Genomic DNA, 57,671 nt, shown 5'->3' with positions numbered 1-57,671 from the left:
TTTTCCGTCCGGTGGCAAAAATCAGTTCGGTACTGGAAAGCTATCCGAAAGGGATTGCTGGTTTCAAACGCTTCACGCAGCTTATTGATACCGCGCCGGATATCACGGACCGGCCGGGCGCTCAGGTGGTCAGCCATCTGCGCGGCGATATTCATTATGACAACGTGGTGTTCGGCTATACGTCAGTCAGCAAAATTCTCAATGGCATCACGCTTTCTATTAATGCCGGAGAAACACTGGCATTCGTCGGGCCTTCCGGTGCGGGAAAAACCACCTTGTGTTCGCTGCTGCCCCGTTTTTATGAGCTGGACAGCGGCAGTATCACCATCGATGGCATTGATATCCGCGACATGACGCAGACCTCGTTGCGTCATAACATCGGCATCGTGCAGCAGGATGTGTTTCTGTTTGGCGGGACGATCCGCGAGAACATTGCTTACGGTAAGCTCGATGCCAGCGAAGCAGAAATCCGCCTGGCTGCCAGCCGCGCACGCCTTGATGACGTCATTGACGCACTGCCGCTGGGCATGGACACGGTGATTGGCGAGCGGGGCGTGAAGCTTTCCGGCGGGCAGAAGCAACGCCTGTCGATTGCGCGGATTTTCCTGAAAAACCCGCCAATCCTGATCCTCGACGAAGCCACGTCTGCACTGGATACTGCCACCGAGCAGGCTATCCAGCAGTCGCTGGCGGAGCTTTCTGAGGGACGGACCACGCTGGTGATTGCCCATCGTCTGGCGACGATTCAGAACGCTGACCGTATTATCGTGGTCGATAAAGAAGGCATTGTTGAGCAGGGTACGCATGAATCACTGCTGGCTCATCAGGGGCGTTATGCACAACTCCACGCCGCACAGTTCCGTTAATTTTTGTACCCTCTCCTGCAAAGGAGAGGGTTGGAACGGCGAAATAATCGCCACTCAAAAGTAAAGTCTCCCCAAAAATTTCCCTATCCTTCTCAAGTCTGCCCTCTCTTTTAATATTTTCTTTTTAGTAAAAGCCCGTTTTGAATAAAAATGATGCGATTCGGGCAGGTAAAAATATTCACTTTCGTTCAATTCAATCACGCAGGTCATTATTATTTCCTTTAATTTGACTTTATTTTGCTCAATATCTTTAGCGAAAATCCTAATTCGAAAAAAATTGCGTAGTACAAAAATCTTATGGCTGCTTTTTCTATTAATGTGATAATGAACTTACCCTTGTGATAATTACCCTGCTATGCACCATTTAAATGCAACGCGTCTAAATTCCTCCATAATTCATTAACGATTGTTAACAGATAAAAACCTTTTGATAAAGGTGATCTCGGTTGCAATAACTTTACAATGCGAGACCTGTTTTGCACCAAAAAAATGCATCGCACCGTTGTGGTGCAAAATGTTATGCTAAAAGCGCATATAATCAGGGGGTTAGCGGCTTATAGCAGAAATATTATGTTACAACTCTTTACGCAAAAAAGACTTAATGAGGCGAACTTTTCCATTTTAACTTTTCGTGCTCAGTGTTAAGGTTCGAATCGTTTTACAGACAGACGTATTTCAAAACATGTACAAATACTCACAGCCCGATATTCCAGATATATAAAAGAAAGCGGGCATGAGAACTCCTTTATAAAAAATCAAGGAAACTTAAATAATGATGAAGCGCAGTGTGTTGGCCTTAGCGGTCTCTTTAATTGCAGTGGGATCTACCGCAAACGCGAGTGAAATCTATAATAAAGACGGTAACAAACTGGACCTGTATGGTCGTGTAACCGCTAAGCATTATTTCTCCGATGATAAAAGTTCTGACGGCGACATGACTTATGCGCGTCTGGGCTTTAAAGGCGAAACTCAAATTAACGACACACTGACCGGTTATGGCCAGTGGGAATATAACATTCAGGCTAACCACGCAGAATCTCAGGGCGACCTGGGCAATAAAACCCGTCTGGGCTTTGCGGGTCTGAAAGTGAAAGATTTCGGTTCTATCGATTTCGGTCGTAACTACGGTGTGGTTTACGACGCACTGGGCTTCACCGATATGCTGCCTGAGTTTGGTGGTGATACTGCTAACAATGACAACTTCATGGTGGGTCGTTCAAGTGGTCTGGCAACTTACCGTAACCAGGACTTCTTCGGTCTGGTTACCGGCCTGAACATCGCCCTGCAATACCAGGGTAAAAACGAAAACGACGGTCGTTCAGCGTCTAAAGGCAACGGCGACGGTTACGGCGCATCCATCGATTATGAAGATATCGCAGGTTCCGGCATCGGTGCAGTTATTGCGGGTTCTTCTTCTGACCGTACTAACGCACAAACCAACGCCACAATCGGCGCTGGCGACAAAGCTTCTGCATGGGCAACTGGCCTGAAATATGACGCTCACCAGATTTATCTGGCAGCGATGTACAACGAAACCCGTAACCAGGCGCCAGTCACCGTGGGCACCACGAGCGGCTACGCTAACAAAACTCAGGGTTATGAGTTAGTTGCGCAGTATCAGTTCGAAAACGGTCTGCGTCCTTCAATCGGTTACGTGCAGTCTAAAGCGAAAGATGTTGAAGGTGTGGGTGATGCGGACCTGGTTAAATACTTCGAAATCGGTGCGACTTACTACTTCAACAAAAACATGTACACCTATGTTGACTACATGATCAACCAGATCGATGACAACAACAAACTGGGCGTAAGCTCTGACGACATCGTTGCTGTAGCACTGACTTACCGCTTCTAAGTTAGTGAACTAAATTATTACCCCATTCTGTGTCTGAAAAAGGTAATCGCAAAGGCAGAGTTCATTGGCTCTGCCTTTTTTTATACCTGTGATTTCGTGTAATGCCTCCCATGCCGCCCCGTTTCTCTTCTCAAATAACCACAATAAATTCATATATCTAAGTCTATAGCCTGAGGTTATACCCCAGACCCAAACAAGTATTCGTCAGCCGCTTTCTCCCGTGGAATATTCTCTGCAGTCTGATTAAAACCCCATTCAAAAAAATAGACCCCGGAGAAACTGACATGCAGCAAATTCCAAAGCCGTATCTTTTATTTCTTGGTGATGTGATGGATCCGCTGGCGGCGAAAACAGCGCGCGGTATTCACGTCTGGCGTCCTGAAGCTTGCGTCGGACAAATTCGTCTGGCAACGGATTCTGTGTCCTTAGGGTTGCCGGATCTGGATATCGCCACGGCGAAAGCGCAGGGCGCGAAAACCATGGTGCTGGGCACCGCAAATTCAGGCGGTAAATTACCGGCACACTGGATTGATTCGATCAAAGCGGCCATCAGCGCCGGTCTGAATGTGGCGAACGGTCTGCATCAGGGGCTGAACGACATTCCTGAGCTGGTTGCGCTGGCCGCTGAAAATAATGTGCAACTGTTCGATGTGCGCCACATGCAACCGGCGCTGGATACCGGCACCGGCATGAAACGTAGCGGCAAACGCATTCTGACTGTCGGCACAGATTGCTCGGTCGGCAAAATGTACACCTCGCTGGCGCTTGAAGCGGCCATGCGTGAGCTGGATTTGAACGCTGATTTCCGCGCTACCGGCCAGACCGGCGTGCTGGTGGCCGGTGCCGGTATTGCCATTGATGCGGTGATTGCCGACTTCATTTCCGGTGCTGTCGAAGCGCTTTCCCCGGCGAACGATGACGATCACTGGGACATCATTGAAGGTCAGGGCTCGCTGTATCACCCGTCTTTTGCCGGTGTCAGCATGGGATTGATTCATGGCGCACAGGCACATTTATTAGTGATGTGTCACGAGCTTGGTCGTCCGCATATGCGCCATCTGCCACATCAGTTTATGCCCACGCTGCGTCAGTGTCTCGATACCAATCTGGCGGCGGCCAGCCTGACCAGTCCTGGCGTAAGACTCGCCGGTTTCTCGCTTAACACCTCCTCCGTCAGTGAAGAAGAAGCCAAAATCGCACTGGCGGAAATCAGCGAAGAATTCGGCGTACCGGCCACCGATCCGGTGCGTTTCGGTATCAAAAATATCGCGCAATGGATCAAGGAAAACGCCTGATGATCCAGATGACTTTCCAGTCCGTCGAACTGCCGCTGGCAAAACCATTTGCGATTTCCCGTGGTATCCGCACCGCCGTCACGGTGGTACGTGTTTACCTGACGGACGGTGAATTTACCGCCGTCGGGGAATGCACACCGACCGCGCATTATCAGGAATCCCCGCACAGCGTTTGCGAGCAACTGGAACTTATCCGTCCGCAGGTTGAACAGGGACTGAGCCGCGAGGCGCTGCAACAGGCGTTGCCGGTTGGCTCAGCGCGCAATGCCCTCGATTGTGCAATGTGGCGTCTCGATGCGGCAAAACAGGGCAAAGACCTGTGGCAACTGCTTGATATGCCTAAGCCTGTTTCGGTGATTACCGCCGAAACCCTGAGTCTGGATTCGCTGGAAAATATGGCCAATGCCGCCGCCGTGGCAGTTGCCGGTGGCGCGAAGTTGCTGAAAATTAAACTCGACCGCGAGCAGATTATCGAGAAAGTGGCCGCCATCCGCGCCACGGCACCGCAGGCTACGCTGGTGGTGGACGCTAACGAATCCTGGCTGGGTTTGGATCTCGACAGCCTGTTTCAGGCGCTGCATGAATTCAACGTGGCGATGATCGAACAACCCCTTCCTGCCGGTAATGACAAAGATCTGGTGCGTTGTTTGCATCCTGTTCCTGTCTGCGCCGACGAAAGCTGTCATGAGCGTGCGGATATTGCAGGGCTGCGCGACCGTTACGAGATGATCAATATCAAGCTCGACAAATGTGGTGGCCTGACAGAAGCGCTGGCCATGACCGATGTGGCACGGCAGTTCAATCTGCGCATTATGGTCGGTTGCATGCTGGGCTCATCCATTGCGATGGAGGCGGCGCTGCCGGTAGCGGTGCAGGCGGAACGTGTCGATCTTGATGGCCCGATCTGGCTGGCGCAGGACGCTGAACCGGCATTGCGCTATGAAAACGGTGAAGTCTGGCTTTAACAGTTCAACTTATAAAGGAGGCGTTTATTGATGACAGTGCCCATTTTGCAGATTAACGATTTGTCGGTGACATTTTCCGGCCGGCAGGGCAAAACGCAGGCGCTGAAAGGCGTTTCCTTCTCTATTAATAAAGGTGAAGTGGTGGCGGTGGTGGGCGAAAGCGGATCCGGTAAGTCCGTCACTTCACTGAGTGTCATGGGATTGCTGCCGGATTCGGCGCACGTCGATGCGGGAAGTATCGAGTTTTTTGGCCGCAACGGCAAATGTCATACCCTGACGTCGCTGTCGGCAGAATCGCGCCGCAAACTGCGCGGGCAGGAAATGTCGATGATTTTTCAGGAACCGATGACCTCGCTCAATCCGGTGCTGCGTGTGGGCGATCAGCTTACCGAAGGGTTGCTGGATCACGGCATGGCGAATAAAGCCACGGCGCTGAACAAAGCCCGCGAGCTGCTGAAACAGGTTCGTATTCCTGACGTTGAACGTATCCTTAAATGTTATCCGCATGAACTTTCCGGCGGAATGCGTCAGCGCGTGATGATTGCGCAGGCGCTGGCCTGCGATCCGGCGCTGCTGATTGCCGACGAACCCACGACGGCGCTGGATGTCACGGTACAGGCGCGTATCCTGCAAATTCTGCGCGACCTGCAACAGGGCACCGATATGTCGGTTCTGTTTATCACCCATGACATGGGCGTGGTGGCGGAAATTGCCGATCGGGTGGTGGTGATGTATCAGGGCCAGGTGGTGGAGCAGGGCAGTGTGACGGAAATTTTCGCCAACGCACAGCATCCTTATACCCGCGCCTTGCTGGCCGCCGTACCGAAACTGGGCGACATGCAGGGGCTGAAATGGCCGCGCCGCTTCCCGCTGTTAAGAGATAAAACCGGCCAAAATATTTCTCCAGAAAAGCAATCGGTTGCAGGTGATCATCCTCACATTTCAGCGGGTGATGGCGATCAGAAAACCGCCAACTACGATGCGCCGCCGTTGCTCGATGTGCGCGGGTTGCGTGTCTGTTACCCGATCCGCTCCGGCGTGTTGTCACGCGTGACCAAAGAAGTCCACGCCGTGGAACAAATCGACTTCTCTATCTGGCCGGGCGAAACGCTGGCACTGGTAGGCGAGAGCGGTTGCGGCAAATCCACTACCGGTCGCGCGATTTTGCGGCTGGTGGGCAGCGAATCCGAAAGCATTCACCTCGAAGGTAAAGAAATTACCCTGATGCGCGACACCCCGTTTCAGGCTGTCCGTCGTCAGATCCAGATGGTGTTTCAGGATCCCTACGCCTCGCTCAATCCGCGTCTGACCGTCGGGTTTTCCATTGCCGAACCTTTATTACTGCATGGCCTGAAAAAGTCTCTGGCTGATGCCACGCCGGTGGTCAATCAGTTGCTGAAAAGTGTCGGACTTGAACCTTTCCATGCGCGGCGCTATCCGCACGAATTCTCCGGCGGGCAACGTCAGCGTATTGCCATCGCGCGCGCCATGGCATTGCAGCCACAGGTGATTATTGCCGACGAGGCCGTGTCGGCGCTGGATGTATCGATTCAGGCGCAGGTGGTCAATCTGATGATGGATCTTCAGCGTGATACCGGCGTTGCCTGGCTGTTTATTTCGCATGACATGGCGGTGGTGGAGCGGATCGCCAACCGGGTGGCGGTGATGTACAGCGGACAGATTGTCGAGATTGGCCCGCGTGACGCCGTGTTTAGTAATCCTAAACACCCATATACCCAACGCCTGCTCAGTTCGGTACCGGTGGCGGATCCGACGCAACGTGTTTTACGCAATTTTGATGATGTGGAAGTGAAATCGCCGGTGCATCCGGCGGGTGTACAGATAGAAAAACTCAAATATTCCCGCGTCAGTGAACATCACTGGGTTGCACAGGGATAACTCAACATTCTTTTTTGGGACACACAGGAGAACACCATGCATTCGACCTTAGTGCGTAAAAGCCTGCTTGCCGCCGGACTGGCGCTTTGTTTTGCGGCGTCGGCTCAGGCCAAAGATCTGCGTATTTCCATGTATGCCGACGTGACCGGTTTTGACCCGCACGACACCACAGATACGCTGAGCTATTCCATTCAGAGCGGTATTTTTGAACGCCTGTTCCAGTTCGACAGCAAAATGGCCGTTGTGCCGGTGCTGGCGACGGATTACACCAGTAACAGCGATGCGACCGAATTCACCGTCAATCTTCGCCACGATGTGACTTTCCAGGACGGCACGCCGTTCAATGCTGATGCGGTAAAAGCCAACCTGGATCGGCTGGCCAATCCGGCCAATCATCTGAAACGTAACTCGCTGTTCAGCATGATCAAATCCGTTGATGTGGTCAGTCCGTATCAGGTAAAAATCACCCTCAACAAACCGTTTGGCGCGATGATCAACACCCTGGCGCACCCGTCGGCGGTGATGCACAGCCCGGCTTCGTTAAAGCAATACCCGAACGAACAGGATCTGAGTGTGCATCCGGTCGGCACTGGTCCGTTTAAGTTTGTGGAATGGCAGCAGGGTAAAGACGTCAAACTGGTGAAATACGACAACTACTGGCAGAAAGGCTGGCCGAAAGTAGATTCCGTCACGCTTTACCCGACGCCGGAAGATTCCACGCAGGTGGCGAAACTGAAGTCCGGCGGCGTGGACGCGGTGTATCCGCTGCCGTCCGATCTGGTGGATACCGTGAAGAGCGATCCGAAGCTGGATATTGCGCAGGATCCGGGCATCTATCTGTATTACATCGCCTTCAATACGCAGAAAAAAGAGTTCTCTGACGTGCGTGTCCGTCAGGCGATTAACTACGCTATTGACCGTAATCTGTGGCTAAAAGTCGGTTTCGCCGGTCTGGGTTCGCCGTCCACCTCGCCGCTGCCGAAAAACGTTCAGTTCTATCAGAAACAAACCACGCCGGATTACAGCTATAACATCGCTAAAGCCAAAGCGCTGATGAAAGAAGCCGGTTATGAGAAGGGCTTCGACGTTGAAATGTGGAGCTCGAACAAAACCGACCGTATCCGCAGTGCGCAGTTCCTGAAACAACAACTTTCACTGATCGGCGTGCGCGTCAAACTGGTGCCGATGGATTCCGGTTCGCTTAACCAGCGCCTGTGGAGCACGCCGAAACCGGCAGATGCCAAAGTGGAAATGTACTACGGCGCATGGTCGGCCTCTACCGGCGATGCAGACTGGGCGTTGCGTCCGCTGTTTGCCACCGAATCCTGGATCCCTTCTGCCTATAACGTCTCTTATTACAGCAACAAGCAGGTTGATGCGGCGATCACCGCCGGTCTGCAAACGGCTGATGTGGAAAAACGTAAAGCCGCCTATGCCGATGCGCAAAAACTGCTGTGGGCAGATGCGCCGGTGGCCTATCTCGGCGTGCCGGACAACCTGGTCGGTAAGAGCAAAGACCTTTCCGGCGTCTACATGCTGGCCGACGGCTCACTGATTTTTAATCAGGCACAGTTTAAGTAATTTTTTTGCGCCTCCCCCTGCGAAGGGGGAGGCTGGGAGGGGGTTTAGCAGGCAACTTCAGATTCAGAGTTGCCATAAATACCCCACCCCAACCCTCCCCTTCGCAGGGGAGGGAGTTTACTGAATTCAGGGAATCACTTTTATGCTGACCTATTTTATCCGCCGGATACTGGAAATGATCCCCGTTTTACTGGTGGTGTCATTACTGGTTTTCGGCTTTATCAAGCTGCTGCCGGGTGACCCTGCGCGTATTTACGCCGGTCAGGATGCGCCGATTGAGGCGGTTGAGTCAGCACGGCAACTGCTTGGTCTGAATGATCCGCTGCCTGCGCAGTACTGGCACTGGCTGGACGGCATGATTCACGGCGATCTGGGCACCACTTACCGCACGCGTCAGCCGGTGTTAAGTGTGATTGAAAGCGGGTTTATGCCGACATTGCTGCTGGCGCTGGCGGGCTTTGCCTGGTCAGTGGTGCTGGGGCTGGTGATTGGCGTGGTGTCTGCGCTCAAACGTGGAAAATGGCAGGACTGGACGCTGATGAGCATGGCGGTCGGCGGCATTTCCATGCCGCCATTCTGGCTCGGATTGTTGCTTATCCAGTTTGTCGCCATGCCGTTCGGGATATTTGCCGTCAGCGGATTTAATCAGCCCGCTGACATTATCTTACCGGCGATCACCCTGGGTTCCTCGGTGGCGGCAGTCATGGCGCGTTTCACCCGCTCAGCATTTCTCGACGTGGCGCAGGAAGATTATGTGCGCACCGCCAACGCCAAAGGATTACGCGCGCGTCTGGTGACGTGGAAACACATCATGCGTAATGCGCTGATCCCGATTATCACCATGCTTGGCCTGCAATTTGGCTTCCTGCTCGGTGGCTCGATCATTGTCGAAAGCGTGTTCAGCTGGCCGGGGCTAGGCTGGTTACTGATCGAATCCATCAAAACGCAGGATCAGCCGGTGATTCAGGCACTGGTCATGTTGTTCGTGTTTGAATTTATTCTGATAAACCTGCTGGTTGATCTGCTGTACGCGGTGGTCAATCCTGCTATCCGTCTGCGTTAGGAGCTGCTCATGACCGATCCTGTCTCTCCTCCGGGAGATATCCAAGCGGCTGCGGTAGCCTCGCAAAACGATGATATCCGCTCGCCGTGGTACGACTTTTTTCACACCTTTATCCGTCATCCGATGGCACTGGTCTCAGGCGGATTCATTCTGCTGCTGGTGCTTGTTGCGGTGTTCGCGCCGTGGCTGGCACCTTTTGACCCGATGACACCAGACTGGATGGCGCTCGGTGTCGGTCCGACGCCAGAACACTGGTTTGGCACCGACGACTTGGGAAGAGATGTCCTCAGCCGCATCATCTATGGTGCGCGTATCTCCCTTTATGTCGGGATTTTTTCGGTCACGCTCGGCATGATTGCCGGTGTGTTACTCGGGCTGCTGGCCGGATATTACGGCCGCTGGCTGGATATGCTGATCATGCGCGGCTCCGACGTTTTATTCGCTTTTCCGGGCATGTTGCTGGCCATTGCAGTCGTGGCTATTCTCGGTCCGGGGCTGAACAACGTGATCATCGCGGTCGCGGTATTCAGCGTGCCGGTGTTTGCCCGCATCGTGCGCGCTGCTACGTTATCGATTAAACAAAGCGCCTATGTCGAAGCCGTTCGCTGCGTCGGCGCGCCGGACAGGGTGGTGATTTTGCGTCATATCCTGCCGGGCACGCTCTCAAACGTCATCGTCTATTTCACCATGCGTATTGGCACCAGTATCCTGACCGCAGCCAGCCTGAGTTTTATCGGTCTGGGGCCGGAACCGGATGTGCCGGAGTGGGGCAATATTCTGGCGATGAGCCGTAATATGATGATGGCGGGCAAATGGAACGTCAGCGTGTTCCCGGGGCTGGCGATATTCCTCACGGTTCTGGCATTTAATCTGCTCGGTGACGCGCTGCGTGACACGCTGGATCCTAAACTGAAAAAGTAATAGTCACCGAACAGCTGAAACGGAAAACTGATGCATCCGCAACAACATGAAGATGAATTTCAGCAGCAGGCGCTGTCTGCCTTGCTGCAACGCTGGCGCAGGTCGCGCCAGATTTTCCGCCCGCGTTTCCCGTGCGGTGCCACCAATTCACTGACTGATGTGACCGGCGTGACTGTCGGACACAGCACGCTGGCCGCCGGAGATGTGCAGACCGGTGTCACCGCCATTGTGCCGCCCGGCGATAATCTGTATGAAAAGCCGTTGCCCTGTGGCGTGGCGGTGTTAAACGGTTTCGGCAAACCGATGGGGCTGATTCAGGTGATGGAACTGGGCGAACTGCAAACGCCGGTACTGCTCAGCAATACCTTCGCCACCGGCACGTTATTTAATGCGCTGGTGAAACGCAGTTGTCAGCAATTTCCGCAGATTGGCCGTCCTGATGCCACCATCAATCCGGTTATCCTCGAGTGCAATGATTTCTATCTTAATGATATTCAGGCGATGGCGGTGAGTGAAGACGACGCGTTGACCGCACTCGACGGCGCGACAAAAACCTTCGCCCGTGGCAGCGTGGGTGCCGGACGTGGCATGAGCAGCTTTGGCTTAAAAGGCGGCATCGGCACCGCCTCGCGCTGGTGCGAAACGCTAAACGCGACATTAGGCGTACTGGTGCTGGCGAACTTTGGCAAACTCTCTGACCTGACGCTTGACGGCGTCCGTGCCGGCGAAGCCATCACCCAAATCCTGCCGCAACTGGCGCCGCAGGTGGACGCCGGTTCGGTGATTATTGTGATGGCCTGCGATTGCTATCTCGACAGCCGTCAGCTCGGACGTATCGCCAAACGCGCCGGTGCCGGGTTAGGGCGTCTGGGCAGTTACTGGGGGCATGGCTCAGGGGATATCGCACTGGCATTTTCGACGAAACGTGACGGTGTCACATTACCGGATGCCGAACTTGAGCCTTTACTGGCACTGGCGGCAGACGCCACAGAACACGCTATTATTGATGCCTTACTGAGTGCTGAAACCGTTTGCGGATTCGACGGACATTACCGGCTGGGGTTGAGTGAAGTATTAGATAATCTGGCGAACTAGCCTGGCTCCTTCCCCTCTCACGAGGGGAAGGCTGGGATGGGGTGTGGGTTTAGCCTCCGTCTGGTAACCAAACCAAAAAGGGAACGACTGATGAAAGTGTTTATCTCTGCGGACATTGAAGGTATTGCGGGTGTCATGCGTCCTGAGCAGTGCAGCCCGGGGAATTCAGATTACGAGGCCGCCCGTGCACTGATGGAAGGCGAAGTTAACGCCGCCATCGACGGCGCTTTTGCCGGTGGCGCGATGGAAGTGACGGTGGCCGACAGCCACGCGATGATGCAAAACCTGCGCGCCGATAAAATCGATCCGCGAGCCAGGCTGGTACAGGGTAAACCGCGTGGTTTATCGATGGTCGAAGGGCTGCAACAACAGCAATACGACGGCCTGATGTTTGTCGGCTATCACACTGCCGCAGGCGAAAATGGTGTACTGGCGCACACCATCAATGGCCGCGCTTTTTACCGCGTTAAACTCAACGGCAACGTGGTCGGCGAAAGCGACTTATACGCCGCTGCCGGTGCGGAACTCAACGTGCCGTTATGGCTGGTGACCGGCGACGATCACCTCGAAACCTGGATCCGCCGCTATTACCCTGAATCGCAATATGTCTGCGTCAAACGGGCGATTTCCGCCAATGCCGCCGAATCCGACAGCCCGTCGATTGCCTGTGCCAAAATCCGTAAACAGGCGACCATTGCCGTCAGCAAACCTGCGCCGCTCACTGCCGGAAGATTCAGTGCGCCATACCATCTTGAACTGATGACTTCGAAACCGGTCCTGGCAGATTTATTCTGTCTGATCCCCGGCGTTGAACGTCTCGATGCCGTCACCGTCGGTTATCACAGCCCGACCGTTGCTAATATTATCAGCCTGTTAAGTGCTTTCTCGTACTTAGCCACCACGCAGAAATAGGGCAGCAATGCGCTTACGCCACATCGAAGTGTTTCAGGCCGTGTTACAGGCGGGCAGCGTCAGCGGCGCGGCGCGCCTGCTGAACGTGTCGCAGCCGAATGTCAGCCGCGTGCTGAATCACGCTGAGCAGCAACTGGGTTTCACGCTGTTTGACCGTACACCGCAGGGGCTGATTGTGACGCCGGAAGGGCGGCGGTTAATGCCGGAAGTCGAAGCGTTATTCAGTCATATTCAGGCCATCGGTGAGCTGGCGGAACAGTTACGTCAGGGCGAAGGCCAGCATGTGCGCATTGGTTCGGCACACGCCCTCGGACACAGCGTGATGGCGCCGGTGCTGGTGGATTTCCGCCGTCAGACGCCCGGCGGCAGCGTCGAACTGGTGACCGGACATTTCAACACGCTGAGTCAGGACTTGCTGCAATACAAAATGGATTTCGCGCTGGCATTTGGCGAGCAGGCCACGCAGGAACTGGTTGCTGAGTCGATCTATCAGGCCAATATGGTCGCGCTCCTGCCCAAAGATTCCCCGGTCGAAGGGCCGGTAACGCTGGCGTGGCTGTGTGAAAACGATCTGCTGATGTTGCAGCAGCAGGATCCGCTGGGGCAGGTGCTCAACCGCGTCCTGCGCGAAAACGGTCTGATGCCGCATTCTGCGCTGTTTATCAAAACCTACTCGGTGATCGCCGACATGGTGCTGGCAGGCGGCGGTGTCGGCGTGGTGGATACGTTTACCGCCCGGCGGTATGTTGATCAACTGAAGATCGTGGCGGTAGTGGAACCCCTGCCGTTTGAGGTGATTTTGCTGAGCCGCCGGGATCAACCGGCGTCGCAGGCGGCGCTCAGGCTCAGGCAACTGATTAAGCGGAAAGTGGGGGAGTTGAAAGGAGTGCCTTTCGATCCCGTTTAGTTTTTAATTTCAAATTCAAATTCAAATTCAAATTCAAGGTCGTGGGCTCGCCGCCCACACTGGCCCAGAGGACGCGTAAGCGCGCGCCCTCTGGACTCCCGCGCTTTTTCACTGCGCGCTGTCGCTAGACACTATGTTTCAGTTGCCGCCGCGACAGGCTGGAAATCTTGCCGCTTTGCGGTTCCTTCTCTCGGTCCTGGAGCCTTGGGTCTCCAGGCCGCTCCGTTCAGCAAGATTTCTGAATCGCCCGCACGATCTTAAATTCAAAGGCAGGAGTTTTTAGATTTCAACATCAGTCAGGTTGTGAATTAAGAGCCTGAGGCCGGTTCCAAAATACCGCCGGACGAGAGGTGGAAAACCGCGCATGTTTTTGCGCGGGTTGTAACCCGATGGGAGGGCACCGCGCAGCGGCGGGATTTTGCGGCTATCGCTGCGGCTTATGGAACATAGTCAGCGAGCGGAGCGCGCAGTGAAAGAGCCCGGGGGGGGCTTGGGGGGCGGCGGCGATAAGCCGTCCCCCAAGTCGGTGTGGGCCGACGCCCACGACCTTGACCTGAAGGCCAGTTTGCACAGCATGCGCAAAAAACTAATTAATTTTTGCCCCAAGCCTCTCCACTCTTTCTACCGCACCCCTGACATCTTCAAAGGTAATATCCATGGGCATGTTCGCCATATCTGGCGTGCTCAGACTGCGGTCAATAATCACGGCCAGATCCTGCTCCGTCAGCCCTGTCGCGATATGCGCTAACTGTGTTGGTATGGCACTGTCGCGGGCCAGGGCGATGGCGGTCAGCAACTCATCGTCGCTGCGGTTTTCCAGTGCCAGCAGGCACAGGTTGCTGTAACCGACCAGTAAACCATGAGGGATATGGCGGGTTTTCGGGCAGGCGGTGAAACCTTCGTATAACGCATGGGCAGCGCCGGTGTGTGCGCCGTTGCTCATGACTGAGGTCAGTCCGGCGTAGAGGAAAATGGCATCGAGCACCTGTTCGAGGGCGTTGTTGGCTTTGCCGTCATGCACCGCAAAACAGGCGTCGGCGGCGAAATGTTCGATCAGGGTGTAACACAATTCACTGTTGGTTCTGGCGACACCTGCCAGGCCGGTAAGCTGATTCAGATCGCTGATGGCACGATATTCGTACCATTTTGCCAGTGTGTCGCCGATGCCCGCTGAGAGCCATTGCAGCGGGGCGGTGGCCAGTAAATCAGCGTCGATCACCACCGCAGCGGGGCCACAGGGTAACGGCATCATGTCACGGAATTCACCGTCCTGATGATAACGGAACGCCAGCGAGGTCACCGCCGAACAGGTGCCCGCAATGCTCGGCAGTGTCACCACCGGAATATTGCACGCCACGCCTGCCGCTTTGGCGGTATCCAGCGCTTTTCCGCCACCGGTGGCGATAATCACTTCCACCCCTTGCGTGCGGAACACGTCTGCCAGCCGGTTGATTTCCTCCTGACAACACACGCCGTTGAAGATTTCACTGCCAAGATAGCTGACCATCTGCTGCTCGAGCTGATCCGCGACTTTCGCCTCGACGCTGGCAATGGCGCGTTTGCCGCCCACTAACATTGCCCGCTGGCCTAAGCGTCCGCACATCGCGCCCAGATGCTTAATAGCGCCGCGCCCGCGCAGTACGCTGGCAGGAAATACCAAACGATGGGTGAACATGCATGCCCTCATAAACTCAGGTGTTTTATGAAGTATAGAAGGCGCGCAGCAGAGCGTAAAAATATCAGCGGCGGCGCTGACGCACGACGTCGTGGGTTTTGCGCAAGGCGTCGCGCGCACCCGGCAGACGCTGCGCGACACCGATAAACAGACAGTCGATGATCAGCAACTGGCTGGTCCGGCTGGCCATCGCAGCGGCACGAAAACCCATTTCGCGGCTGCTGGTTCGTAACACGATATCGGCCTTGCGGGCGAGGGCGGCACGGCCATTGGCGGTGATCGCCAGCGTTGTTGCCCCCGCGGCTTTAGCCTGTGTAAGCGCTTCAATGACATCTGCCGTCTGGCCGGAGTGGGAAATCGCCAGCGCGGCATCTGCATTCGTTAACTGACAGGCGCTTACCAGACTTTCGTCGGTGCTGCCAAAAGTCTGGGCGACAACGCCGATGCGCCGCAGCTTCTGGCAGAAATCCTGAGCAACCAGCGCTGAGGCACCGGTGCCGTAAATATCAATCCGGCGTGCCTGTGAAAGGATGCTGACCGCCTGTTCCAGCGTTGCTGCGCTGAGGAGCTGCGTGGTCTCGGTCGCGCCTTTGACCTCGAATTCCAGCAGCTTTTGCAGGATCTGCTTGGGCGAATCATTGTCGCCGATATCCGCCGCCAGGGGCATCTCGATGGGCATCGGACTTGAGGTTTCTGCGGCCAACGCCAGCCGCAGCGCCGGATAGCCGGTAAACCCCAGCCGTTTGCTGGTGCGTACCACCGTGGCGGTGCTGGTTTCAGCGTATTTTGCCAGTTCCGTCACGCCCATTTTCGCCACACCCAGCGGATTGAGCCTGATAATGGTGATGATGCGTTTTTCCGCCGGAGAAAAACTGCCCTGTAATGCGTTCAGACGTGACTGCAGGTCACTGCCATTCATGCTTATTCCTCCAGTTCACGTAAATGATCGTCTTTTCGTAACGTCATCAGCGCAAACAGGCTGACCACGCAGGTGGCGACCACGTAATACGCCGGAATATCCAGATTGCCGGTCTCTTTAATCAGACCGGTGATGATAAGTCCCGCACAGCCGGAGAACACGGCGTTCGACAATGAATAGGATAATCCCAGACCGGTATAACGCACGCGGGTCGGGAACATTTCCGCCAGCATCGCCGGGCCGGGACCGGCAATCATGCCAATTGTTGCCCCGGCAATCAGCACTGCAATGCCTTTCACCAGCAGACTGCTTTCAGGGTTTTGCAGCAAATGCAGCAACGGAAAACTCAGCACGATGACGGCAAATACGGCAATCATCATGACCTTTTTACGGCCGATTTTATCGCTCAGCCAGCCGGAAGGCAGAATAGCCAGCGCGAAACCGACGTTCGCCAGCACGGTGGCCACCAGTGCCTGTAAAAACGTGGCGTGCAGGGAGGTTTGCAGGTAAGACGGCATCACCACCAGGAAGGTATAACCGCCCGCCGACCAGCCCATCATGCGGCCAATCCCCAGCGCAATAGCTTTGGCGGTGGCGACAGCAGAGGCTTTTTCAGCGGCTGTTTTTTGCGCTTTCGGTTCGGCCTTTTTACTGGCAACAAAGTTAGGCGTTTCATCGAGTTTCAGGCGCAGATACAGCGCCACCAGCCCCATCGGCAGCGCCAGCAGGAACGGAATACGCCATCCCCAGTCTTTCATTTGTGCTTCGGGAAGGGTCTGAACCAGCAACGCGACCAGCGCCACGCCGGTCAGCAAACCCAGCGACACGGTAAATGACTGCCACGCGCCGTAAATACCGCGTTTGCCTTTCGGTGCGAATTCGGTCATCAGGGAAACCGCGCCACCGAATTCACCACCCGCAAACAAGCCCTGGAACATGCGCATCAGTGTCAGTAACAGCGGCGCGGCTACACCAATCTGCGCATACGTCGGCAGTAAACCAATGATCGCTGTGGCGAGTGTCATCAGCAGAACGACGGCAATCAGTGTCGGCTTGCGGCCAATGCGGTCGCCGATGCGGCCAAAAATAATCGCACCAATGGGACGACAGAAAAACGCCAGCGCGAACGACGCATACGTCAGAAGTAACCCGGTCAGGCCGGTCTGGCCTTCCAGCGTGAAAAAGTTACCGGCGATCAGCGTCGCCAGATAACCGTAAACGCCGAATTCATACCATTCGATAAAATTACCGACCGAACCGGCGACGAGCGCGCGGCGTGACTGGCTGGCGGTAGCAGGGGAAATCTGTCCGGTGCGGGTCATCATTAACCTCTTCAGGAAAAGAACATTGTTATAAGAATAGGATGTAAATAATTTTCTAAATTCTGGTGATTATTATGTCAATAATTTTCATGTATTGAACAAAATTAAAGCGGGAAGTGTGGGGTCAGGCAGGTTTTTTGGCATAAAAAAGGCTGCGCCTCGAAAGGAGCAGCCTGTTTAAAAGCGGGGCAGTTACAGCGTGTGGATGTCGATACCGTCGCCGATATTGCTTTTCTGGTAGTAAGCCCGCGGGACTTCTACCTGATACTGTTTGTCAGCGTAAGCGACTTCCAGAATAAAACGTTCGTTTTCGTAAGATTCCACCGGAATAAACCCGAAGAATCCTTCCGTGACGCTGATCGTCCGGGAAGACGGAATAGCGTAACGATGAACAATCCTTGCTCTGAGCGGTTCTTGCTTGCCAGTTAACGTATTCCATACGCGGTTAACAGGTTGCGCCAGAGAATCAATCACCTCTGAGGCCAGCGAGTTAAGAGCGGAGGGCCAGCTCTTCGGTGTTTTCATAGTCATGATAAATACCTCGTTGGTCTATATAACCCAATTCTTATAATTATCCGCGGCTAAGATCCAATCATTTTTTACGCTAAGTTTATTCAGGTTTTGTAAGTGTTTGATTTATCCGGCGACGGTTTTGCGTCTTTTGCCGGATTTACGTTCTGCTAGCAATAACGGGCAGGAAGGGCACATGGCGTGGTCTTCCAGATCGTAGCGCAGGCAACACTGTTTGCGGTACTGCGGGCTGTCGGGGTCTGAGGGATCTTCCGCGCGCAGCGGCTGAAATAACGGATTTTTGCCGCCATAACGCAGCTCGCGCGATTCCATCAGCCGCATACCGTCCGAGATATCGGCATTGACCAGCTCTGCCTGTTTGACGCCCCAGCCGACGCGGATTGCCGCGTTGCTCCAGTAAATGCCCGGCTTTAAACCGGAGAATTCTGCCAGCGCTTCGCAAACCGGACGCAATTGCTGTTCGATCATCACATCGAAACGCGCCATCGGTTCAGCGGATGTCAGCGCTTCGCCTTCGCCGTCGAGATAAATTTGCGCAGGTAAGCCTTCTTCCTGCATGCACAGATAGACATTTTCAGCGGCGATAGGCAGTTGCCAGCCGTGACGCAGGGAGACGATCACCCAGCTCGGCAGCAGGGTGGCGAAATACCATTGTGACCACATCGAGATCCGCGCACGGCGTGTGTCGCACTTTGCGGCATCGGCGGCATTGGCATCCAGATAGCGTTTGAGCACGCTGGCGCAACCTTCGGCAGTGGTCAGCAGTGACATCGGCACCGCATTGGTCACCAGCGGTGTCATCGGTTTGAAAGTATCTGCAACCCAGCTGACCGGCGTTTCGCGGAAACTGTCGAGGAGTGTTTGCATCATTACGTTATGAAAGTCATTCGGCTCGATAAATCATGCGAATAGAGTAACGAATATTAAAGCGGAATAGTAATGATTTCGATTTAGATTGAGGGTTTTTGCCTCCCGCAGTGAAGGGGAGGCGCAGAGGAAGCGTTAGCCGACGACACTGACGCCCGCTTGTTTCAAAATCTCACGCACAACCTTTTGTTTGTCATTGCTCAGCGGCAGCGCCGGTTTGAGTGAATACACCGGCATTTCACTGATGACTTGTGAAATGGCGTATTTGATGACGTTGTAGATCGGCGTATCCAGCGTGTACAGCGGAGGCAGGAAGGATAACCGTTGTTGCAGTTCTACTGCAGTGGCGAAATCTTTCTCTTTAAAGGCGCGGTAAATTCCGCAGGTGAGTTGCGGGGCGAAGTTGGCGCTGGCGGGGATCGCGCCGTCGCCGCCGAGGATCAGCGTGCCGAACAGATATTCGTCATAACCGGAGAACACGGCGAAATCAGGGCGCTCAGGTTTCACGGCCTGTATCGTTTCGCGAATGTGATTGAGGCTGTCCACGGTATCTTTCAGGCCGACAATGTTCGGGCATTCCAGCGCCAGACGTTTGATCAGGCTGACGGGCAACGGCTGACCCGTCAGTCCCGGATAGTTGTACATGATCACCGGCAAACCCGCGCCTTCAGCAATCGTGCGGTAATGCAGATACAGCGCTTCTTCGGTCACCGGATTGTAATAAGGATTCACCACCACCACGCCCGTCGGCACCGACGCTTTTAGCGTGTCGCGCGAAGGCCAGCGTTTCTGCCGTACCCGGATGCGCTGCGCCGATCAAAACGGGCACGCGCCCGGCAACATGCCTGGTGCAAAACTCAGCCACTTCATGACGCAGCGCCTGAGACATATGCGCGAATTCCCCTGCGCTGCCGAGGAAAAACAGGCCGTTCACGCCGCCTTCAATCGTAAAATCAATCAGACGCGCCATCCCCTGACGGTCAAGCTGCTCATTCTCATTCAGGATCGTTGCGACAGGGGGGATCACGCCATGAAACAGTGGACGGGTCATACATTCGTTCTCCATATGAAAGTGGAAACTACTCAACACCCCATTTATAGAACGCTGTTTCAAATTTTTATAGCGATGGGATCGAATTACATGGATTTAGCGAAGATTTGGAAGGGAAGTCACAAAGGCGGGGGTAACTCCCTCCCCTGCGAAGGGGAGGGTTGGGGTGGGGTATTAAGGTCAAAAACTGATGTTAAGGTTTGTTTAAACAGGGTGTTAGCCCTTAAAACCCCCTCCCGGCCTCCCCCTTCGCAGGGGGAGGAGCAGGGCAAAACCCGCTCGCGGTGCAGAGTGAAACCCGACCTACATCACCAGCGCCTGACCGTCTTTGCGCGATTCGGTGCCTGCCAGATAACCGCCTGCCGGATTGGTGACAATCACCTGCGCGCCGCCAAACGAATGGCCGCTGAGCGGGTCTTCGACGATCAGTTCATGACCCATTGCCCGCAGCGCTGCCAGCGTGTTGTGGTTGAAAGTGGATTCAATCGCCACCTGACGCCCGCCATCGATCCGCCAGCGCGGCGCATCGATGGCGGCCTGCGGATTTTGTTTATACAGCATCACGCGCAGCGCCAGTTGCAGATGTCCCTGTGCCTGCATCGGACCGCCCATCAGGCCGAACGACATCAGTGGTTTACCTGCGGCGTCCTGCGCAAAGGCCGGAATAATGGTGTGCAGCGTGCGTTTGTTTGGCGCGACGCAGTTGGCGTGTGTCGGGTCGAGAGTAAATCCGCAGCCACGGTTTTGCATACTCAGACCGGTGCCAGGCACCACGACGCCGGAACCGAAGCCCATGTAATTCGACTGAATGAAAGACACCATCATGCCGCTGGAATCTGCCGTCGTCAGATACACGGTGCCACCCGGACGCGGTACGCCGTAAGTCACGTCGCTGGCTTTGCTGCGGTCAATGAGTTTTGCCCGCTCTGCCAGATAATCATCGTTCAGGAACAGTTGCGGATCGAAGAACATATGGTCGCTGTCGGTGACGTGCTGGTCCAGATCCGCCAGTGCCAGTTTCATCGCTTCAATACACAAATGCGTGGTTTCCACCGAGTCCACCGGCTGGCTGCCGATATTCAGCTTGTCGAGAATGCCCAGCGCAATCAGCGTGGCGATGCCCTGGCCGTTCGGCGGCAGTTCATGAACCGAGCCGCCCGCGAAAGACTGCTGCAGGGTTTCCACCCAGTCGGCCTGGTGATTCGCCAGGTCGTCCAGCGTCATTGCGCCGCCGTGGGCCTGACTGTGCGCCACTATTTTTTCCGCCAGTTCGCCGCGATAAAATGCTTCGCCTTCGGTTCTGGCGATCAGTTCTAATGAGTCTGCCAGCGCAGGATTACGGAAGATTTCCCCGATTTTCGGCGCACGACCTTCCGGTGCAAAACATTCCATGAAGCCCGGCTGGTTATGCAGTTTTTTTACCGCGATCTCCCACAGGCGACCAATCAGCGGCGATACCGGAAATCCGTTGCGGGCATAATCAATCGCCGGTTGCGCCAGCGTGGTCAGCGGCAGGGTGCCGAAGCGTTTTGCCAGCGCCACCCAGCCTGATACCGCGCCCGGCACGGTAACCGCATCCCAGCCGTAGGTCGGTACGGCATCTAACCCTTTGTCCGCGAAATACTCTGGCGTCCACGCTGCCGGTGAACGGCCTGAAGCGTTGAGTCCGTGGGCTTTTTTACCGTCCCAGACGATCGCGAATGCGTCACTGCCTGCGCCGTTGCCGCTCGGCTCAAGGACGGTGAGTGCGATGGCAGTGGCGATAGCGGCATCGGCAGCGTTTCCGCCCAGCATCAGCATTTTCATGCCTGCCTGAGCCGCCAGCGGCTGCGAGGCACAGACCGCATTGGCACCCATCATGGTCGGACGCAGGGTCGGATAAGCCACATTAAAATCGTAATTCTCAGACATGTATTCTTCCTTAAAAAAGCTGCAAACGGTTTATTCAGAACGCGGGTCGAGCGCATCACGCAGCCCGTCACCCAGCAAATTGAAACCCTGTACGGTGAGGAAAATCGCCAGGCCGGGGAAAATTGACATCCACGGCGACTGCTCAAGGAAGCTGCGTGCGGTGTTAAGCATCGCGCCCCACGAGGCGTCCGGCGGTTGCTGGCCGAGGCCGAGAAACGACAGGCTGGCTTCGGTGATAATCGCCGAAGCAATCGCCAGCGTTGCCTGCACCAGAATGGGCGACAGCACATTCGGCAGCACATAACGCCAGAGGATCCAGCGGTCGGGCAGACCAATCGCCCGCGCCCCTTCAATATATTCTTCGTTGCGGATACTCATCACCTGCGCACGCGTCAGGCGGGCGAAAATCGGCATGGACGAAAGCCCGATGGCGATCATCGCATTACCCAGACTTGGGCCGAGAAAAGCACCCAGCGCAATCGCCAGCACCAGAAACGGACACGACAGCAGCGCCTCAACCACGCGGGAAATCACGCTGTCCAGCCAGCCCTGCCAGAAACCGGCGATAAGCCCCAGCGGAACGCCGATCACAATCGCGATAATCACCGACACGCAACCGGCCATCAGCGAGGTACGTGCCCCCCAGAACAGGCGCGATAAAATGTCGCGGCCCAGTTCATCGGTGCCCAGCCAGTGCAGGGCGGAAGGCGCTTTGCGTACCGCCATGAAATCGGCTTTGATCGGATCAAACGGCGAAATCCACGGGGCGAGCAACGCCAGCAAGGCGAAGGTGATGACCAGCACTGCGCCAGTCACTGCGCTTTTATTGCGCAGAAATTTGCTGAGTACGCGGTTTGGCTCGCGGGCAGGGAGTGACGTTGTCACGGAAATCACAGAAACGCTCATCTCAGGCTCTCCGCATGCGTGGGTTGACCAGAACGTACAGCACGTCGGCCAGCAGGTTCATCAGCAGAAAACCGACGGCGACCACCATCACCACGCCCTGAACCACGGCGTAATCGCGGTTAAACACCGAGTCGACAATCATTTTGCCGAAGCCCGGAATGGTGAACACCTGTTCGCTGAGCACCGCGCCGCCCAGCAGTTCGCCGAACAGCAAGGTGGTGAGCGTGATGATCGGCACCAGCGCATTGCGCAGCGCGTGTTTCATGATCACCTTTTTCGGCAGCAACCCTTTGGCGCGGGCGGTGCGGATGTAATCGGCTTTCAGCACCGCAATCATCGCCGCACGGGTATGGCGCATCAGCGTGGCAGAAAGGCCGGTGCCGAGCACCGCCGCAGGCAGCAGCATGGTTTTCAGGTTTTGCAGCGGATCTTCTGAGAACGGCACGTAACCTGACGCAGGAAGCCAGTGGAGTTTCACTGAGAACAACATAATCAGCAGCACACCCAGCCAGAAATGGGGGATCGAAATCCCCGACAGCGCCAGAAAATTGGTGCCGTTATCTATCCAGGTGCCTTTGTTCACCGCCGCCAGCACGCCCATGGTGATGCCGATAATCAGCGCCACAATCATCGCCAGCAGCGACAGTTCCAGCGTCACCGGCAGTTTGCTGGCGATCAGCTGTAACACCGGTTCCTGAGTGCGCAGCGAGGTGCCGAAATCACCGCGCAGCGCGTTGCCGACCCAGTGGAAATACTGGCTGGGGATCGGGTCATTCAGATGATATTGCTCGCGTAACTGCGCAATCACTGCCGGATCCCGCTCCTCGCCCGCCATCGCGGTGATCGGGTCGCCCGGCAGTAATTTCTGCAACGAGAACACCATCAGCGTGACCAGAAACAACGTCGGTATGGCTGAAATCAGCCGTTTCACCACCAGTTCTAACATTGTCTTTCCTCAGGCAATTACTTGTTCAGCGCCAGACCCTGTAGTCGGATCAGCCCGTCGGCGTAAGGTACGAAACCGGTCACTTTTTTACTCATGCCGAAAATGCGCGGTTCGAAGTACAGATACACCAGCGGATCGTCGAGGTTTTCCTGCACCACAATCTGCTTGTAGAGGGCTTTACGCTTCTCCACATCGCTGGTCAGACGCGCTTCCTGCAACCACTGATCGACCTGCGGATTGCTGTATTTGCCGTCGTTCAGGCCGCCTTTGGTATTGAGGAACGAGAAGATATTGCCGTCCGGATCCGGGCGCCCTGACCAGCCGGACATGCTCATTTTGAATTCGCCGCGTTGCTGGCGATCGAGCAGCGTGGCGTATTCGGTCATTTGCAGATTCAGGTTGATGCCCGCTTCGCTGACCATCGCCTGCAATACCTGCGCAACCTGCTGAGAAGTCGGGTTGTTGGCGACCAGGAAATCAATGGTCAGCGGCGTTTTCACCCCTGCTTCCGCCAGCAGCGCTTTGGCTTTTTCGATATCGCGTTTTGGCACCGGAATGTCGGCGTGATACGGGCTGGCAGGAGAGAACGCCTGATTCGCCGGAGTATATTGCCCCTGGAATACCACCTGATTCAGGGCGTCACGGTCAATCGCCAGCGACAGCGCCTGACGCACGCGGGCATCTTTTGCCAGCGGCGTATTGGTATTGGCGGTGCCGTTGGCGATATTGATCGTCAGCCCCATGTAACCGAGGCCTGTGGTACTGGCCAGTTGCAGATTACTGTCGGCTTTCACCGTGGCAGTGTCGCTGGCGGCAATGCCTTCGGTGATGTCTAAATCGCCCGCACGCAGGTTGGCAAGGCGAACCGAGGCGTCCGGAATAGGCAGGAACACCACTTTATCGAAGTGATACGCGCCTTTGTTCCAGTAATTTTCAAAACGCTTAAGCACGATGCGGTCCTGCTGCACGCGGCTGACAAACTCGTACGGGCCGGAACAGACCGGATGCGCCGCCACATTGCCTTTGGCCGTCGCTTCCGGCGCCATCATGGTGCCCGCGCGGTCAGTCAGTTGCATCAGCAACGCGGCGTCTGCGGTTTTCAGATGGAAAACCACGGTGTACGGCGCGGTGACTTCCACGGATTCAATGGAAGAAAGCTCACTTTTGCGCAAAGAACCGGGCAGCGTCAGGTAACGTTCGATATTGTATTTCACCGACTGCGCATCAAATTTCTCGCCATCATGGAAGGTCACGCCTTCGCGCAGATGCAGGGTCAGCGTTTTGCCGTCGTCGCTGTACGCCCAGTCTTTCGCCAGACCCGGCACGATTTTAAGATGCTGATCGACATCCACCAGACGTTCACACATGGCGCTGAACACAAAACGCCCGTAATAGGTGCGCGCCGTGGCCGGATCCAGCATGTCAGGATCGCTGCCAAGGCCGATGCGCAGGGTGCTTTCCGCATGGGCGAGGCCCGCAGACGTCAGCAATATTAAGGCGGGAATGCAGGCAGTTAAGCGGGGTGCAAATCTCATGGTCGGGTTCCCTGGGTTGAGGTTGGAGTGGAAAGTGAAAGCCGGGACTGACTCGCTTGTTCAAACAGCGCACGCCGTAAGGTGAAAGCGGCGGACGGCGGCGGAACCAGCACCGAGGTGCGGTCCCGTTGCAGTTCGCTCCAGCGGTGGCAGGCCACCATGCGGTTGTCACTGACGGTTTCAAGTGGCGGTTCCACCAGACGACATTCGTCGGTGGCGTACGCGCAGCGGGTATGGAAACGGCAGCCGGTGGGCATATTGGCCGGATTGGGCATATCGCCCTGTAACATCGGCACCGGGCGTTTAACGCCGGGTGTGAGCAGCGGCGCGGAGGCAATCAGCGCCTGGGTATACGGATGCAGCGGCTGATCAAAAATGTCATCGGTGCGGGCCAGTTCCACGATTTGCCCGAGGTACATCACCGCCACACGGTCGCTCATATGGCGGATCACCGCCAGACCGTGCGCGACCACAATCATCGTCAGACCAAACTGTTGTTTAAGGCTTTCCAGCAGATTCACCACCTGCGCCTGCACTGACACATCCAGCGCCGACACTGGTTCATCCCCCAGCAGCAGTTTCGGCGAAGATGCCAGCGCGCGGGCAATGCCGATGCGCTGGCGCTGACCGCCGGAAAACTCATGGGGATAGCGGTTGCTGAACGCGGCGGGCAGGACGACCGTGGTCAGCAGTTCGCGCACTTTTTCCTGTCTGTCGGCTTTACCACTGACAATGTTGTGCAGCCACAGCGGTTCGCCGACGATTTCTTCCACGGTCATGCGCGGGTTGAGTGAGGCAAACGGATCCTGAAAGATGATTTGCAGGTCGCGGCGCAGCTTTTTCATCTGTTCAGCCGAAAACTGTTTCAGGTTTTCGCCTTCATAAAACACGTCGCCGTCGGAGGCGCTGAGCAACTGCAATAACAGGCGACCCAGGGTTGACTTCCCTGAGCCGGATTCGCCGACAATCGCCAGCGTTTCTCCATGCCAGACGCGCAAAGACACACGATCTACCGCCTGCACGATTTTCGGTTTGCTGAATAGTGACGACGGCCCTTTAAAGACTTTGCTCAGCGCGGCGGCTTCCAGAATGGGGCGGGGAGTGAGGCTCATGCGCAGGCTCCTTCGGCGGATAACACGAAATAGTTTTCCAGCGGCGCAAAGAAACAGGCGACGTGGTGCGGCGACTGATTCAGGGCGCGCAATGGCGGACGCTCCTGGTGGCAGCGTTCGGTGGCGAACGGGCAGCGTGTCGAGAAGCGGCAGCCCTGCGGCATGTCTTTCGGTAACGGCACGGCACCGGGAATGGTGGACAGCGCGCCCTGACGCGGAGCCAGCGACGGCATCGACCCCATCAGCCCGATGGTGTAAGGATGCTGCGGATTATTGAAAATATCGGTCACCAGACCCTGTTCGACGATCTGCCCGGCGTACATCACCGCCACACTGTCGGCGACTTCCGCCACCACACCCAGGTCGTGGGTGATCAGCAACAATGCGCTGCCGGTTTCCTGTTGAATACGGTTGAGCAGGGCGAGGATTTGCGCCTGAATGGTGACGTCCAGCGCGGTGGTCGGTTCGTCGGCAATCAGTAACTGCGGACGGTTGATCAGCGCCATGGCAATCATCACCCGCTGGCGCATACCGCCGGAAAGCTGGTGCGGATAAGCCTCCATCCGCAGTTCCGGCGCAGGAATTTGCACCTTTTTCAGGATTTCCAGCGCCTGTTCGCGGGCCGGTTTTTTGCCGACACCCTGATGACGCATCACCGCTTCGGCAAGTTGATCGCCCAGTGTCAGCGCCGGATTGAGCGATGTCATTGGCTCCTGAAAAATCATCGCCAGTTCCTGACCGCGCAGGTCGGCGTACTGACGCTCAGACAGCCCGAGCAGCGAGGTATCATTGAGCCGGATATCGCCCTGCAACACTTTGGCGCTGGCGGGCAATAACCCCATCAGCGCCAGCGACGTCACGCTTTTGCCGCAACCAGATTCGCCCACCAGCGCCAGCGTTTTTCCGGCTTCCAGTTGTAAGGAAATACCGTCGAGCACGGTCGCGGGAGAACCGGAAAATTGCACCCTCAGGTCGTTAATGTGTAACAGCGGCCTGACGGGTCCGGCGGGGTCAGTCATCAGTAAAATCCTCGTCATCATCATGCAGGGTGGAAAGAAATGCCTGTTGCAGCGCCAGAAGGTGTTCGCGCATGACTTTCGCGGCTTCTTTCGGCTGGCGTGCGGCGATGTGTTCTACGATACGTTCATGGTGATCGTCGTAACGGTTCAGGCGCTCCTGATTGCGTGCCGCGTTGCGCACCGCCAGCCAGCTCGGGTCACGCCGGATGGCGTCGACGGCATCAAACAATCCGAGCAACAACCGGTTACCCGCGGCATCGGCAATAGCACGGTGAAAGGCGCTGTCCCACAGCTCAATCTGATCCGGATCACCGCGCGACATCGTTTTCACTTTGTCCAGTAAACGGCGCATCAGCTGGATTTGTTCCGGCGTAGCGCGCAGTGCGGCGTATTTCGCCAGCCCCGGTTCGATTTGCAGACGGGCTTCCATCACTTCCTGCAAGTTGGATTGTTTCGGTAACGCCTGCAGGCTCAGCGGCTGGGCAGGGCCATTCGGCCCGATAAACGTGCCTTTCCCCTGCTTGCGCCACACGCGACCTTCTTCTTCCAGCACATCCAGCGCCCGGCGGATTTCACGGCGGCCGACATCAAACATTTGCATCAGATCACGCTCCGCAGGCAGTGGCTGCGTCTGATCCGGATGCTGTTGTATCAGCTGGCGTAGCTGTTCCAGCGCTGAATTCGATGTGCCGTTAGAAGGGGGTAGCGCCCCGGAGTGCGTTGTCATATGTCAGTTTCCCGCTGGGAATTAAATCGTTAATCAGTCCTTTGCATTTTCTGAACCAATTTTGTAATGGTTCATGAAAAAGTTTTGCAAACAGGAGAATTTGTTTTTAATTTCAAAAGACTAAAATTTACGCACTTTAGTCAGAGGATCTTTTAATTTTTTATAACATATTGATATTCATCTTATATGCACAAGTGTAGTGCGTTAAATTAATGTTAACGGATCGTAATGGTGCGTGATTTTGCGGGATGAGAAGCCGATCAAATAAGTGGAATAAGTTGGCTAATGGTTCGCTATTTCGTTGCTTTACCAAAGAAGGAAAGGGTCGGGCGGGGTATTAAGGAATAATTCGCAAGCCGGAGCGGACACGGGCAGTGGTTTCGTCTGCAAGTTTGTGAGTAATGGTGAAGTTTTCGCAGGGGAGCCAGAGAATTCAGTTCAGCTCCCTCCCCTGCGAAGGGGAGGGTTGGGGTGGGGTATTAATGCAAAATCAGATAGTTAAAGTGTACTTTGACCGGGTGTTAACCCTTAAAACCCCCTCCCAGCCTCCCCCTTCGCAGGGGGAGGAGCTAAAACAATCGTCAGAAATAACAGGCTTATATACCGCTGTTCCCCCGATCACTCCCGACAAAACCCGTGTTTAATACCTATCATCAGAGAGGTGCGAACCCGGTTAGTCGTGACTCTGAGGGTTGAGGGCGCCCGAAGAAATACCCCTGGAACAACGTACAACCTTCTTCTTTCAGACGCCGGAATTGCTCGTCGGTTTCCACACCTTCTGCCGTGGTCTGAATGTCCAGACTGCGGCTCATGCCGGTGATGGCACGGATAATTGCCAGCGCTTCGCGGCTGTCGTGCATGTCGTTAATGAATGACCGGTCTATTTTGATTTTGTCGAACGGGAAAGACCGCAGATAACTCAGCGACGAATACCCGGTGCCGAAATCGTCCAGCGCAATCCGCACACCCAGCGATTTCAGTTTCCGCAATGTGCTGATATTGCCAAGCGTGTTATCGAGCAATACCGATTCCGTGATTTCCACTTCCAGACGTGACGGATCCAGCCCTGAGGCTTCCAGCGCTGATTCCACCACCGACAGCAGCCCGCTGTTTTTGAACTGAATCGGTGAAAGGTTAACGGCAACCGTCTGACTGCCTTTCCAGCTTGCGGCTTCGCGGCAGGCTTCGTGCAACGCAAATGAGCCAAGACTGTGGATCAGCCCCGTTTCTTCGGCAATCGGAATGAAATCGACCGGCATGATCAGCCCGTTTTCCGGATGATGCCAGCGCATGAGCGCCTCGTAACCCATTACGGCATCGTGACGGGCATCGGTGATCGGCTGGTAGTAAAGACGCAACTGATTACAGGTAATGGCGTCGCGTAAATCCATTTCGACCACCCGGCGTTTGCGCGCGGCGGCATCCATCTCAAGGCGGAAATCTTCATAACGGTTGCGGCCGTTACGTTTGGCTTCATACAGCGCCATGTCCGCACAACGCAGCAATTGATCGGGGGTGTTTTCCGTCGAACCGGCGAGCGCAATACCGATGCTCAGGCCGACGGATAACGAATGGCCATCGATAATGACTGGCGGACGTACTGATTCAATCAGGCGTTTGGAAATCTGGTGCGCGGCAGAAATGTCTTTCAGCCCCGGCAGCACCACGGCAAATTCGTCACCGCCGATGCGTGCCAGCGTGTCGTCATCGCGCAGCGTCATGCGCAGACGTTTGGCTATCGCGCGCAGCAGTTCGTCACCAACCTGATGGCCGAGCGCGTCATTGACGTTCTTGAAGTTATCGAGATCCAGACACAGCGTGGCGGTGTGGCTGTGAGTATAGCTGTCGCGCTGCAAGGCTTCACTGAGACGCTGGCTGAACAGAATGCGGTTCGGCAGACTGGTGAGGTTGTCGTGATGCGCCATGTGGTGAATCCGGGCGTGGGCGGCCTGTTGGTCCGTCACGTCATCAGCAATCATCATCACGTAGCTGGTCTGAGGATCGTGCCCGCGGATCACCGAACTGGTGGTCTGCAACGTCCGGTCGCCAATAGCCGTCAGTAATTGCTGCTCGCTGCGGTGCAGGCCTTCTGCGCGCAAACATTCATCCGATTGCTTATTAATAAAGGTGCTCAGTCCGATGCCCATACAATCCTGCGGGCGCTTACCGAGCATTTTGTCGCGGGGAATCCCCAGCAGACGCTCTGCCTGGCGGTTGACCAGCAGAATTTCGCGCGAGACGGCATTCTCGACAATCACCGAGGACGGGATATTGGCGATCACGGTATTGAGAAAATGTGACAGGGACGAGAGCTGCTCGCTGTTGGATTCGGCCAGTTCTTTGGCCTGCAACAGGGCCTTTTCCGTTTCACGACGCTCCGTGACATCACGGGTGATTTTGGCAAATCCGATGATTTCTCCGGCTTCGCGTAAGGCTTCAATAATAATGTGCGCCCAGAAGCGCGAGCCATCTTTACGCTGTCGCCAGCCTTCGGATTCGTAACGGCCAGTGGAACGCGCCGTTTCCAGCCCGCGTTGCGGCCAGCCGTTTTGTCTGTCTTCTTCGGTGTAAAAACAGGAAAAGTGCTTACCGACAACTTCTTCAGGCGTATAACCTTTCGCCCGCTGCGCACCGGCATTCCAGTTCGCAATATGGCCATCGGGAGTCAGCATATAAATCGCATAGTCTTCTACGCGCTGAACCAGCAATCGATAAAGTACATCAGAATCTTCACTCATATTTTTTGCCTGATAGCTGGCCGTCTCTGCACGGGGTCCGTCCAAATCAGAGTCCGGCTAAATAGTGCGCCTGTTCCCGACGCATTTTTGCTGTGATGTGCCCGTGAAACGTTAGCATAAGAAAATTCTTACTTCGCCAAATTTTGCTTCTAACGTGCTTAAATTTAAGCGTATTTAGCAAAAAGATCGACCTTAAGTGAAATCTGTTATTTGGGTTTTAACTAACGGGAGTGTTATCGGCAGGGAAGTTCGGGGCTTTAATAAAAAGGCACATAATGTTCATGCGTTACAAGCAGTTAATCAGCATGTAAAAAAGCCGCAACAATGTGCGGCTGAGTCTTTGGCGCTTAAAGGCGCTCAGGATTGAAACAACAATCAGGATAAAGCTTAATCCGCTGTGTTTAACGGATAATTTAAACCGCGTTTAGGGAAAGCTGATGGAGGCGCAGGGCCCGTTAATCACCGAATCCCGCAAAATAAGTTCAGACACAAACTTATTCTGTTGGGATAAATAACCGCCATCGAGCATGGAAATAATCTGACTGATGACTTCACTGACCATATCGCTGACCGGATCTTTCACGCTCGACAGCGCCGGAATAAGAAACGGCGCGGTCGGGATATTATCAAACCCGATCACCGAAACCTGTGTAGGTACGGCAATACCGGCTTCGTTCAGTTTTTTCATCGCGCCGATCGCCATTTCATCGTTACTGGCCAGAATTGCGCTGAAAGTCTGACCGGTCATCAGCAGGGTTTCCACGGCGGCAGCACCGCTGGCTGGCGACCATTTTCCCTGCGCAATCAGCGATTCCCTGACCGGCAATCCGGCTGCGGCGAGCGCCTCTTTATAACCCGAAAGACGTTCTATCGCCGTCGGGGAATCCAGGGAACCGGTGATAAACGCAATATTATGGTGACCGTGTTCAATCAGGGTCTGCGTGGCATTAAAACCGGAACCTTTGTGGTCGCAGTAAATACAATGGCTCTGATGTTTGCGCAATTTACGGTTAACCACCATCACCGGTTTTTTATATTTATCGATGATCTCATCCATTTCATCAACGGATAAAAAGCGCGGATAAATAATAATGCCGTCGCAGCGTAAATCATGCAGAAACTGAATGGCTTCCCGCTCTTCTTCGGCGCTGTGTTTACCATCGACCAGGATCAACTGACGGCCATTGGCGTCGAGTTTTTTTGCCGCCTGAGAAATTAACTCACTGAAATAATTGCCGTTGTACAGCGTGTTGGTCACCACCAGGCCAATGCACATCGACTTGCTGGTCGCCAGATTGCGCGCCAGTAAATTTGGCCGGTATCCCGCTTCCTCAATGGCTTTAAATACCTGATCTTTCGTTTCCTGGCTCACATAACCTTTACCGGAAAGTACACGGGAAACGGTGGCTTTGGAGACGCCCGCTTTATTAGCCACTTCCTGCATTGTCGACATCAGGGCTTCCTGAAAGTGAAAAATGATGCGTCATTCTACACATTTCAGCCGTTTTACGATGTTTTTGGCATAACAGAACGGCAGTGAGAGATCGTCATCACAAAAATAAAACAACGTTGCATTTTTTTATTGAAGTTACAGAGGGAACTGCACATTCTCGTATGAAACCGGTTACCTATCGTTTCACAGCCTTTCATAAAAAAAGCATAACGTTCATAAAAAGTGGTTTCACAGGAGCCAGGGCTTCTGAAAAACATTCATAACCCTATGAATCTGAGAGAGTTGTACACATGTCTAAAAATTTTGCAGCAATATCACAGTCGATTGTGGATGCCATCGGCGGCGCACAGAACGTTGCGGCAGTGACACACTGCATGACGCGCCTGCGCTTTGTGCTGAATGACGAGTCTGTTGTTGATGCCGCCACACTGAAAGCCATTACCGGCGTGATGGGCGTGGTGCGCAACGAAAAACAGTGCCAGGTGATCATCGGTAACAACGTTTCTCAGGCGTACGCTGAAGTGCTGAAACTGCTGCCGGAAGGCTTCTCAGCCAGTGACGACAGCGCTGCACCGGCGAAAAATAAAATCACCCTGAAACGTATCGGCTCCGGCATTCTTGATGCGCTGATCGGCACCATGTCGCCGCTGATCCCGGCCATTATCGGTGGTTCAATGGTGAAACTGCTGGCGATGATCCTGGATATGACCGGCGTGTTCGACAAGGGCGCTTCCACGCTGGTGATCCTCAATACCATCGGCGACGGTGCGTTCTTCTTCCTGCCGGTGATGGTGGCGGCGTCGGCAGCGGTGAAATTTAAAACCAATATGTCGCTGGCGATTGCGATTGCCGGGATCCTTGTCCATCCGGCGTTTATCGATTTAATGGCGAAAGCGGCACAGGGGCAGAAAGTCGAATTTATCGGCATTTCCGTCACGGCGGTGAAATACACCTACACCGTTATTCCGGCGCTGTGCATGACCTGGCTGCTGTCTTACGTTGAAAAATGGGTCGATCGCATTACACCGGTCGTCACCAAAAACTTCCTCAAACCGATGCTGATCATGCTGATTGCCGCACCGATCGCCATCATGCTGATTGGTCCGCTGGGCATCTGGATCGGTACCGGGATTTCAGCGGTGGTGTATACCGTTCACAGTTATCTGGGCTGGCTTTCTGTCGCCATTATGGGCGCGGCCTGGCCGCTGCTGGTGATGACCGGCATGCACCGCGTGTTCACGCCAACCATTATTCAGACCATCGCGGAAACCGGCAAAGAGGGCATGGTGATGCCGTCCGAAATTGGCGCGAACCTGTCACTGGGCGGTTCTTCACTGGCGGTCGCGTGGCGTACCAAAAACCCGGAACTGCGTCAGACTGCGCTGGCCGCAGCGGCTTCAGCGATTGTCGCCGGGATTTCCGAACCCGCCTTGTACGGCGTGGCGCTGCGGCTGAAACGTCCGCTGATCGCCTGCTTAATCAGCGGCTTTATTTGCGGTGGCGTGGCGGGATTAGGCGGACTCGCCAGCCATTCGATGGCGTCGCCGGGGCTGTTTACCAGCGTGCAGTTCTTCGACCCGTCGAATCCGATGAGTATTGTCTGGGTGGTGGGCGTGATGGTCCTCGCGGTGGTGATCTCCTTCTTCACTACCTTGCTGCTCGGATTTGAAGATATTCCGGTGGAAACCGTGGCGCCAAAAAATACAGCGCCGGAATCAACGGCTTCCGCCGCCTTTGCGGTTTCGCAAAGCGCAGTTAAATAAATTAAAGGAGAGGATTTTACATGTCAGCATCAGCATTTCCTGAAGGTTTTTTATGGGGCGGCGCGATTGCCGCAAACCAGGCCGAAGGCGGCAGTTTTGAAGGAGGCAAAGGGCTGACCACGGTAGATATGATCCCGCATGGCGCGCACCGTCTGGCGGTAAAAACCGGTCAGGAAAAACGTTTCTCCCTGAAAGACGACGAGTTTTATCCGGCGCATCAGGCGATTGATTTCTACCATCGGTACAAAGAAGACATCGCGCTGATGGCAGAAATGGGCTTTACCGTGTTCCGCACCTCGATTGCCTGGAGCCGTCTTTATCCGAACGGTGATGAGCTGGTGCCGAACGAGGAAGGTATCGCGTTTTACCGCGACGTATTTGCAGAATGCAAAAAGTACGGCATCGAACCGCTGGTGACGCTGTGCCATTTTGATGTGCCGATGCATCTGGTCATCGAATACGGCTCGTGGCGTAACCGCAAAATGGTGGAGTTTTTCGCCCGCTATGCGCGTACCTGTTTTGAAGCGTTCGACGGGCTGGTGAAATACTGGCTGACCTTCAACGAAATTAACATCCTGCTGCACAGCCCGTTCTCCGGTGCCGGTTTAGTCTTTGAAGAGGGCGAAAATCAGGAGCAGGTGAAATATCAGGCGGCGCACCATGAGCTGGTGGCCAGTGCTTTAGCGACAAAAATTGCCCATGAAGTGAACCCGGAGAATCAGGTCGGCTGTATGCTGGCTGGCGGGAATTTCTATCCGCAAACCTGTAAACCGGCTGATGTCTGGGCGGCCCTGCAAAAAGACCGCGAGAACCTGTTCTTCATCGATGTGCAGGCGCGTGGCGAATATCCGTCATATACCCGCCGCGTCTTTGCCGAAAAGGGCGTTAACGTCGTGACGGAACCGGGCGACGCAGAGATCCTGAAAAACACCGTCGATTTTGTCTCGTTCAGTTACTATGCGTCGCGTTGTGCGTCAGCAGACATGAACGACAACAACAGCAGCGCGGCGAATATTGTTAAATCGCTGAAAAACCCGTACATCGAGGCCAGCGAATGGGGCTGGGGCATCGATCCGCTCGGTCTGCGCATCACCATGAACATGATGTACGACCGCTATCAGAAGCCGTTATTTCTGGTCGAAAACGGCCTCGGCGCGAAAGATGAAATCAACGCGCAGGGCGAAATCAACGACGATTACCGCATCAGCTATCTGCGTGAGCACATCCGCGCGATGGGTGAAGCGATCACCGATGGCGTACCGCTGATCGGCTACACCTCATGGGGTTGTATCGATCTGGTCTCCGCCTCGACCGGTGAAATGAGCAAGCGCTATGGCTTCGTTTATGTTGACCGCGACGATGCCGGTAGTGGCACGCTGGAAAGAAAGAGAAAGAAATCGTTCTGGTGGTACAAGAAAGTGATTGCCAGTAACGGAGGGGATCTGGACTGATGCCGCAACGGGGAATATCCGCAGACCGGGTATTCCCCGTTACCGGAAGGTATTAATTAATCATTTCATTTACTGAAGTTATTTTCGTCATTATTTATTATAGTTTTAACGTTATTATTTCCTGTAACAAACATGCAATATAATTATCCCCTTGCATCCACTCTGCTATTTTTTTCTCCTTCTCCATTAATTCTATTTTAATTTCACCCTCTGTCACGCGGGAAAATTTGCCTGTTGGCTCAGCAAATTAGGTAAAAAGAGTGTGATCTTAATTGCAGAACCTGAGCATGCAAATTGCAGCTATTGTTCGCAGGTAATAAAAAGCAGCGAATAATATGAGTTAATGCATTTTAACATCAGGAGTGATGAATGAAAAAGCAATGGAGCAGGGAACAGGCGGCTGCGTGGAGTGAGCAACAGGGCTGGATTTGCGGGTTTAATTATCTGCCGCGCACGGCGGTTAACTGGACCGAACTGTGGCAGCGTGAAACTTTTGATGCGCCGGTGATTGATCAGGAACTCGGCTGGGCGCATGAGGCGGGTTACAACCAGTTGCGCATCAATCTGCCGTTTATTGTCTGGCAGGATGATCGCGACGGTTTGCTGGCGCGCATCGATCAGTTTCTCAGTATTGCCCGTCGTCATGACATCAGGGTCATGCTCACGCTGATGGACGATTGCGGATTCTCCGGCGATGAGCCGTTCCTCGGGCCGCAAAAAGCACCGGAACCGGGCAAACATAACAGCCAGGCGGCAGCCAGTCCGGGGCGCGATATGGTGTGTAACCGCGATATGTGGCCGGAAGTGGAGCGTTATGTGCGCGACATCATCCGTCATTTCCGCACCGACGACCGTATTGCCATCTGGGATTTGTACAACGAACCGGGTAACCGTGGCACGTTCGCCACCGGACTGGAAGAAACGATGTATGACGAAAAACTGGAAGGATTTGCGCTGGAACTGATGCATAAGGCGTTTGTCTGGGCGCGCGGGGAAGATCCCGTCCAGCCGCTGACCGTCGGTGCCTGGCATTGTTCACAGGATCCGGACCAGCCGGAAAGCGAGTTTTTCACTCATCCCATCGATGTGACGGCGGCTGAACTTTCTGACGTCATCAGTTTTCACGCGTATGTCGCCACGCCGAAACTTTTACAGACACTGCGTTTCTGGCAGAAATTCAACCGCCCGATGTTATGTACCGAATGGCTGGCGCGCCATGTCGGCAGCGTATTTGAGGAGCAACTGCCGCTGTTCAGCGCGTTCAATGCGGGCTGTTATCAGTGGGGATTAGTGCGCGGTAAAACCCAGACCACGCTGCCGTGGCCCTCTGTGCGCAAGGGCAATCACGATTATGCCCATTTATGGTTTCACGATGTGCTCGACGAATACGGCATTCCGTTCCGTCGCGCCGAAATGGATCTGGTCCGCCGTTTAACGCGCATGAAATAACCCTTTCAACAGGCAGCACAGGGACGTGCGAGGCGATATAAAATGACGACTTCAATGAAAATCCCTTCCAGGGAGTTGTGGTCTTATTTTGGTTACGGGCTGGGGCAATGTTTCAGTTTTGGTTTAGTGGGTTCGTTTATTAACTATTTCTATACCGATGTGTTGGGCATATCTGCGCTGGCCGCCAGCACCATATTTCTGGTGGCCCGTGCGTGGGATGCCATACACGATCCGTTATTTGCCAGCGTAATGGACACCATTCAGACCCGTTTCGGGAAATTCCGCTATTTTATGTTGCTGGCACCGTTCCTGATTACGCTGGCGCCGTTTTATAATATTGATGTGCCAACCGGCACCAAAATTCTGTATGCGGGCGCGACCTATATTCGTCACCGGTTGCGATTCGCCGCGACCGGTATGAAATGACATACTCATCTCCGGCACACTTCTTGCTTAACCTGATCAACCTCTGTCTGATATCAGGTTCCTCCATGTCCCTTTCTGCCCTTAGTTTCGTACTGGCCTCGAAAAAAAGTGAAATCATCTGCCTGCAACAACTGCTGGAGATGGGCAAGCTGGTTGGCGCGGTCAGCCAGTTGATCCATGTGCTGCAACGTGAGCGGGGCACGGCGAACATCTATTTATGTTCGCACGGCGAACTGTGGGCGGAACAACTGAGTGAGCGGGCGTTACAGGTCCAGATGGCGGAACAGGCGGTGGACCAGCAGTTGCTTGCGCGGGATCTTAACGGACAGAGCATGGGCAATGCGCCGCGTCTGTTCAGCCGTATCGCTGCCGTCTTACACAGCCTCAGCACATTGCCGGTGCTGCGCCGTCAGGTGCGGGCGCTGGATATCAGCCAGCCGGAAGCCATGCGTCAGTACAGCGAGGTTATCCGCACGCACCTGGCGCTGGTGTTTGAAGCTGCCGATATTTCGGGTGATCCGTCCATTTCACGGGCGTTACTGGCGATGTTTAGCTTTATGCAGGGTAAGGAACTGGCCGGGCAGGAGCGTGCATCGGGCGCTGCAGGGTTTGCCGCGCGGCACTTCGATGACGTGGCGCATCAGTTGATTTTAGATCTGATCGAAGGTCAGGAGCGGTGTTTTCAAACCTTCAGGGAATTTGCCGATGTCCGCTGTCTGGCGTTGTGGCAACAACAACTGAGCGCCGACAGCAGCGAATTCGAGCGCCTGCGCCGGATTGCCTGCACCCGAACCACCCCGGCAGATGACGGCCCGGATGCTGCGCTGCGCTGGTTTGAGGTGACCACCGTGCGTATTGACGGCATGAAAGTGGTGGAAGATTTACTGGAAGACATTCTGATGGAGTGCTGCCGTGAGCGGATCCGCGAAGCGCAGGCGTCGCTTGCCCTTCAGCAGCAAGATATCGGAGAAATGCCGCAGCAGGAGTCGCATTATTCGGCGCTGATGCCGCCGCAGCTCAGCCGTTGCGTACTGGAGCTGGTCGAGCAGCAATCCCGTCAGTTACAGGCGCTTGATGCCGAACTGGCCGGGCTTCGCGCCACACTGGCTGAACGAAAACTAGTGGAACGCGCCAAAGGGTTGCTCATGCAACACCACGGACTGACCGAACCGCAGGCGCATAAAACTCTGCGTGATATGGCGATGAACCAGAACAAGAAGCTGTCGGAGATTGCCGAAGCGATGCTTGCGGTGTCGGCTGTATTAGGGAAAAAAGGCGACTAATCCCTAAGGAGTATCTGCACTGTCCGTGTGCCATTGTGATGTGCACTGCGTGCTGTGGCGGTGCACCAGGCGGTCAGGCGAGTGCGGGAAATGCGCTAACCGGCTGATTTTATTGCGATGCGCGAAGTTGGCATACAAGCTGCATTGTTTTACCACATAAGGACTAAACCAATGGCGGTTTAGTCAGGATTACGGATAAAGGCGTCCGTCAGCGTTCAGGAAACTGAGCGCTGACAGGACGCTTTTTTTTTGCTCATTTTTCAACATTACAGGAAGCCGCAATGACGCAAGACGATAAAAAAACTCCGGGGCAATTCTCCCGCCGCCGCTTTATTGCCGGCAGTGCGGTGCTGGGCGGCAGCATGATGATGCCGGGCTTTATGAACAGCGTCTGGGCGGCCGGTTCAGATGCGCCCGAGAAAAAAGAAATCCGCGTCGGGTTTATTCCGCTGACCGATTGTTCGTCCGTGGTGATGGCGGCAGTGAAAAAGTTTGATGAGAAGTACGGCATCAAAATTATCCCCAGCAAGGAATCAAGCTGGGCGTCGGTACGCGACAAACTGGTGTCCGGTGAACTTGATGCCGCGCATGTGCTTTACGGGCTGGTGTATGGCCTGCAACTGGGCGTGTCCGGCCCGCAGCATGACATGGCGATGTTGATGTCGCTCAACAATAACGGGCAGGCGATCACGCTTTCAAATCAGCTGAAACAGGCCGGTGTCACCGATGCAGCTTCACTGAAAAAAATGGTCGATGCCAGCGCCAAAGGCACCTACACCTTTGCGCAGACATTCCCCACCGGCACGCATGCCATGTGGCTGTATTACTGGCTGGCGAACGCCGGTATTCACCCGTTTAACGATGTGCGCAACGTGGTCGTGCCGCCGCCGCAAATGGTGGTGAACATGAAGATCGGCAACATGAGTGGTTACTGCGTCGGTGAACCCTGGAACCAGCGCGCCATACAGGACGATATCGGTTTCACCGCCGCCACGTCACAGGAGATCTGGCCGGATCATCCGGAAAAAATTCTCGGAACGACGTCAGCCTGGGTCGCAGCCAATCCGAATGCCGCCCGTGCGCTGACCGCCGCCGTGCTTGATGCCTCACGCTGGATTGACACTTCCGATGCCAACCGCATCGAAACCGCGCAGGTCGTCGCCGCCCGCGCCTACATCAATACGCCGGTGGCAACGATTCAGGGGCGGATGCTCGGTGATTACGAAAACGGACTGGGCAAAAAGTGGAAAGACGCCCACAGCATGCGCTTCTTCAACGACGGCGCAGTCAACTACCCGTATCTCTCCGACGGCATGTGGTTCCTGACCCAGCACAAACGCTGGGGATTGCTGGACAAGGATCCGGACTATCTGGCGGTGGCCAAAAAAATCAACCGTATTGACGTCTACAAACAGGCGGCGACGGCGGTCGGCGGCATCAACCTGCCGTCCGGGGATATGCGCAGCAGCACGCTGATGGACGGGAAAGTCTGGGACGGCAGTAACCCTGCTGAATACGCCAACAGTTTTGCCATGAAACGCTAAGTGAGGTCGCCGATGTCCATGAATTCAAAACCTAATGTTATCGCGCTGACCGGACCGGTGAGTGCAGAAATTGTACCGATCGCCCCGGTAACGCAGAACGCCGCGCTGCCGGTCCGCGCCGCCAAAACGGCTTATCTCGCCCGGTTGCGCGTGGTGATGCACCGCGTGTTGCAAAAAGCCATTCCGGCATTGCTGGGCGCCATCGTCGTGATCGCACTGTGGCAGATTGCCGCGCTCAGCAGTAAAGGGTTTCCGACACCGCTGAAAACCTGGGAAGCGGCCAAAGTGATTTTCGCCGATCCGTTTTACATCGCCGGACCGAACGACATGGGCATTGGCTGGAACGTACTGGCATCGCTCAAACGTGTGGCGATGGGCTTCGGGCTGGCGGCACTGATCGGCATTCCTGCCGGATTCCTGATCGGGCGTTTCAGTTTTATCGCCAGCATGCTCAATCCGATCATTTCATTGCTGCGGCCGGTCAGTCCGCTGGCGTGGTTACCCATCGGTTTACTGCTGTTCCAGCGCGCGGAACCCGCCTCGGCGTGGACCATTTTTATCTGCTCCATCTGGCCGATGATCCTCAATACGGCTGAGGGCGTAATGCGTATTCCGCAGGACTATCTCAACGTCGCGCGGGTGCTGAAACTCAGCGAATTCACCGTGATGCGCAAGATCCTGTTTCCGGCGGTACTGCCTTACATCCTCACCGGTGTGCGTCTGTCGATTGGTATCGCCTGGCTGGTGATTGTTGCCGCCGAAATGCTCACCGGCGGTGTCGGGATTGGTTTCTGGATCTGGAACGAATGGAACAACCTCAACGTGGAAAACATCATTATCGCCATCCTGCTGATTGGCGTGGTGGGCATGGTGCTGGAGCAGGGGCTGATGGCCATTGCCCGCCGATTCAGTTACGACAACCGTTAGGAGCCTGAGATGAAAAACGACAAAGCCATTATCCGCGTGCAGAACGTCAGCCAGAGTTTCCCGACCGCGAAAGGGCAGTTTCTGGCGCTCGACAACGTCAGCTTCGATATTGCGCAGGGCGAAACGGTCAGCCTGATTGGTCATTCAGGTTGCGGAAAATCCACCTTACTGAATCTGATTGCCGGGCTGAGTCGCCCGACGGAAGGCGTGTTGCTGTGTGATAACCAGGAAATCACCGGCCCTGGCCCGGAACGCGGCGTGGTGTTTCAGAACCATTCACTGCTGCCGTGGCTGACCACTTTTGAGAACGTGGCGCTGGCGGTAAATCAGGTATTTAAAGGGGTGATGAGTAAAAGTGAAATGCGTGACTGGATTTCGCACAACCTTGACCTGGTGCACATGGGGCATGCGGCTGACAAGCGTCCGGGTGAGATTTCCGGCGGTATGAAACAGCGGGTGGGCATCGCCCGTGCGCTGGCGATGAAACCGAAAGTGTTGCTGATGGATGAACCTTTCGGCGCGCTCGATGCGTTAACCCGTGCACATTTGCAGGATGCGGTGATGGAGATTCAGTCGCGCCTGAAAACCACGATTTTGCTGATCACACACGACGTGGACGAAGCGGTACTGCTTTCAGATCGCGTAATGATGATGACCAACGGCCCGGCAGCGAAAGTCGGCGACGTGTTGCAGGTAGAACTGGCGCGCCCGCGCTCACGGCTGGCGCTGGCGAACGATCACCTGTTCCACCAGTACCGTCAGCAGGTGCTGCAGTTCCTGTATGAAAAACACCGGTCAGTTGCCTGATTCAGCAGGCGGGATAAGCGCAATGGATAAACCCACCCTGATAGTGATTGGCAACGGAATGGCGGGCGTGCGGCTGGTGGAACGGCTGTGCGAGCGTGCGCCGGAGCGTTACCGCATTGTGATCATCGGCGAAGAAAAACAGCCTGCGTATAACCGCATTCTGCTCACGCCGGTGCTCGCCGGTGAAAAACAGTTTGATGACATCGTGACCCATGATGCGCAGTGGTACAAACGTCACAACGTCACGTTTATCGCCGGTGCGGCGGCGACAGAAATTGACCGCACTGCCCGCAGGGTGCGGGCTGGCGGGCAGATGTTTGACTATCACCATCTGGTGCTCGCCACCGGTTCGCGGCCTTTTATGCTGGCGGCGCCGGGCGCACAACTACGAGGTATTCACGGTTTCCGTCAGCAGCAGGATGTGGAAAACATCCTCAGCGGAGATTACGCCGGACAGCCGGTCGTGGTGGTGGGCGGCGGCGTATTAGGCGTGGAAGCCGCTGCCGCACTGGCGCTGCGGGGCATGCAGGTCAGCCTGTTGCATCGCGGCAACCATCTGATGGACAGCCAGCTCGATGAACATAGTGCAGAACTGCTTCGCGCCAGCCTCGCCACGCGCGGCATTACGACCCTTTTACAGGCGCAGACCGTGGCCTATGCCGGTGACCCCGCCGGGAATGTACGGGCGGTGAGGCTCAGCGACGGGCGTGAAATTCCCGCGCAACGCGTGGTGGTAGCCGCCGGTGTCCGGCCCGAGATTGCCCTGGCGCAGGCCGCCGGACTGGACTGTGATCGCGGCATTCTGGTCAGCGTCACGCTGCAAACCTCCGACCCGGCTATTTCGGCCATTGGCGAATGTTGTCAGCAGGGGGAACTGACCGCCGGTCTGGTCGCGCCGTGCTGGCAACAGGCTGAGGCGCTGGCGGCCCGTCTGGCCGGTGCACCGGTGGTTTCTCCGGTGATGCACACGGTGCCGCTGCGCCTGAAAGTGACCGGCATTGACGTGTTCTGTGCCGGTGAACTGCACGGCGGCGACGGCGCACAAATTCACACGGTATCTGACCCGGTTGACGGTCATTACCGCCGCCTGTTGCTGCGTGATAACCGGCTCACCGGCGTGTTGCTGTGGGGTGATATCAGCGACGGGCCGGAATATTTCGCCCGCATCAGCCATCCCGCCAACTGCCAGACGCCATTGAGCATATTCAGCCCCGGCGATGAACCGGCTATTAAATCAGAACAGTTACCCGCCGAGGTAACGAGGAGCACTGCAATGTCGAAACCCGTATTAGTCATGGCCGGACACGGCATGGTTGGCCATCATTTTCTGCAACAACTGGTCGAGCGTGAACTGCATCGGCAATATCAGGTAATTGTGTTTGCGGAAGAAAAATCACCAGCCTACGACCGGGTGCATTTGTCCGAGTTTTTCTCCGGTCGCAGCGCGGAGTCGCTGTCGGTCGTAGAAGAGGGTTTCTTTGCGTCGACCGGCATTGAACTGCGCCTCGGGCACAGCATCGGTCATATCGATACCCGTCACCGTTTTGTGGTCGATCATCAGGGGCGGCAGACGGCTTACGATTTGCTGGTGCTGGCGACCGGTTCTTACCCGTTTGTCCCGCCAATTCCGGGCAACGATGCGCCGGGCTGCCTGGTTTACCGCACGCTGGACGATCTGGCGGCGATTCAGGCCTGCGCTGCCACCGGCAAAACCGGTGTGGTGGTGGGGGGCGGTTTGCTGGGGCTGGAAGCCGCAAACGCGCTGAAACATCTCGGACTGCAAACGCATGTGGTGGAATTCGCCCCACGGCTGATGGGCGTTCAGCTTGATGAAGGCGGTGCGGCGATGCTGCGCCGTAAAATTGAAGCGCTGGATGTGCAGGTCCATACCGGCAAAGAAACCCGCGCGATCGTGGCCGGAGAAGCCAGTCGTTATCGCATGGAGTTTGCCGACGGCGGTCATCTCGAGACCGATCTGGTGCTGTTCTCCGCCGGTATCCGTCCGCGGGATCAGCTGGCAAAAGAGTGCGGGCTGGAGGTCGGGCCGCGTGGCGGTATCGTGATTAACGATCAGTGTCGTACCTCTGATCCGGCCATTTTTGCTATCGGTGAATGTGCCTTGTGGAACGGGCAGATTTTCGGTCTGGTCGCCCCCGGCTACCAGATGGCGCGCACACTGGCCGATACGCTTTCCGGCAGCGAGGTGGCGTTTAAAGGCGCGGACATGAGCACCAAACTGAAACTGCTGGGCGTAGAAGTGGCCTCAGTCGGCGATGCGCATGGCCGCACGCCGGGCAGTCAGAGTTATAGCTGGGTCGACGGTCCGGCGGAAGTGTACAAAAAAATCGTGGTCTCGCAGGACGGCAAACGCCTGCTCGGCGCGGTGCTGGTCGGCGACAGCAACGAATACAGCACGCTTTTGCAGATGATGCTTAACGATATGCCGCTGCCCGCCAGTCCGGAAAACCTGATCCTGCCCGCCAGCGCCGGTGCAGCGCCACAAACGCTGGGCGTCGCGGCATTGCCGGACGGTGCGCAAATCTGTTCCTGCCATAACGTCAGCAAATCAGATATCTGTGACGCGGTGAAGGGCGGTTGCGGCGATATGGCGGCGGTCAAAGCCTGCACTAAGGCGGCGACAGGCTGCGGCGGCTGTGCAGCGCTGACCAAACAGGTGATGGAATTCGCACTCACCGAAATGGGTGTCGAAGTAAAAAAAGACGTCTGCGAGCACTTTGCTTATTCCCGTCAGGAAATTTATCACCTGGTGCGCATGGGCAATATCCGCAGCTTTGCCGAACTGATTCAGAAACACGGTCACGGCAGCGGCTGTGAAATCTGCAAGCCGCTGGCGGGATCCATTCTGGCGTCCTGCTGGAACGATTACCTGCTCAAACCGCAGCATTTGCCGTTGCAGGACACCAACGATCGTTATTTCGCCAATATTCAAAAAGACGGTACCTATTCCGTGGTGCCGCGCATTCCGGCTGGCGAAATCACGCCCGACGGGCTGATCGCCATCGGTCTGGTCGCCAAACGCTACAACCTCTACACCAAAATTACCGGCGGGCAACGGGTGGATTTATTCGGCGCCCGCCTCGAACAACTGCCGGAAATCTGGCAGCAACTGGTGGACGCCGGTTTTGAAACCGGTCACGCCTACGGCAAATCGCTGCGCACGGTGAAATCCTGTGTCGGCTCAAGCTGGTGCCGCTACGGTGTACAGGATTCCACCGGCCTGGCGCTGCAACTGGAGAACCGCTACAAGGGGCTGCGCTCCCCGCACAAAATCAAAATGGCGGTCTCGGGGTGTACCCGTGAATGCGCCGAAGCACAGAGTAAAGACGTGGGCGTGATTGCCACCGAAAAGGGCTGGAACCTGTACGTGTGCGGCAACGGCGGCATGAAACCGCGCCACGCTGATTTACTGGCGCAGGACATGAGCACGGAAGATCTGATCCGTACCGTAGACCGCTTTCTGATGTTTTACATCCGTACCGCTGACCGCCTGCAACGTACCAGCACCTGGATGGATAATCTCGAGGGCGGCATGGATTACCTGCGTCAGGTGGTGCTGGAAGACAGCCTGCACATCGGCGCAGAACTGGAAAGTGAGATGAACGCGGTGGTCGGCACATATCAGTGCGAATGGCAAACCACGCTGGCAGATCCGGACCGGCTGGCGCTGTTCCGTCCGTTCGTCAACAGCAGCGAGCCGGATGAAGCGGTAGTGATGGTGACGGAGCGACAGCAGGTTCGCCCGGCGACGTCGCAGGAACGCGCCGGTATTTCCGTCAGCGCCGTTTCTCAGCCGGTGATGGCGGTGCAGGGCTGGGTGGAGTTGTGCGATCTCAGCGCCATTCCGGCCAATGCCGGTATGGCGGCGCGGCTGGCTAACCGGCAGATTGCGCTGTTCCATTTGCCGGAGCATCCGCAGCAGGTTTTCGCGCTGAGTAACCATGAGCCGGACAGCGATGCCAATGTGCTGGCACGCGGGCTGGTGGGCGATGTGAAAGGCGAGCCGGTGGTGATTTCGCCGCTGTACAAACAGCGTTTCCGTTTACACGACGGGCGCAGCGTGGACGACGCGCAACTGGCGCTGAGTGTCTGGCCGGTGAAAGTCGAAAATGGCCGTGTCTGGGTGCAGGAACAGCCGGGGGTGAAAACCGCTGAAACCATTGCGACGGTCAGCGTATGAAAAGACCTCCGGCAACAGCACCGGCGCTGACCACCTGTGCTTACTGCGGCGTGGGATGTGGCGTCAGCATGGAACCGCAGACCGGGAGTTTCAGCGCCCGTGGTGATAAAACGCATCCGGCTAATCACGGACGACTGTGCGTAAAAGGCAGTGCGCTGGGAGAAACGCTGGGGTTGCAGGGGCGGTTGTTACAGCCGGAAATCGACCGCCAGCCGGTAAGCTGGACGCGGGCGCTTGATACGGTCGCGCAGCGGTTACAGGCGGTGATCGACGAACAGGGTCCGCAGGCTGTGGCATTTTACGGTTCCGGCCAGTTACTGACTGAAGATTATTATGTCGCCAATAAACTGATGAAAGGCTTTATCGGCGCGGGAAATATGGATACCAATTCGCGGCTGTGCATGGCATCTGCCGTGGTGGGTTACAAACGCGCGTTCGGGGCCGACGCGGTGCCGTGCAGTTATCAGGATCTGGAACGGGCCGACTGCGTCTTGCTGACCGGTTCGAATACGGCATGGGCACATCCGGTGGTGTATCAGCGGCTGGCGCAGGCCAAAAAGGACCGGCCGGAGATGCGCATTATTGTTATCGATCCGCGCCAGACTGCCACCTGTGATATCGCCGATTTACACCTGGCGTTACGCCCCGGCAGTGACGCGGCGCTGTTTTGTGGTGCGCTGAACGCGATGGCGGAGAGCGGAAAACTCGACACCGCTTTCCTGCAACGCCATACACAGGGTGCTGAAGACGCGTTGCGGGCGGCGCGGGACTGGACAGTGGCGCGTACCGCTGCGTATTGCGGATTACCTGTGGATCAGTTGCTGGCGTTTTATCAGATGTTGGGCGACAGCCAGCGGCTGGTGACGCTGTATTCGATGGGGATCAATCAGTCCGGTTCCGGCGTGGATAAATGCAACGCCATTATTAACCTGCATCTGGCGACCGGCCATATCGGGCGCGAGGGGTGCGGACCGTTTTCAATCACCGGCCAGCCGAACGCGATGGGCGGACGGGAAGTCGGCGGACTGGCGAATCAGCTGGCGTCGCACATGGGCTTTACGCCGCAAGATATCAGCCGCGTGGGGCGTTTCTGGCAGAGTGACAACGTCACACAATCAGCCGGGCTGAACGCCGTGGAGTTGTTCCGCGCAGTGGAAGAAGGCCGGATAAAAGCGGTGTGGATCATGGGCACCAATCCGCTGGTGTCGCTGCCGGATGCCGACCGGGTACGGGCCGGACTGGCGCGCTGCCCGCTGGTGATCGTCTCCGACATTATGCGTGACACCGATACCACCCGTGCCGCGCATATCTGCCTGCCCGCGCTGGGCTGGGGCGAGAAAAACGGCACCGTGACCAATTCTGAACGCTGTATTTCACGCCAGCGGGCGTTTCTGCCTGCACCGGGTGAGGCGAAACCGGACTGGTGGATCCTCAGTCAGGTCGCGCAGCGTTTAGGGTTTGCAGAGGCATTTTCGTATCAGCATCCGGCAGAAATTTTCCGCGAACATGCCGCGCTTTCCGGTTTTGAAAATCAGGGTTCGCGGGCGTTTGATATCAGCGGGCTGGCGCAGCTTTCGGATGAGGAGTGGGACACCCTGCAGCCTGTGCAGTGGCCGGTGAATGCCGCCAATCCGCAGGGCACGGCGCGGCTGTTTACGGATAACAAGTTCTTTCACCCTGACGGCAAAGCGAAACTGATCGCCATCACGCCAAGGCTGCCGGTAAATTCGCCGAATGCGGCGTATCCGCTGATCATGAATACCGGCAGGGTACGCGACCAGTGGCACACGATGACGCGCACCGGCAAGTCAGCGCGGCTGATGCAGCACATCAGCGAGCCGTTTTGTCAGTTTCATCCTGATGACGCGCCGCATATCCAGCCCGGTGATCTGGTACGCGTTGCCTCCTCGCACGGCTGGCTGTTGCTGCGCGCCCAACCCGACAATCTGCAACCGCGCGGCAGCGTGTTTGTGCCGATGCACTGGAACAGCCAGTTCAGCCAGCAGGCGCGGGTCGATGCGCTGATTGAAGCGCATGTTGATCCGCTGTCGGGACAGCCGGAAAGCAAACATATGCCGGTCAGCCTGAGCCGCTGGCCTGCCGCGTGGCAGGCCGAACTGTTTGTGCGTGGTGAAAATATTACGCCACCGGTGACCACTTACTGGAGTCTGATCACCCAGCCGGGGGTGACCCACTTTACGCTGGCCGACTCTTCGCTACCGGCAGACTGGATGGCGTGGCTGAAGGAGTCTTACGCCACGGACAACCTGCTCTGCCAGACCGCGCAACTGGGCGATGACGGTTTCAGCCTGCTGGCCTGGTCTGACGGCGCGTTACAACTGGCGTTCTATGCCCGCCGCAGGCCGCCGTCACCCGACCGGCAGGCGGTGCTGGCGGCATTCACCACACCGCCGCACACGGCGCAACAGCGTCTGTCGTTGCTGGCAGGCCGTGCAGGCCGTGATAAAGCGCCCGCCGGTGCCATCATTTGTAGCTGTTATTCCGTGGGAGAAATCCCGATCACTGAAGCCGTCCGCCAGGGATGTCACAGCGTGCAACAGCTTGGCGAAAAACTAAAATGCGGCACAAATTGCGGCTCATGCATTCCTGAACTCAAAAAAATCATTGCCGGTCAGCTCGCCACGCTGACGGCGGGAGACAGCCAATGAACAACATTCCCGAAAGAACATTACAGATGCAGCAGATCGCGCAAATTCTGGCGGGTGCCAACCGGCGTAATCCGGTGTGTCGTGGCGAAGTCTGGCTGGTCGGCGCGGGGCCGGGGGATGTCGAGCTGCTGACCCTGAAAGCGCTGCGCGTGATCCAGCAGGCGGATGTGGTGGTGTTTGACCGGCTGGTGTCTGAGCCGGTGATGGCGCTGATCCCGGACGAGGCGCTGCGCATCGATGCCGGTAAATCGACGCGCAATCACACGCTGGGACAGGAGGAAATTAATCAGTTGCTGGTCAGTCTGGCGCTGGCCGGGCATCGCGTGGTGCGCCTCAAAGGGGGGGATCCGTTTGTGTTCGGACGCGGCGGCGAGGAGATGGCACATTGCCAGCAGCACGGCGTAATGTGCCACATCGTGCCCGGCATCACGGCGGCGATGGGGTGTGCGGCATCCACGGGTATTCCGCTGACCCACCGCAGTCTGGCGCAGTCCGTGCGGTTTGTGACAGGTCACGGGGCACAGGGAGAGCCGGATGTTGACTGGCGGGCGCTGGCCGAAGCGCGTCAGACGCTGGTGTTTTATATGGGCATTGCCAACAGCGAAACCATCAGCCACCAGCTGATGGCGCATGGCTTACCGGGGACGACCCCGGTCGCCGTCATTGAGCGCGGCACCCGGCCGGAACAGCGGGTGCTGACCGGCAGGCTGGAGACACTGGCAGACATGATCCTTACCGGACAGGTGCAAACGCCTGCGCTGCTGATTGTCGGTGAGGTGGTGGGGATGTACCGGGGAGAGGGGCAACGTCAAGACCGTGGGTTGCCACCCACACCGGCCCAAAGGGTTTTAACCGAACCTCTTTGCAATCCTGCGTTTTTTTAACTGTGCGCTAACGCTGGCTGGCTATGCTTCAGTTACCGCAGTGACAGGCTGGAAATCTTGCCGCTGCGCGGTGCCTTCTCCCGGTCCTGGAACCTTGGGGCTCCAGGCCGCTCCGTTCAGCAAGATTTCTGAATCGCCCGCAAGATCTTAAATTCAAAGGCAGGAGTTTTTAGATTTCAACATCAGTCCGGCTGTGAATTAAGAGCCTGAGGCCGGTTCCAAAATACCGCCGGACGAGGTTACAAACCGCGCTGACAATCCGTTTCGTCAGCATGGCGGTGAGGCTCATAACAAATTTTCCTGACGTTCCAGCCAGCGGGCGTGGCTTTTTTCATCGAGAATTTTTTTCATGTACAGCGTGGTGTGTCCTTTGCCGATGTCTCTTTCGAAGACCGGCTGAAAACCCAGTTTCAGGTACATGTCACGCAGCCACGGATGGCTGGTGGCGGTGCCGAGCGAGTAAGCCGGGGCTTTCAGTTCGCGGATCAGAATGTTGTCTTCCAGCCAGTCCAGCAGCTTCTTGCCGAGACGCTGACCGGCGTAATCCGGATGCGTGCCTAACCAGCCAATATGCGGCAGGCCTATGAGTCCCGGCATTGCACCCCACGGGAAGCGCAGGGTGACCGAAGCCACCATCCGCTGGTCATCAAAGAGCGCAAACACCGCATGATCGTTGAGATGTTGTGTCACGCTTGCCAGATCGGCGGTGGCAGCATCAAACTGAATCCCGAGTGCTTTGATTGGCGCATAGGCGTCCAGCATCAGCGCCAGATAATCGTGTTTATCATCCAGCGTCAGCCGCCTGAAATGTTGTGTCATAACCCGGATCCCTCAGAAGAAGTCAGATGACCGGACTGCACGGCAAAGCGGATGACCTCATCAACTTTTTGCGCGGCGCGGCCGGTGTAATGAGCCGGATCTCACCAGTGGTCAAGATCCCGTTCAGTAATATTGGCCGCCAGCACCGGATGTGCAAGCAGAACAGTTTTAAAAGATGGCTGTTTTTCAAACTGAAGCGTATTCCGGTTTGATCAAGTATGACGCGCACGGCGTGTATTTAGGCGCGATGTATACCCAGGCGTATAAAGCGTCCCGCTTCGGTTCTGTTTCTGATGATACGGCTTACGGTTATGCCAATAAATCTCAGATCATGGAACTGTACGCCAGCTACCAGTTTGACTTCGGTCTGCAACCGTTTGTGGCGTATAACGTCAACAAAGGACATGGTTAACCTGGTGGATGAAAACAGCTTTACCTGTGAAGCCGGTATCAGCACCGACGACGTCACCGCAGTCGGTATTGTTTATCAGTTGTGATGTATACGTTTTGAATGTTTAAGCAGTGTCTGAGAAGTAAAAAAGGCGATGTATGTTGCCTTTTTTACTATCACGCCAGGCACCTGTCAGGTGCTTATTTAATCCGGACTGCTTTTATGCATGCACAGGGGGGAAAACTTTCTCCAGAGATTTAATGAGGTCAGAGAAGAAGGTGTTATTTAAAGAGGTTTTATTATAAACCATATAGACCGGTAACTTTGGAAGATTTAAATCTACAGCTACCGGACGTATCTCATACTGATTTTTGTATTGTTCATAGGCATGGAGAGGAACGAACGCCAGAGTATCAGTAGCTTCAATAATGGGTATCGCAGATCCGACATACCCGACAGAATAGCGGATTTTCCTTTTCATTTTTGTTGTCTTCTCAAGTTGCCTGGCGAAATTAATTCTGACCAGACTTTCATTATCAATAAACGTGAAATCTTCCTTCATCAATTCCTCCGGCAACGCTGTCTCATTAACTCTTGGGTGATTTTTAGCACATATCACAACCAAAGGTTCTTCGTACAGCAAAAATGTATTTCGGGATAAGTTATTGTGCGGGTTTATATCAAATACGATGTCCGTTTTACGGAATGTCAATAAATCGTCTATTGTCGAAAGAGAATTTCCTGCGGTGGTATGAACAACCTTACAGTCCGGCGCGATCTTAGCGACCTGCCTGATTAAAGGTCCCAGAATAGTCAGGGATAAATAGGGTGGGCAGTTGACAGCCAGGCTTGTAATGGTTGACGGGCTATCTATCTCCTGGAAACGGGCTAATAAATTATCATAAGATTCAAACAATTTATCATGAATGCTATTCGCCGTTGTTGTAGGGAAAAGGCTTTTCCCTTGCCGGACGAATAATGGATCAGAAAAATGATCTCGTAAGCGTCCCAGCGCCTGACTGACAGCCGAGGGGGTGAGCCCCAAAACATTGGCCGCTTTGGTAACGCTGCCATGAATGTAGACAGACTCAAACATTGTTATTAGATTGAGGTCAAAGCCTTTAACAGCATTAAGACGTTCGGTATTATGAGTTGCTTTCATATTTTTCTCACTTTGTTGTACAGAAAGATAAGGTCATTTAAACCCGTGCACTTAAAAGTGTAGTTTTGAATTCTGATTTTTCGAGATATTAAAAATAACTATGAAATTATTTTATGAAAAGATGGTAAATTCAATAATTTACCCATAACCATCATCATTTCTACATGCGCTATAAAGCAGGGGTGGTTGCGTTATAACTTTATAATATACCTGATGGCCGACGCTACTTTTATTAATGAATTTTTAATTATCATGGCGTTATTAAAAGCGATTAGGAGTTTTTTTATAAGGTAATTATTTGTTATGACACATGTAATTCGAATCCTTTAACAAACTTAAAGAATCTTTCAGTTCACTGTGTTTATTTCATGGCTCTTAATGTGAATAATGCGTCTCCCCTGTTTATGGATTCAGGGAATTAAATCACGATTTCAATGGAGATATATTTTGAAAATTAACACATTTTTTAAGATGAGCGTACTGGCTGCCGGCATGGTTGCTGCAATGGGCGCAAATGCTGCTGACGGTACCATTAACGTTGCCGGTACTATTATTGATACAGGCTGCCAGGTGGATGCCGCAAGCATTGCAGCGCCGGTTGCTCTTGGCGATCTTGTACCTGCTGATTTCCCAACTATCGGATCAATTTCCGCGAAAAAAGACATTAATATTGTGTTAACCGGATGTCCGGCAAGCCAGACAGGCGTAGCGTTGACCACGCTGGGTGCTGCTGATGCCACCAATAACCAGCTGCTGGCTCTTAATGGTGATTCTGCCGCAACCGGCCTGGGCATTGCTCTGTATAATATGGATGGTTCACTCATTCCGATGAATTCTTCCTCAGCTTTAGCAGCCATTAATAGTGAAACGGGTTCGGCAACAATTGCTTTGCAAGCGGCGGCAATGTCTACCGCAGAAGCGATTACCGGCGGTACTTTCACTGCGACTACTAACTTCTCCCTGACATATAACTAATATCCGTTGTTAATAATCAGCTGTATTACTCACGCTATTTAAATTAATTAACTCGGTTCAAAGGATTAAACCATATTATGAAAAAATTAAGTATTGCTGTTGCGATGATGTTGGGTTTGGGTGTAACTGCCGCTCAGGCTGCTGAAAATGGCACCCTGAATTTCTCAGGTAATGTGATTACCAATGCCTGTGGTATCGATGCCGGCAGCGTTAACTCATCTGTAAATTTTGGTACTCTGACAAAAGATAATATTTTGAGTTTGTCTGCAGTTGGCGATACTAACGCGCAACTGACAAAACCATTTAGTATCAAATTAGTGGGTTGCCCTGCTGATGCACCTATTTCTGTCAAATTTGAAGGTGCTCAATATGATGAGAATGTTCAGGGCTTCAGAGCTAATGAAACATATCATCAGGCCAACGTCGCTGCTATGATTTTTGATGCCAATACTGCGACCAAAGTCATTCCTAATGAATTTGTCAGCAAAGGTGTAACTACTGCGGGCACTAATGAATTGAAATATAATGTTTCATTAACTAAGTGGTGGACCGGTGGTAACACTACCGCTATTGGCGACTTTACGATGGTAATTAATTACACCATGTCTTATGAGTAATCGTTAGTCCCTCAATGTATCTGGCTATTTATTTTACTTATGTTGAGTAAGAGCCATTTTTTTATAAAAGGCTAAAATGAATAAATTATCTAAGCTTTCCTTAGGAATGGCTATTCTGTGTGTTTCGATCTCGGCTTCTGCGGGTTTCTCCGTTGGCGCAACCCGCGTTATCTATAATGGTAATGTGAAAGAGGCATCCCTTTCTGTTAAGAATACCGAAGACTCAAATGTCTATCTTATCCGCTCGTGGGTGAGTTCTGACAAAAAAGGGGAAAAAGTACCGTTTATTACCACTCCGCCATTATTCCGCATAGAACCAGGCCAGGATAATGCTGTACGTATAACTCAGACGTCCTCTTCTTTAGCGCAGGACAAAGAATCGGTTTACTGGCTGAACACGCTGGCCATACCGCCTGCATCGAAAGAAAAGAACTCATTGCAGTTCTCTATTAACACCCGTATCAAATTAATTTATCGCCCGGCAGCGTTGAACAACAAAGACGCCATTGCCAAAGCTTATGAGCACTTAACCTTCACCCGCTCAGGCAGCACTCTTACCGCCAGTAACCCGACGCCTTATTATGTCAGTATGACCAAAGTCAGCATCAATGGTCATGAATTAAAAGACGGATATATGGTTCCTCCAAAATCTTCATTGAAAATAGATAACGCTCCGGTGGGAAACAATATCACCTGGCAGGCTATTAATGACTTCGGTGGATTAACAGAAAAAGTCAAAGCGTCAATTTAATTAAGTCGAAAAATTAAACTCGGGAATGTCCATTTATTATGGAAAATAACAATATTAAAAACAGTTGGGATAAAGACAGCACTAGAAGAAAAGGTGATAAAAGAAAGAATGGTGTGCTGAAAGTCAACCTGACTGCCCGCTCTTTCTTATTAAAACCCTTATCATTTTTCATATTGTTATCTTTACCCGGATTGGCTTTCTCCGCTGAAACTTTTAACCCTGAGATGCTTAAGTCCATCGGTGACGGTGGCGATTTGCAAGGTGTTAATCTGGATTATTTCGCCGAAAAAGGCGGGCAAATGCCCGGCACCTATCAGGTTGATGTTTATCTGAACAACCAGCAGGTTGACTCACGCAATGTCGAATTTGTCAGCCTGCCGGATGCGCCGGGTAAACTCTACGGCGCGATCACGCCCGCGGAGATGGCGGATTACGGCGTTAAACTGGATGTTTTCCCGGATCTGAAAGCCGTTGCACCTGACGCAAAACTGACCAGGCCACTGAGTGCCTATGTGCCGCAGGCCACTGAAAACCTGGATTTAAACCGTAAGCGTTACGACATCACTGTACCGCAAATCGGGGTCAACGTCCGTCCGCGTAACTCGGTTGATCCGAAGCGCTGGGATAACGGTATTCCCGCGTTCATGCTGAACTACAGCTATTCCGGTTCAACAACGCAACGTGATAACAGCGGTCAGTCGCAAAGTAACTTCGTTAACCTGCGCAGCGGGGCAAACCTCGGCGCGTGGCGCCTGCGTAACTATTCGACCTACAACAATCAGCAGAATGAAGGCTCGCACGGCGGCGACGACACCAACACCAGTAATTTTGAGTCGATTAATACCTATGTGCAGCGTGACGTGCGTTTTCTGCAGGGCGGTCAGCTGACGCTGGGCGAATATTCCACGCCCGCCGATGTATTTGACAGTATCCAGTTTACCGGGGCGCAACTTGCCTCCGACGACCAGATGCTGCCGGATTCCATGAGCCAGTTTGCGCCGACGGTGCGAGGCATTGCCAAGTCTAATGCGCAGGTCACTATCAAACAGAATGGCTATGTGATCTACCAGTCCAACGTATCGCCGGGGCCGTTCGCGATTACGGATTTATACCCGTCCGGCAACGGCGGTGATATGGAAGTGACTGTCACCGAGTCCGATGGGTCCGCCACTAAATTCAACATTGCCACCAGTTCCGTGCCGATTTTACAGCGCGAAGGCCGTTTCAAATACAACATGGCGCTGGGGAAATACCGTACCGGGAATGACGACACCGAGACACCGAACTTTATTCAGTTGTCCAATATTTACGGTCTGACCGCACGTACCACCGTTTACGGCGGCGTGCAGTATGCCGAAAACTACCGTGCCGCTAATGTCGGCGTGGGTTTTGACTTAGGTTCAGCGGGTGCGGTGTCATTTGATGCCACGCAGGCCACCAGTGAGTTTGAGGATTCAACCGATACTCAAAAAGGCCAGTCCTACCGGGCGATGTACGCCAAAAACTTCGAGGCAACCGACACTAACCTGCAAATCGCCGGTTACCGTTACTCCACCGAAGGTTACTACGCTTTCAGTGACGTACAGGATTACCAGAAAGAAACTGACAGTGATTTCGATAACTACAACCGCTCGCACAATCAGCGCAGCAAAATGCAGTTGTCCGTCAACCAGTCAATCGGTGATTACGGCTCAATTTATGTCAGCGGCAGTCAGCAGGATTACTGGGGCGGCGACGGTAAAGAACAGCTACTACAGTTGGGCTACAACACCAGCATTTACGGCATCTCTTACGGCTTTAACTACAACTACTCGAAAAATCCGGGTATGACTGAAGCGGATCAAGTATTTGCTTTCAATATGTCAGTGCCGCTCGACAGATTCATCGGGTCCTCAGGGGCATCGGCAACCTACAACATGAGCAGCAAAAAACACGGTTCGACCGTTCAGCAGGCCGGCGTCAGCGGGACGTTATTGCAAGGTGACAACCTCAGTTATTCCGTCCAGCAGGGCTACGAAAATCAGGGCAACGGCGCGTCCGGTAATGCCAGCATGGATTACAAAGGCGGCTCCGGCGAAGGCAACCTCGGTTACAGCTATGACCAGGAAAGCCGCCAGTGGAGTTACGGCATTCAGGGCGGCATTCTGCTTCATGAAAACGGCATCACGCTGTCACAACCGCTGGGCGATACCGTGACGCTGGTGAAAGCGCCGGGGGCTGATGACGTCAACGTCGAAAACAACAGCGGTGTACACACCGACTGGCGTGGCTATGCGGTCGTGCCGTATGCCCAGCCATACCGCAAAAACAGCGTGACGCTGGAAACCGAAAGCTTTGCTGATGATGTGGATATGGACATGAATACCCAGACGGTGATCCCAACCCGCGGTGCGGTAGTGCGTGCAGAATTCAAAACCCGCGTCGGCCAGCGTGCTTTAGTGCAATTGCTGTTTATGGGTAAACCGGTGCCGTTTGGTGCCACCGTCAGCCTGCTGGATAACGACAGCACCGTCACCGGCATTGTCAGTGACAACGGAGAAGTTTACCTGACCGGCCTGCCGGAAACCGGCAACATCATGGCGAAATGGGGTAACGGCAGCAACGAGCAGTGTAAAGGCGCTTACTCGCTGACCAGCAGCAATGCCAGTGACCCGTCTGCGCTGATTAAACAAATTACGGCGCAATGCCACTGAGGCATGAGGAAGTAACATGAAGAATTTATATGCTATTTTAAAAAAAACCGGCTCCGGCAAGATGGGAATACGGTCAATACTGGCAGTACTTTTGTTGATCTGTGGTGTGCATAACGCCATGGCGCTGGGTGTTTGTAACTATCCCTCCACATTTGGGAAAGTAACGGTAGATCGTCAAATTACAGCAATGCAAAGCCAGCCTGTAGGCAGCGTACTCGCAACTTACACCTATAATCAGCTAAATGTACTGGCCAATAGCTGTACCGGTGATTACATGTTAAACAATATTCCAAATACTTCTACCTTTCCAAGTAGTTTAACAAATAACTCGATTTATAAGAGTGGGGTCGAGGGAGTAGGAATACGCGTTACTATAAATTATCGACAAGTTAATCCTGTACATATTATCCAAATCCAGACAGGGGATGGCACTACCCCTATTTATCTCTCCAACGTAAAAGTTGAGTTCGTTAAAACGGGGGAGATCGTTCCCGGCAAGGTAACGACGGGTAATCTGGCTTCAGTTGTGATGGAGGACAGTGCAGGCAACAAAGATGTCTTTAAAGTAAACATAGGAACAGTCGTAATTAAGCAGGCATCTTGCGAAATCACCGGCTCAAGCGCGATTCCTGTGCCAATGGGTGAAGCCAAAAAGGAAGATTTTAGTGGCAAGAACTCAACACTCCCCCCGGTGGACATCAAAATCCCTCTGCAATGCTACGCAGACACGACGGTCAATATCAGCTTCGACGCCCAATCTTCGCTGGGTAATGGCATTATTGATTTGACCAAAG

43 protein-coding genes and 3 pseudogenes (1 of these 46 running past the window's edge) are annotated in these 57,671 nt (G+C 54.7%); 29 read left to right on the top strand and 17 right to left on the bottom strand.

Annotated features, from left to right (window positions below; genetic code table 11):
* From EX31_RS09280 to EX31_RS09230, 11 genes are all read left to right on the top strand, one after another.
* Window positions 1–866, top strand: partial view of an ABC transporter ATP-binding protein gene (locus EX31_RS09280; protein ID WP_037034406.1) — the 3' portion only. It extends 847 nt beyond the left edge of the window; 866 of the gene's 1,713 nt are visible here — the last part of the coding sequence; its start codon lies beyond the left edge, outside the window; it ends in the stop codon at window positions 864–866.
* Between the two features lie 772 nt (window positions 867–1,638).
* Window positions 1,639–2,718 carry a porin gene (locus EX31_RS09275; protein WP_037034404.1) on the top strand — a complete coding sequence of 360 codons (1,080 nt, stop codon included), beginning with the start codon at window positions 1,639–1,641 and terminating at the stop codon, window positions 2,716–2,718.
* Window positions 2,719–3,002: 284 nt separating this feature from the next.
* Window positions 3,003–4,013: an N-acetyltransferase DgcN gene (gene dgcN, locus EX31_RS09270; RefSeq protein ID WP_037034403.1), complete on the top strand. Its 1,011-nt coding sequence runs from the start codon at window positions 3,003–3,005 to the stop codon at window positions 4,011–4,013.
* Window positions 4,013–4,978 (top strand): N-acetyl-D-Glu racemase DgcA, encoded by a 966-nt coding sequence (gene dgcA, locus EX31_RS09265; RefSeq protein ID WP_037034401.1) that lies wholly within the window; start codon window positions 4,013–4,015, stop codon window positions 4,976–4,978. Before dgcN ends, dgcA begins: the two co-directional genes overlap by 1 nt.
* A gap of 30 nt (window positions 4,979–5,008) precedes the next feature.
* Window positions 5,009–6,877: an ABC transporter ATP-binding protein gene (locus tag EX31_RS09260; RefSeq protein WP_037034400.1), complete on the top strand. Its 1,869-nt coding sequence runs from the start codon at window positions 5,009–5,011 to the stop codon at window positions 6,875–6,877.
* Window positions 6,878–6,913: 36 nt separating this feature from the next.
* Entirely contained in the window at window positions 6,914–8,458 is a 1,545-nt protein-coding gene (locus EX31_RS09255) for a glutathione ABC transporter substrate-binding protein (RefSeq protein WP_013575735.1), read from the top strand.
* 142 nt (window positions 8,459–8,600) lie between these two features.
* Entirely contained in the window at window positions 8,601–9,521 is a 921-nt protein-coding gene (locus EX31_RS09250) for an ABC transporter permease subunit (RefSeq protein WP_037034399.1), read from the top strand.
* Window positions 9,522–9,530: 9 nt separating this feature from the next.
* Window positions 9,531–10,442 carry an ABC transporter permease subunit gene (locus EX31_RS09245; protein WP_037034398.1) on the top strand — a complete coding sequence of 304 codons (912 nt, stop codon included), beginning with the start codon at window positions 9,531–9,533 and terminating at the stop codon, window positions 10,440–10,442.
* Window positions 10,443–10,472: 30 nt separating this feature from the next.
* Complete coding sequence (locus EX31_RS09240; protein ID WP_037034397.1) at window positions 10,473–11,537, top strand: P1 family peptidase; 1,065 nt, start codon at window positions 10,473–10,475, stop codon at window positions 11,535–11,537.
* A gap of 90 nt (window positions 11,538–11,627) precedes the next feature.
* Complete coding sequence (locus EX31_RS09235; protein WP_037034396.1) at window positions 11,628–12,449, top strand: M55 family metallopeptidase; 822 nt, start codon at window positions 11,628–11,630, stop codon at window positions 12,447–12,449.
* Between the two features lie 7 nt (window positions 12,450–12,456).
* The gene (locus EX31_RS09230; RefSeq protein ID WP_013575730.1) at window positions 12,457–13,356 is read left to right on the top strand and encodes a LysR family transcriptional regulator; all 900 of its coding nucleotides are present in this window, start codon (window positions 12,457–12,459) and stop codon (window positions 13,354–13,356) included.
* 586 nt (window positions 13,357–13,942) lie between these two features.
* On the opposite strand, the gene EX31_RS09225 is transcribed toward EX31_RS09230, so the two are convergent.
* The 15 genes and pseudogenes from EX31_RS09225 to EX31_RS09155 form a co-directional block, all read right to left on the bottom strand.
* Window positions 13,943–15,031 (bottom strand): iron-containing alcohol dehydrogenase family protein, encoded by a 1,089-nt coding sequence (locus tag EX31_RS09225; RefSeq protein WP_037034395.1) that lies wholly within the window; start codon window positions 15,029–15,031, stop codon window positions 13,943–13,945.
* Window positions 15,032–15,095: 64 nt separating this feature from the next.
* Window positions 15,096–15,950: a MurR/RpiR family transcriptional regulator gene (locus EX31_RS09220; protein ID WP_013575720.1), complete on the bottom strand. Its 855-nt coding sequence runs from the start codon at window positions 15,948–15,950 to the stop codon at window positions 15,096–15,098.
* 2 nt (window positions 15,951–15,952) lie between these two features.
* On the bottom strand, window positions 15,953–17,272 hold the full coding sequence (locus EX31_RS09215; RefSeq protein WP_013575719.1) for an MFS transporter: 1,320 nt from the start codon (window positions 17,270–17,272) through the stop codon (window positions 15,953–15,955).
* A gap of 192 nt (window positions 17,273–17,464) precedes the next feature.
* Window positions 17,465–17,803 (bottom strand): hypothetical protein, encoded by a 339-nt coding sequence (locus EX31_RS09210; protein ID WP_013575718.1) that lies wholly within the window; start codon window positions 17,801–17,803, stop codon window positions 17,465–17,467.
* Between the two features lie 105 nt (window positions 17,804–17,908).
* Complete coding sequence (fhuF, locus tag EX31_RS09205) at window positions 17,909–18,673, bottom strand: siderophore-iron reductase FhuF (RefSeq protein ID WP_037034394.1); 765 nt, start codon at window positions 18,671–18,673, stop codon at window positions 17,909–17,911.
* Window positions 18,674–18,805: 132 nt separating this feature from the next.
* Window positions 18,806–19,721 (bottom strand): annotated as a pseudogene (locus tag EX31_RS09200) (dihydrodipicolinate synthase family protein).
* Between the two features lie 303 nt (window positions 19,722–20,024).
* Entirely contained in the window at window positions 20,025–21,632 is a 1,608-nt protein-coding gene (locus tag EX31_RS09195) for a gamma-glutamyltransferase family protein (protein WP_037034393.1), read from the bottom strand.
* 30 nt (window positions 21,633–21,662) lie between these two features.
* Window positions 21,663–22,538, bottom strand: coding sequence for an ABC transporter permease (locus tag EX31_RS09190; RefSeq protein WP_037034392.1), 876 nt, complete (start codon window positions 22,536–22,538; stop codon window positions 21,663–21,665).
* A 1-nt stretch (window position 22,539) separates the two neighbouring features.
* On the bottom strand, window positions 22,540–23,484 hold the full coding sequence (locus tag EX31_RS09185) for an ABC transporter permease (RefSeq protein WP_013575713.1): 945 nt from the start codon (window positions 23,482–23,484) through the stop codon (window positions 22,540–22,542).
* A gap of 17 nt (window positions 23,485–23,501) precedes the next feature.
* On the bottom strand, window positions 23,502–25,019 hold the full coding sequence (locus tag EX31_RS09180) for an ABC transporter substrate-binding protein (protein ID WP_037034391.1): 1,518 nt from the start codon (window positions 25,017–25,019) through the stop codon (window positions 23,502–23,504).
* Window positions 25,016–26,131: an ABC transporter ATP-binding protein gene (locus tag EX31_RS09175; protein ID WP_037034390.1), complete on the bottom strand. Its 1,116-nt coding sequence runs from the start codon at window positions 26,129–26,131 to the stop codon at window positions 25,016–25,018. Before EX31_RS09175 ends, EX31_RS09180 begins: the two co-directional genes overlap by 4 nt.
* The gene (locus tag EX31_RS09170) at window positions 26,128–27,150 is read right to left on the bottom strand and encodes an ABC transporter ATP-binding protein (RefSeq protein ID WP_013575710.1); all 1,023 of its coding nucleotides are present in this window, start codon (window positions 27,148–27,150) and stop codon (window positions 26,128–26,130) included. Before EX31_RS09170 ends, EX31_RS09175 begins: the two co-directional genes overlap by 4 nt.
* On the bottom strand, window positions 27,143–27,877 hold the full coding sequence (locus tag EX31_RS09165; RefSeq protein ID WP_013575709.1) for a FadR/GntR family transcriptional regulator: 735 nt from the start codon (window positions 27,875–27,877) through the stop codon (window positions 27,143–27,145). Before EX31_RS09165 ends, EX31_RS09170 begins: the two co-directional genes overlap by 8 nt.
* A gap of 653 nt (window positions 27,878–28,530) precedes the next feature.
* Window positions 28,531–30,615, bottom strand: a complete 2,085-nt coding sequence (locus EX31_RS09160; RefSeq protein ID WP_013575708.1) for a putative bifunctional diguanylate cyclase/phosphodiesterase — start codon at window positions 30,613–30,615, stop codon at window positions 28,531–28,533.
* A 424-nt stretch (window positions 30,616–31,039) separates the two neighbouring features.
* Window positions 31,040–32,068, bottom strand: a complete 1,029-nt coding sequence (locus EX31_RS09155; protein ID WP_037034388.1) for a LacI family DNA-binding transcriptional regulator — start codon at window positions 32,066–32,068, stop codon at window positions 31,040–31,042.
* A 290-nt stretch (window positions 32,069–32,358) separates the two neighbouring features.
* Between EX31_RS09155 and ascF the strand changes: the two genes are divergently transcribed.
* The 11 genes and pseudogenes from ascF to cobA all read left to right on the top strand — a co-directional run bounded on the left by ascF (window position 32,359) and on the right by cobA (window position 49,469).
* A complete protein-coding gene (gene ascF, locus EX31_RS09150; RefSeq protein ID WP_037034386.1) occupies window positions 32,359–33,831 on the top strand; it encodes a PTS cellobiose/arbutin/salicin transporter subunit IIBC in 1,473 nt (490 codons plus the stop codon).
* Between the two features lie 20 nt (window positions 33,832–33,851).
* The gene (locus EX31_RS09145; protein ID WP_037034384.1) at window positions 33,852–35,282 is read left to right on the top strand and encodes a 6-phospho-beta-glucosidase; all 1,431 of its coding nucleotides are present in this window, start codon (window positions 33,852–33,854) and stop codon (window positions 35,280–35,282) included.
* A gap of 369 nt (window positions 35,283–35,651) precedes the next feature.
* Window positions 35,652–36,731: a cellulase family glycosylhydrolase gene (locus EX31_RS09140; RefSeq protein ID WP_037034382.1), complete on the top strand. Its 1,080-nt coding sequence runs from the start codon at window positions 35,652–35,654 to the stop codon at window positions 36,729–36,731.
* Between the two features lie 42 nt (window positions 36,732–36,773).
* A pseudogene (locus EX31_RS09135) lies at window positions 36,774–37,118 on the top strand (MFS transporter); the annotation flags it as partial.
* A 104-nt stretch (window positions 37,119–37,222) separates the two neighbouring features.
* Window positions 37,223–38,440, top strand: a complete 1,218-nt coding sequence (locus tag EX31_RS09130; RefSeq protein WP_037034378.1) for a nitrate regulatory protein — start codon at window positions 37,223–37,225, stop codon at window positions 38,438–38,440.
* 281 nt (window positions 38,441–38,721) lie between these two features.
* Complete coding sequence (locus EX31_RS09125; protein ID WP_037034376.1) at window positions 38,722–39,984, top strand: CmpA/NrtA family ABC transporter substrate-binding protein; 1,263 nt, start codon at window positions 38,722–38,724, stop codon at window positions 39,982–39,984.
* Window positions 39,985–39,996: 12 nt separating this feature from the next.
* Complete coding sequence (gene ntrB / locus EX31_RS09120) at window positions 39,997–40,911, top strand: nitrate ABC transporter permease (protein ID WP_156106968.1); 915 nt, start codon at window positions 39,997–39,999, stop codon at window positions 40,909–40,911.
* A gap of 9 nt (window positions 40,912–40,920) precedes the next feature.
* Window positions 40,921–41,718, top strand: coding sequence for an ABC transporter ATP-binding protein (locus EX31_RS09115; protein WP_013575696.1), 798 nt, complete (start codon window positions 40,921–40,923; stop codon window positions 41,716–41,718).
* Window positions 41,719–41,740: 22 nt separating this feature from the next.
* Window positions 41,741–45,916, top strand: a complete 4,176-nt coding sequence (nirB, locus tag EX31_RS09110) for a nitrite reductase large subunit NirB (RefSeq protein ID WP_081925168.1) — start codon at window positions 41,741–41,743, stop codon at window positions 45,914–45,916.
* Window positions 45,913–48,585, top strand: coding sequence for a nitrate reductase (locus EX31_RS09105; RefSeq protein ID WP_037034374.1), 2,673 nt, complete (start codon window positions 45,913–45,915; stop codon window positions 48,583–48,585). Before nirB ends, EX31_RS09105 begins: the two co-directional genes overlap by 4 nt.
* 26 nt (window positions 48,586–48,611) lie before the next feature.
* Window positions 48,612–49,469 (top strand): uroporphyrinogen-III C-methyltransferase, encoded by an 858-nt coding sequence (gene cobA, locus EX31_RS09100; RefSeq protein ID WP_369794786.1) that lies wholly within the window; start codon window positions 48,612–48,614, stop codon window positions 49,467–49,469.
* Between the two features lie 285 nt (window positions 49,470–49,754).
* On the opposite strand, the gene EX31_RS09095 is transcribed toward cobA, so the two are convergent.
* Entirely contained in the window at window positions 49,755–50,288 is a 534-nt protein-coding gene (locus tag EX31_RS09095) for a GNAT family N-acetyltransferase (protein WP_013575682.1), read from the bottom strand.
* Between the two features lie 26 nt (window positions 50,289–50,314).
* Here EX31_RS09095 and EX31_RS26155 point away from each other — a divergent pair, with 26 nt between their 5' ends.
* Window positions 50,315–50,500: a hypothetical protein gene (locus EX31_RS26155; protein ID WP_037034369.1), complete on the top strand. Its 186-nt coding sequence runs from the start codon at window positions 50,315–50,317 to the stop codon at window positions 50,498–50,500.
* Window positions 50,476–50,785, top strand: a pseudogene (locus EX31_RS09085) (porin); the annotation flags it as partial. The gene EX31_RS26155 and the pseudogene EX31_RS09085, both read left to right, overlap by 25 nt.
* Window positions 50,786–50,899: 114 nt before the next feature.
* Here the strand turns inward: EX31_RS09085 and EX31_RS09080 are convergent.
* A complete protein-coding gene (locus EX31_RS09080) occupies window positions 50,900–51,841 on the bottom strand; it encodes a LysR family transcriptional regulator (protein ID WP_037034363.1) in 942 nt (313 codons plus the stop codon).
* 447 nt (window positions 51,842–52,288) lie between these two features.
* On the opposite strand from EX31_RS09080, the gene EX31_RS09075 reads away from it, so the two are divergent.
* From EX31_RS09075 to EX31_RS09055, 5 genes are all read left to right on the top strand, one after another.
* Window positions 52,289–52,816, top strand: a complete 528-nt coding sequence (locus EX31_RS09075) for a fimbrial protein (RefSeq protein WP_037034361.1) — start codon at window positions 52,289–52,291, stop codon at window positions 52,814–52,816.
* 77 nt (window positions 52,817–52,893) lie between these two features.
* Entirely contained in the window at window positions 52,894–53,433 is a 540-nt protein-coding gene (locus EX31_RS24950; RefSeq protein WP_051931009.1) for a fimbrial protein, read from the top strand.
* A 76-nt stretch (window positions 53,434–53,509) separates the two neighbouring features.
* Window positions 53,510–54,184 (top strand): fimbrial biogenesis chaperone, encoded by a 675-nt coding sequence (locus tag EX31_RS09065; RefSeq protein WP_037034358.1) that lies wholly within the window; start codon window positions 53,510–53,512, stop codon window positions 54,182–54,184.
* A gap of 113 nt (window positions 54,185–54,297) precedes the next feature.
* The gene (locus tag EX31_RS09060; RefSeq protein ID WP_051931003.1) at window positions 54,298–56,877 is read left to right on the top strand and encodes a fimbria/pilus outer membrane usher protein; all 2,580 of its coding nucleotides are present in this window, start codon (window positions 54,298–54,300) and stop codon (window positions 56,875–56,877) included.
* 16 nt (window positions 56,878–56,893) lie between these two features.
* Window positions 56,894–57,671, top strand: a 778-nt coding sequence (locus EX31_RS09055) for a hypothetical protein (RefSeq protein WP_037033553.1), incomplete at its 3' end; no start/stop codon positions are given.

It is taken from the genome of Rahnella sp. WP5, assembly GCF_000745615.1.
Lineage (GTDB): Bacteria > Pseudomonadota > Gammaproteobacteria > Enterobacterales > Enterobacteriaceae > Rahnella > Rahnella aceris.
This window is presented reverse-complemented; position numbering and strand designations above follow the sequence as displayed.

Coding starts and splice junctions, on each gene's coding strand:
- ntrB (WP_156106968.1), top strand. CDS start 39,997: ATGTCCATGAATTCAAAACCTAATGTTATCGCGCTGACCGGACCGGTG.
- EX31_RS09235 (WP_037034396.1), top strand. CDS start 11,628: ATGAAAGTGTTTATCTCTGCGGACATTGAAGGTATTGCGGGTGTCATG.
- EX31_RS09230 (WP_013575730.1), top strand. CDS start 12,457: ATGCGCTTACGCCACATCGAAGTGTTTCAGGCCGTGTTACAGGCGGGC.
- EX31_RS09145 (WP_037034384.1), top strand. CDS start 33,852: ATGTCAGCATCAGCATTTCCTGAAGGTTTTTTATGGGGCGGCGCGATT.
- EX31_RS09220 (WP_013575720.1), bottom strand. CDS start 15,950: ATGAATGGCAGTGACCTGCAGTCACGTCTGAACGCATTACAGGGCAGT.
- EX31_RS09225 (WP_037034395.1), bottom strand. CDS start 15,031: ATGTTCACCCATCGTTTGGTATTTCCTGCCAGCGTACTGCGCGGGCGC.
- dgcA (WP_037034401.1), top strand. CDS start 4,013: ATGATCCAGATGACTTTCCAGTCCGTCGAACTGCCGCTGGCAAAACCA.
- EX31_RS09250 (WP_037034399.1), top strand. CDS start 8,601: ATGCTGACCTATTTTATCCGCCGGATACTGGAAATGATCCCCGTTTTA.
- EX31_RS09080 (WP_037034363.1), bottom strand. CDS start 51,841: ATGAAAGCAACTCATAATACCGAACGTCTTAATGCTGTTAAAGGCTTT.
- EX31_RS09160 (WP_013575708.1), bottom strand. CDS start 30,615: ATGAGTGAAGATTCTGATGTACTTTATCGATTGCTGGTTCAGCGCGTA.
- fhuF (WP_037034394.1), bottom strand. CDS start 18,673: ATGATGCAAACACTCCTCGACAGTTTCCGCGAAACGCCGGTCAGCTGG.
- EX31_RS09095 (WP_013575682.1), bottom strand. CDS start 50,288: ATGACACAACATTTCAGGCGGCTGACGCTGGATGATAAACACGATTAT.
- ascF (WP_037034386.1), top strand. CDS start 32,359: ATGTCTAAAAATTTTGCAGCAATATCACAGTCGATTGTGGATGCCATC.
- EX31_RS09130 (WP_037034378.1), top strand. CDS start 37,223: ATGTCCCTTTCTGCCCTTAGTTTCGTACTGGCCTCGAAAAAAAGTGAA.
- EX31_RS09190 (WP_037034392.1), bottom strand. CDS start 22,538: ATGAGCGTTTCTGTGATTTCCGTGACAACGTCACTCCCTGCCCGCGAG.
- EX31_RS09240 (WP_037034397.1), top strand. CDS start 10,473: ATGCATCCGCAACAACATGAAGATGAATTTCAGCAGCAGGCGCTGTCT.
- EX31_RS09260 (WP_037034400.1), top strand. CDS start 5,009: ATGACAGTGCCCATTTTGCAGATTAACGATTTGTCGGTGACATTTTCC.
- EX31_RS24950 (WP_051931009.1), top strand. CDS start 52,894: ATGAAAAAATTAAGTATTGCTGTTGCGATGATGTTGGGTTTGGGTGTA.
- EX31_RS09155 (WP_037034388.1), bottom strand. CDS start 32,068: ATGTCGACAATGCAGGAAGTGGCTAATAAAGCGGGCGTCTCCAAAGCC.
- EX31_RS09255 (WP_013575735.1), top strand. CDS start 6,914: ATGCATTCGACCTTAGTGCGTAAAAGCCTGCTTGCCGCCGGACTGGCG.
- EX31_RS09105 (WP_037034374.1), top strand. CDS start 45,913: ATGAAAAGACCTCCGGCAACAGCACCGGCGCTGACCACCTGTGCTTAC.
- dgcN (WP_037034403.1), top strand. CDS start 3,003: ATGCAGCAAATTCCAAAGCCGTATCTTTTATTTCTTGGTGATGTGATG.
- EX31_RS09125 (WP_037034376.1), top strand. CDS start 38,722: ATGACGCAAGACGATAAAAAAACTCCGGGGCAATTCTCCCGCCGCCGC.
- EX31_RS09170 (WP_013575710.1), bottom strand. CDS start 27,150: ATGACTGACCCCGCCGGACCCGTCAGGCCGCTGTTACACATTAACGAC.
- EX31_RS09065 (WP_037034358.1), top strand. CDS start 53,510: ATGAATAAATTATCTAAGCTTTCCTTAGGAATGGCTATTCTGTGTGTT.
- EX31_RS09210 (WP_013575718.1), bottom strand. CDS start 17,803: ATGACTATGAAAACACCGAAGAGCTGGCCCTCCGCTCTTAACTCGCTG.
- EX31_RS09275 (WP_037034404.1), top strand. CDS start 1,639: ATGATGAAGCGCAGTGTGTTGGCCTTAGCGGTCTCTTTAATTGCAGTG.
- EX31_RS09180 (WP_037034391.1), bottom strand. CDS start 25,019: ATGAGATTTGCACCCCGCTTAACTGCCTGCATTCCCGCCTTAATATTG.
- EX31_RS09115 (WP_013575696.1), top strand. CDS start 40,921: ATGAAAAACGACAAAGCCATTATCCGCGTGCAGAACGTCAGCCAGAGT.
- EX31_RS09195 (WP_037034393.1), bottom strand. CDS start 21,632: ATGTCTGAGAATTACGATTTTAATGTGGCTTATCCGACCCTGCGTCCG.
- EX31_RS09185 (WP_013575713.1), bottom strand. CDS start 23,484: ATGTTAGAACTGGTGGTGAAACGGCTGATTTCAGCCATACCGACGTTG.
- EX31_RS09215 (WP_013575719.1), bottom strand. CDS start 17,272: ATGACCCGCACCGGACAGATTTCCCCTGCTACCGCCAGCCAGTCACGC.
- nirB (WP_081925168.1), top strand. CDS start 41,741: ATGGATAAACCCACCCTGATAGTGATTGGCAACGGAATGGCGGGCGTG.
- EX31_RS09140 (WP_037034382.1), top strand. CDS start 35,652: ATGAAAAAGCAATGGAGCAGGGAACAGGCGGCTGCGTGGAGTGAGCAA.
- cobA (WP_369794786.1), top strand. CDS start 48,612: ATGCAGCAGATCGCGCAAATTCTGGCGGGTGCCAACCGGCGTAATCCG.
- EX31_RS09175 (WP_037034390.1), bottom strand. CDS start 26,131: ATGAGCCTCACTCCCCGCCCCATTCTGGAAGCCGCCGCGCTGAGCAAA.
- EX31_RS09165 (WP_013575709.1), bottom strand. CDS start 27,877: ATGACAACGCACTCCGGGGCGCTACCCCCTTCTAACGGCACATCGAAT.
- EX31_RS26155 (WP_037034369.1), top strand. CDS start 50,315: ATGACCGGACTGCACGGCAAAGCGGATGACCTCATCAACTTTTTGCGC.
- EX31_RS09245 (WP_037034398.1), top strand. CDS start 9,531: ATGACCGATCCTGTCTCTCCTCCGGGAGATATCCAAGCGGCTGCGGTA.